Source organism: Bradyrhizobium sp. (genome assembly GCF_050014615.1).
Classification (GTDB): Bacteria; Pseudomonadota; Alphaproteobacteria; order Rhizobiales; family Xanthobacteraceae; genus Bradyrhizobium.
On the sequence record NZ_JBEKCZ010000020.1, the window covers coordinates 1 to 54,861 of the forward strand.

The 54,861-nt window shown below is 62.8% G+C and carries 45 protein-coding genes and 1 pseudogene; 17 read left to right on the forward strand and 29 right to left on the reverse strand.

Features of this window, described 5'->3' with window-relative positions; translation table 11 throughout:
- The first annotated feature begins 501 nt into the window (after positions 1 to 501).
- A complete protein-coding gene (gene flbT / locus ABR948_RS05350) occupies positions 502 to 933 on the forward strand; it encodes a flagellar biosynthesis repressor FlbT (RefSeq protein WP_428114409.1) in 432 nt (143 codons plus the stop codon).
- Here flbT and ABR948_RS05355 read toward each other — a convergent pair.
- The 4 genes from ABR948_RS05355 to ABR948_RS05370 all read right to left on the reverse strand — a co-directional run bounded on the left by ABR948_RS05355 (position 930) and on the right by ABR948_RS05370 (position 6,183).
- The gene (locus tag ABR948_RS05355) at positions 930 to 2,444 is read right to left on the reverse strand and encodes a pyridoxal phosphate-dependent decarboxylase family protein (protein ID WP_428114410.1); all 1,515 of its coding nucleotides are present in this window, start codon (positions 2,442 to 2,444) and stop codon (positions 930 to 932) included. The two genes, flbT and ABR948_RS05355, sit on opposite strands and share 4 nt — an antisense overlap.
- On the reverse strand, positions 2,441 to 3,664 hold the full coding sequence (locus tag ABR948_RS05360) for an ATP-grasp domain-containing protein (protein WP_428114411.1): 1,224 nt from the start codon (positions 3,662 to 3,664) through the stop codon (positions 2,441 to 2,443). The genes ABR948_RS05355 and ABR948_RS05360 overlap by 4 nt, the downstream gene beginning before the upstream one ends.
- Positions 3,665 to 3,695: 31 nt before the next feature.
- Positions 3,696 to 4,487, reverse strand: a complete 792-nt coding sequence (locus tag ABR948_RS05365; protein ID WP_428114412.1) for a hypothetical protein — start codon at positions 4,485 to 4,487, stop codon at positions 3,696 to 3,698.
- A 112-nt stretch (positions 4,488 to 4,599) separates the two neighbouring features.
- The gene (locus ABR948_RS05370) at positions 4,600 to 6,183 is read right to left on the reverse strand and encodes a tetratricopeptide repeat protein (protein ID WP_428114413.1); all 1,584 of its coding nucleotides are present in this window, start codon (positions 6,181 to 6,183) and stop codon (positions 4,600 to 4,602) included.
- Between the two features lie 265 nt (positions 6,184 to 6,448).
- Between ABR948_RS05370 and ABR948_RS05375 the strand changes: the two genes are divergently transcribed.
- Positions 6,449 to 8,056, forward strand: a complete 1,608-nt coding sequence (locus ABR948_RS05375; RefSeq protein ID WP_428114414.1) for an ABC transporter substrate-binding protein — start codon at positions 6,449 to 6,451, stop codon at positions 8,054 to 8,056.
- Between the two features lie 18 nt (positions 8,057 to 8,074).
- On the opposite strand, the gene ABR948_RS05380 is transcribed toward ABR948_RS05375, so the two are convergent.
- Positions 8,075 to 9,811, reverse strand: a complete 1,737-nt coding sequence (locus ABR948_RS05380) for a CocE/NonD family hydrolase (protein WP_428114415.1) — start codon at positions 9,809 to 9,811, stop codon at positions 8,075 to 8,077.
- Between the two features lie 277 nt (positions 9,812 to 10,088).
- On the opposite strand from ABR948_RS05380, the gene ABR948_RS05385 reads away from it, so the two are divergent.
- The gene (locus tag ABR948_RS05385) at positions 10,089 to 11,456 is read left to right on the forward strand and encodes a hypothetical protein (RefSeq protein ID WP_428114451.1); all 1,368 of its coding nucleotides are present in this window, start codon (positions 10,089 to 10,091) and stop codon (positions 11,454 to 11,456) included.
- Between the two features lie 4 nt (positions 11,457 to 11,460).
- Here ABR948_RS05385 and ABR948_RS05390 read toward each other — a convergent pair whose 3' ends face one another.
- The 5 genes from ABR948_RS05390 to ABR948_RS05410 all read right to left on the reverse strand — a co-directional run bounded on the left by ABR948_RS05390 (position 11,461) and on the right by ABR948_RS05410 (position 20,601).
- Positions 11,461 to 12,714: an ATP-grasp domain-containing protein gene (locus ABR948_RS05390; RefSeq protein ID WP_428114416.1), complete on the reverse strand. Its 1,254-nt coding sequence runs from the start codon at positions 12,712 to 12,714 to the stop codon at positions 11,461 to 11,463.
- 4 nt (positions 12,715 to 12,718) lie between these two features.
- Entirely contained in the window at positions 12,719 to 14,347 is a 1,629-nt protein-coding gene (locus ABR948_RS05395; RefSeq protein ID WP_428114417.1) for a hypothetical protein, read from the reverse strand.
- 213 nt (positions 14,348 to 14,560) lie between these two features.
- Entirely contained in the window at positions 14,561 to 16,837 is a 2,277-nt protein-coding gene (locus ABR948_RS05400) for a beta strand repeat-containing protein (RefSeq protein WP_428114418.1), read from the reverse strand.
- Positions 16,838 to 16,847: 10 nt separating this feature from the next.
- Positions 16,848 to 18,719, reverse strand: a complete 1,872-nt coding sequence (gene flgK / locus ABR948_RS05405) for a flagellar hook-associated protein FlgK (protein ID WP_428114419.1) — start codon at positions 18,717 to 18,719, stop codon at positions 16,848 to 16,850.
- A gap of 46 nt (positions 18,720 to 18,765) precedes the next feature.
- Positions 18,766 to 20,601, reverse strand: a complete 1,836-nt coding sequence (locus tag ABR948_RS05410; RefSeq protein WP_428114420.1) for a flagellar hook-basal body complex protein — start codon at positions 20,599 to 20,601, stop codon at positions 18,766 to 18,768.
- A 49-nt stretch (positions 20,602 to 20,650) separates the two neighbouring features.
- On the opposite strand from ABR948_RS05410, the gene ABR948_RS05415 reads away from it, so the two are divergent.
- Complete coding sequence (locus tag ABR948_RS05415) at positions 20,651 to 20,824, forward strand: hypothetical protein (protein ID WP_428114421.1); 174 nt, start codon at positions 20,651 to 20,653, stop codon at positions 20,822 to 20,824.
- Here the strand turns inward: ABR948_RS05415 and msrB are convergent.
- Complete coding sequence (gene msrB / locus ABR948_RS05420) at positions 20,797 to 21,297, reverse strand: peptide-methionine (R)-S-oxide reductase MsrB (protein WP_428114422.1); 501 nt, start codon at positions 21,295 to 21,297, stop codon at positions 20,797 to 20,799. The genes ABR948_RS05415 and msrB overlap by 28 nt on opposite strands.
- Before the next feature lie 64 nt (positions 21,298 to 21,361).
- Positions 21,362 to 22,921 (reverse strand): NAD(P)/FAD-dependent oxidoreductase, encoded by a 1,560-nt coding sequence (locus tag ABR948_RS05425; RefSeq protein ID WP_428114423.1) that lies wholly within the window; start codon positions 22,919 to 22,921, stop codon positions 21,362 to 21,364.
- Positions 22,922 to 23,017: 96 nt separating this feature from the next.
- Between ABR948_RS05425 and ABR948_RS05430 the strand changes: the two genes are divergently transcribed.
- From ABR948_RS05430 to ABR948_RS05440, 3 genes are all read left to right on the forward strand, one after another.
- Positions 23,018 to 23,560, forward strand: coding sequence for a SixA phosphatase family protein (locus ABR948_RS05430; RefSeq protein ID WP_428114424.1), 543 nt, complete (start codon positions 23,018 to 23,020; stop codon positions 23,558 to 23,560).
- Between the two features lie 64 nt (positions 23,561 to 23,624).
- Positions 23,625 to 24,050 carry a universal stress protein gene (locus ABR948_RS05435; RefSeq protein WP_428114452.1) on the forward strand — a complete coding sequence of 142 codons (426 nt, stop codon included), beginning with the start codon at positions 23,625 to 23,627 and terminating at the stop codon, positions 24,048 to 24,050.
- A gap of 34 nt (positions 24,051 to 24,084) precedes the next feature.
- Positions 24,085 to 24,549 carry a hypothetical protein gene (locus tag ABR948_RS05440; RefSeq protein ID WP_428114425.1) on the forward strand — a complete coding sequence of 155 codons (465 nt, stop codon included), beginning with the start codon at positions 24,085 to 24,087 and terminating at the stop codon, positions 24,547 to 24,549.
- Positions 24,550 to 24,552: 3 nt separating this feature from the next.
- Here the strand turns inward: ABR948_RS05440 and ABR948_RS05445 are convergent, their stop codons facing one another.
- Positions 24,553 to 25,161: a hypothetical protein gene (locus tag ABR948_RS05445; protein WP_428114426.1), complete on the reverse strand. Its 609-nt coding sequence runs from the start codon at positions 25,159 to 25,161 to the stop codon at positions 24,553 to 24,555.
- Positions 25,162 to 25,278: 117 nt separating this feature from the next.
- Between ABR948_RS05445 and ABR948_RS05450 the strand changes: the two genes are divergently transcribed.
- On the forward strand, positions 25,279 to 25,713 hold the full coding sequence (locus ABR948_RS05450; protein ID WP_428114427.1) for a hypothetical protein: 435 nt from the start codon (positions 25,279 to 25,281) through the stop codon (positions 25,711 to 25,713).
- Between the two features lie 38 nt (positions 25,714 to 25,751).
- Here ABR948_RS05450 and ABR948_RS05455 read toward each other — a convergent pair whose 3' ends face one another.
- The 3 genes from ABR948_RS05455 to ABR948_RS05465 all read right to left on the reverse strand — a co-directional run bounded on the left by ABR948_RS05455 (position 25,752) and on the right by ABR948_RS05465 (position 29,044).
- On the reverse strand, positions 25,752 to 27,194 hold the full coding sequence (locus ABR948_RS05455) for an MFS transporter (RefSeq protein WP_428114428.1): 1,443 nt from the start codon (positions 27,192 to 27,194) through the stop codon (positions 25,752 to 25,754).
- Between the two features lie 126 nt (positions 27,195 to 27,320).
- Positions 27,321 to 28,268 carry an acyl-CoA desaturase gene (locus ABR948_RS05460; RefSeq protein ID WP_428114429.1) on the reverse strand — a complete coding sequence of 316 codons (948 nt, stop codon included), beginning with the start codon at positions 28,266 to 28,268 and terminating at the stop codon, positions 27,321 to 27,323.
- Between the two features lie 269 nt (positions 28,269 to 28,537).
- Positions 28,538 to 29,044: a YciE/YciF ferroxidase family protein gene (locus ABR948_RS05465; protein ID WP_428114430.1), complete on the reverse strand. Its 507-nt coding sequence runs from the start codon at positions 29,042 to 29,044 to the stop codon at positions 28,538 to 28,540.
- A gap of 455 nt (positions 29,045 to 29,499) precedes the next feature.
- Between ABR948_RS05465 and ABR948_RS05470 the strand changes: the two genes are divergently transcribed.
- Positions 29,500 to 30,591 (forward strand): lysylphosphatidylglycerol synthase transmembrane domain-containing protein, encoded by a 1,092-nt coding sequence (locus ABR948_RS05470; RefSeq protein WP_428114431.1) that lies wholly within the window; start codon positions 29,500 to 29,502, stop codon positions 30,589 to 30,591.
- A gap of 77 nt (positions 30,592 to 30,668) precedes the next feature.
- Here ABR948_RS05470 and ABR948_RS05475 read toward each other — a convergent pair whose 3' ends face one another.
- The gene (locus tag ABR948_RS05475) at positions 30,669 to 31,232 is read right to left on the reverse strand and encodes a DUF2147 domain-containing protein (RefSeq protein WP_428114432.1); all 564 of its coding nucleotides are present in this window, start codon (positions 31,230 to 31,232) and stop codon (positions 30,669 to 30,671) included.
- Positions 31,233 to 31,419: 187 nt separating this feature from the next.
- Positions 31,420 to 32,448, reverse strand: coding sequence for an NAD(P)/FAD-dependent oxidoreductase (locus ABR948_RS05480; protein WP_428114433.1), 1,029 nt, complete (start codon positions 32,446 to 32,448; stop codon positions 31,420 to 31,422).
- Between the two features lie 156 nt (positions 32,449 to 32,604).
- Between ABR948_RS05480 and ABR948_RS05485 the strand changes: the two genes are divergently transcribed.
- On the forward strand, positions 32,605 to 33,060 hold the full coding sequence (locus tag ABR948_RS05485; protein ID WP_428114434.1) for an acyl-CoA thioesterase: 456 nt from the start codon (positions 32,605 to 32,607) through the stop codon (positions 33,058 to 33,060).
- 38 nt (positions 33,061 to 33,098) lie between these two features.
- Here ABR948_RS05485 and ABR948_RS05490 read toward each other — a convergent pair whose 3' ends face one another.
- Complete coding sequence (locus ABR948_RS05490) at positions 33,099 to 33,419, reverse strand: 2Fe-2S iron-sulfur cluster-binding protein (protein WP_428114435.1); 321 nt, start codon at positions 33,417 to 33,419, stop codon at positions 33,099 to 33,101.
- A gap of 118 nt (positions 33,420 to 33,537) precedes the next feature.
- Positions 33,538 to 33,915, reverse strand: a complete 378-nt coding sequence (locus tag ABR948_RS05495; protein ID WP_428114436.1) for an Hpt domain-containing protein — start codon at positions 33,913 to 33,915, stop codon at positions 33,538 to 33,540.
- Here ABR948_RS05495 and ABR948_RS05500 point away from each other — a divergent pair.
- The 3 genes and pseudogenes from ABR948_RS05500 (at position 33,904) to ABR948_RS05510 (ending at position 39,929) form a co-directional block, all read left to right on the forward strand.
- Complete coding sequence (locus ABR948_RS05500) at positions 33,904 to 34,086, forward strand: hypothetical protein (RefSeq protein WP_428114437.1); 183 nt, start codon at positions 33,904 to 33,906, stop codon at positions 34,084 to 34,086. The two genes, ABR948_RS05495 and ABR948_RS05500, sit on opposite strands and share 12 nt — an antisense overlap.
- A gap of 242 nt (positions 34,087 to 34,328) precedes the next feature.
- Positions 34,329 to 39,316 (forward strand): annotated as a pseudogene (locus ABR948_RS05505) (apolipoprotein A-IV repeat region-like domain-containing protein).
- 133 nt (positions 39,317 to 39,449) lie between these two features.
- Positions 39,450 to 39,929: a hypothetical protein gene (locus ABR948_RS05510; RefSeq protein ID WP_428114438.1), complete on the forward strand. Its 480-nt coding sequence runs from the start codon at positions 39,450 to 39,452 to the stop codon at positions 39,927 to 39,929.
- A 17-nt stretch (positions 39,930 to 39,946) separates the two neighbouring features.
- Here the strand turns inward: ABR948_RS05510 and ABR948_RS05515 are convergent, their stop codons facing one another.
- From ABR948_RS05515 to ABR948_RS05525, 3 genes are read right to left on the reverse strand one after another with little or no spacing between them, the layout of a single operon-like run.
- Positions 39,947 to 40,819, reverse strand: a complete 873-nt coding sequence (locus tag ABR948_RS05515) for an MlaD family protein (RefSeq protein WP_428114439.1) — start codon at positions 40,817 to 40,819, stop codon at positions 39,947 to 39,949.
- A 29-nt stretch (positions 40,820 to 40,848) separates the two neighbouring features.
- The gene (locus ABR948_RS05520; protein WP_428114440.1) at positions 40,849 to 41,619 is read right to left on the reverse strand and encodes an ABC transporter ATP-binding protein; all 771 of its coding nucleotides are present in this window, start codon (positions 41,617 to 41,619) and stop codon (positions 40,849 to 40,851) included.
- 2 nt (positions 41,620 to 41,621) lie between these two features.
- Positions 41,622 to 42,755, reverse strand: coding sequence for an ABC transporter permease (locus ABR948_RS05525; RefSeq protein WP_428114441.1), 1,134 nt, complete (start codon positions 42,753 to 42,755; stop codon positions 41,622 to 41,624).
- A gap of 161 nt (positions 42,756 to 42,916) precedes the next feature.
- On the opposite strand from ABR948_RS05525, the gene dgcA reads away from it, so the two are divergent.
- Entirely contained in the window at positions 42,917 to 43,912 is a 996-nt protein-coding gene (gene dgcA, locus ABR948_RS05530) for an N-acetyl-D-Glu racemase DgcA (protein ID WP_428114442.1), read from the forward strand.
- Between the two features lie 100 nt (positions 43,913 to 44,012).
- Here dgcA and ABR948_RS05535 read toward each other — a convergent pair whose 3' ends face one another.
- Positions 44,013 to 44,486, reverse strand: coding sequence for a GNAT family N-acetyltransferase (locus ABR948_RS05535; RefSeq protein WP_428114443.1), 474 nt, complete (start codon positions 44,484 to 44,486; stop codon positions 44,013 to 44,015).
- A 75-nt stretch (positions 44,487 to 44,561) separates the two neighbouring features.
- Positions 44,562 to 45,755 (reverse strand): MFS transporter, encoded by a 1,194-nt coding sequence (locus ABR948_RS05540; RefSeq protein ID WP_428114444.1) that lies wholly within the window; start codon positions 45,753 to 45,755, stop codon positions 44,562 to 44,564.
- Between the two features lie 75 nt (positions 45,756 to 45,830).
- Between ABR948_RS05540 and ABR948_RS05545 the strand changes: the two genes are divergently transcribed.
- The 3 genes from ABR948_RS05545 to ABR948_RS05555 are packed head-to-tail and all read left to right on the forward strand — an operon-like array spanning position 45,831 to position 49,337.
- Complete coding sequence (locus tag ABR948_RS05545) at positions 45,831 to 47,045, forward strand: hypothetical protein (RefSeq protein WP_428114445.1); 1,215 nt, start codon at positions 45,831 to 45,833, stop codon at positions 47,043 to 47,045.
- A 19-nt stretch (positions 47,046 to 47,064) separates the two neighbouring features.
- Positions 47,065 to 48,051, forward strand: coding sequence for a tetratricopeptide repeat protein (locus tag ABR948_RS05550; RefSeq protein ID WP_428114446.1), 987 nt, complete (start codon positions 47,065 to 47,067; stop codon positions 48,049 to 48,051).
- Positions 48,027 to 49,337, forward strand: coding sequence for a tetratricopeptide repeat protein (locus ABR948_RS05555; RefSeq protein WP_428114447.1), 1,311 nt, complete (start codon positions 48,027 to 48,029; stop codon positions 49,335 to 49,337). Before ABR948_RS05550 ends, ABR948_RS05555 begins: the two co-directional genes overlap by 25 nt.
- A 17-nt stretch (positions 49,338 to 49,354) precedes the next feature.
- Here ABR948_RS05555 and ABR948_RS05560 read toward each other — a convergent pair whose 3' ends face one another.
- The 4 genes from ABR948_RS05560 to ABR948_RS05575 all read right to left on the reverse strand — a co-directional run bounded on the left by ABR948_RS05560 (position 49,355) and on the right by ABR948_RS05575 (position 54,662).
- Positions 49,355 to 50,344, reverse strand: coding sequence for a threonine/serine dehydratase family protein (locus ABR948_RS05560; RefSeq protein WP_428114449.1), 990 nt, complete (start codon positions 50,342 to 50,344; stop codon positions 49,355 to 49,357).
- A 68-nt stretch (positions 50,345 to 50,412) separates the two neighbouring features.
- A complete protein-coding gene (locus ABR948_RS05565) occupies positions 50,413 to 51,468 on the reverse strand; it encodes a glycosyltransferase family 4 protein (RefSeq protein ID WP_428114454.1) in 1,056 nt (351 codons plus the stop codon).
- Entirely contained in the window at positions 51,468 to 52,265 is a 798-nt protein-coding gene (locus ABR948_RS05570; RefSeq protein ID WP_428114455.1) for a UDP-2,3-diacylglucosamine diphosphatase, read from the reverse strand. The genes ABR948_RS05565 and ABR948_RS05570 overlap by 1 nt, the downstream gene beginning before the upstream one ends.
- A 990-nt stretch (positions 52,266 to 53,255) precedes the next feature.
- On the reverse strand, positions 53,256 to 54,662 hold the full coding sequence (locus ABR948_RS05575) for an IS1182 family transposase (protein WP_428114450.1): 1,407 nt from the start codon (positions 54,660 to 54,662) through the stop codon (positions 53,256 to 53,258).
- Positions 54,663 to 54,861: the final 199 nt, after the last annotated feature.

The window sequence follows — 54,861 nt, forward strand, 5'->3', positions numbered from 1 at the left end:
GTCGGGTTATCGAGCGCCGAGTTGACCTTGTTGCCGGTGGCGAGGTCATTCTGGGTGGTCGCGAGCAGCGCCGCGGTCGACTGAAGGGAGAGGAGGTTTTGGCGAACTGACGCCGAGAGAACGATGCCTGACATTTTCATACCTTTCTGGTGTGAAACAAGAGTGCGAGTGTGCTCCCGACCTTCTTGATCGGGCAACCGGGCCACGTTGGGAGCAAGCTGCTAACAAAGCATGAATCGGCACTGCCGCTCCGGCGCGGCAGCCAATTTGGCATCACGCCGATCGTCCTTTGGGCCCCGGCGTGATTTGCAAAAAGCGCTGATACGACTGCACAATCTGCTTGCCGCGCCCGTCATTCACGAAGTGTTAACTACATTGGGAAAGGATCGCGCTTGCGTCGGCCAGCAAAGCATCCGCGCGTCGCCGGCGCGACCAAAGCCGATACTCGTTCGAATTCGCTGTATGGATGGCTCGCCCAAGAGGCGGCAACGGAGAACAGGCATGGCCCTAAAAGTCGAGCTCAAGCCGCACGAACGGATCATCATCGGTTCCTGCGTGGTCACCAACACCGATCAGCGCGCCCGGTTATTGATCGACGGCGACAAGATTCCGATTCTGCGCGAGAAAGACATCATGACGCCGGCGATCGCCGACACGCCGGCCAAGCTGGTCTATCTCGCGGTGCAGTTGATGTATATCTCGCCTGAGCCGCAGATCAATCACAGCACATACTTCAATCTGATCCGCGATATCGTCACCACCGCGCCGAGCACGTGGGCGATGATCGAGGGCATCAACACCAATATCCTGAGCGGCGACATGTATCAGGCGCTGAAGGCAGCCCGCAAACTCATCGACTACGAGAAAAAGCTGCTGGATCAGAACGCCGCCCGCAACAGGGACAAGGCGGAAGCGCGCCGCGGCGCGGCTTAAATCGCCAGCGGCGGCGACGGCTCGACTTCAGGCAGGCTGTCGCCGGACGGCGCGCGCTGGGCGCCGAATTCCAGTACCGCCGAGACCAGCGCATCGACATCACATCTATCGGTGCGGTGATTGACGATCGCCGCGCGGATCGCGAGCCGGCCGTCCAGAACCGTGGTCGATGGCGCCGCGATCCCGGATTCCTGAATATCGGCGACGATATCGCCATTGACCCGGTTGGCGTCATCGGCGCGATAGCGAAAGCAGACGATGTTGAGCTGAACCGGCGCCAGCAGTTCGAGCCGCGGCTCGGCCAGGATCCGGGCTTCCAGATATCGGGCCAGCGCACAGGTCCGCTCGATCATCGCTCCGAGCTTCTCGGTGCCATAGGTTTTCAAGGTAAACCATGTCTTGAGTGCCCGAAACCCCCGCGACAGATCTGGTCCGAGATCGCACGGCCATGGCGAGCCCGCGGCGAGGCCCCGGGTTTCCCGGCGCAGATACGCCGCCGGCGCGGCAAAGGTCTCGCGATGCTTGCGGCCATCGCGAACGATCAGGAAGCCGGCGTCATAAGGCACCTGCCCCCATTTGTGAAAATCAAGCGCGATGGAATCCGCGGTTTCGAGTCCGGCCAGCCGCGGCGCCAGTTCCGGCGAGAGAATCCCGAGCGCACCGTAAGCGCCGTCGACGTGAAACCAGAGATTTTCCTCGCGGCACAGCTTGCTCAATGCCTCGAGATCATCGATGGCGCCGATATCCACCGTACCGGCCGAACCCACCACCAGAAATGGTTTCAAACCAGCTTCGCGATCGATCGCGATCTGGGTGCGCAATGCGGCAACATCGATGCGATGCAATCGATCGGCCTTGATGCAGCGCAACGCATCCTGGCCAAAGCCGGCGAGATCCATCGCCTTGGCGACGCAGCCGTGCGTGGCGGTCGACGTATACGCCGTCAACAGCGCGCCCTCATTGCCGATACCGTGCCGACGAACCAATTGTCCGAGCGCCGCCGTTCTCGCCACCAGCACCGCCATCAGGTTCGCCATCGATGTGCCGGTGACGAAAATTCCGCTGGCTTCGATCGGGAAGCCGAACATCGCGCGCGTCCATTCAACGATCTGACGTTCGACCTCGACCGGAATGTGATCGCGCCCGCCGAGATTGGCGTTCAATCCGGCCGCCAGCATCTCCGCCAGCATGCCGACCGCCGTGCCGCCGCCATGTACCCATCCCATGAAGCCCGGATGAACATTGCCGGTCGCATAGGGGACGATGCAATCGGTGAATTCCTGGTAGACATCGCCAAGGCCGGAAGGCTTGCGCGGCAGACTGTCGCGAAACCGCGCGCGAACCTCATCCGGTATCGGACTCCATACCGGACGCTCGCGAATATTGGCGGCGTAGTCGATCATGTCATCGAGCATGCGATGACCCTGCGCCCGAACTTCGTCCCAGTTTTGCGGATCGAGCGTCTCGCTCACGCCGGATACCAGCGGCTCCTCGCGCAGCACCACGCTCATGCCGCCTGCTCCTTCGCATACCGCGCGCGACGCTCCAGCAGCGCCGCGAACGCATCGAACACCTTGCGCATCTGAGGCGCCTTGTACGGAAAGACGTCGGGCGGATCCATGTTGTGCACGATCGCGGTATTGTCAGCTTCGAATATCAGCAGCGATCCGTCTTTGGTTTCCGCGCAGTCGACCGTGAAATAGTCGAGACCGATACGATCGGCCATGCCGGCCAGCGCCGTCGCGTGCCGCCGTGCGAAGCCGATGTCGAATGTTCGCATGAAAGTTTCTTCCTCGAGGCGCTTGCTGGCGCTCAGCGTCATTCCGGCGTTGAGATACCAGATGTCCCAGCGGTCGGCGATCGCCATGTGACACGCGTAAGGTTTGCCATCGACGACGACAATGCGGCACTTGCGGAACAAACCGTCTTCCCCGGCATAATCGACAAAACGCGAGATGAAGAATTCCTGCTCCTGTCGTTCGCCGAGGTAGCGCGCGATCGCGGCAGGATCGTCGATCTTCGCAAGGCCGGCGCCCGCATGCGAACCGCGCGGCCTGACGATCACGGGAAACGCAAGGTCGATGGCGATCTCGGCCGGCGCCGCGGCGAAGCGCGACAGATCGGATAATTGCGCGCGGGTCACGGCAATTGTCGACGGAATCTCGAGACCCTCTAACCCCGACAGCAGACCATGCAACTTGTCGCGATCGAGATTGCAGACGAGATGCGGCGGATTGAGAAGCGGCCGCGGCCAGCTTCCGGCCACATCACCGATCTTGCGCAGCGCGTCGCGGCAATCCTCGGAGTCGGACGCGATCACGATGGCGATGTCATGATCGGGAAGCGGCGCCGGCAATTCGACTTCCGGAATGACATAGAGTGTCATCAGCTCGATGCCGGACTGCTCCAGCAGAAATTCGATCGGCGTATTGCTGCCCATGTCGGTCGCCGCCGCGAGCGCAAGCACCCGCAACCGGGGCCGCGGCGTCGAGCACGGCGAACGGAACAATTGATGCGACTTGAGTATCTCGTGCTGGATAGCGAGACCGGCCGGCTTGTCGCCCAGCAATTGCGCGATCAATGATAGATCTAACCCCTCGCCGGCTTCGATGGTGCCGTCGATCAGTCTGGCAATCAGATCATGCCACAGCGGACGAAGATCGGTCCCGGTCGCCGCCATGGTAGTGAGCCTGGCAAGGCCGATACGGTCCGCACAAGGCAGCTGGGCCATGGCGATGCGTTCCGCGGCGACGTCTTCGCTCTTACGCCGCATCGGTCACCACGGCGGACGCCGGTGCGGCGGCGGCAAACTGCGACGAGATATCGCCATGGAATACCGACGGCCCGACGTGATCGAGATGGCTCTGCAGGTCAGCCCAGATTTCGCCGCCGATATCGGTCCAGCGTTTGCAGAATGCGAAATCCTCGCTGAGATAGGTTCCGCTGTTCGGATCGATCATGCATTCGAACAGTGCAAACCGGTTCGGACTTCCCGCCAGCGCATCGAGCGAATGCTCGCGAAAGAATTGCAGCGGGGCATAGCCGGGATGCGCGCACATCTTCTCGAAGGCGTGGCGCCGGATCATCAGGAATCCGGTGCCGGCGTAGCGCACCCGCGTGAAGCCGTTCACGACAGCGACATGATCCGGATCGTTGATTTCCAGCACATAGTCGAGCGCGGCCGACGCCACGTCGGGCCGCTTGCTCTCGATCGCCCGCCTCGCCTTGTCCCAGTTGACGCGCTTGATCGGATAGATGCCCGCCACCACGTCGGCGCCGGATTCGATCAGCCGAAACACCTGGTCGGGTGTAAAGCCGATATCGGCATCGATGAACAGGAAGTGGGTCGTCGTGGGATCGTCGAGAAACAGCGTCATCAAATTAGCCCGCGCGCGCGTAATCAGCGCATCGCCGTCGCGCAGCTCAATCTTGAGCTTCATGTTGGACTTGGAGCGCACCGCGCTCTGCAAATGGAAGATGGAACTGGCATAGATGCTGGAAACCTGGCCGCCGAAGCAGGGCGTGGCCACCACCAGGTGAATTCGCTCGGTCATGAATGGCTCCGAAAGCGGCAGGCGTCGTCCGCCAATCCTCACCAAACAGTAAATAGACGTGGTTAACGAAATCCTAACGCCGGGGCTGTCGCCCCCGCCAGGCCAGGATGGATCAGCCCAATAGCCGCAGTTCGTCGCGCAGGCGGCCGATGACGCTGTCCCAGTCGCTAAAGGCCGGCTGCCGGAACAGCTTCGCCGTCGGATACCAGGGCGAGTGGTCGCTACTCCTCAGCCAGCGGAAATCGGCCGCATAGGGCAGCAGAATCACGACCGGCCTGCCCAGCGCGCCGGCCAGATGCGCCACCGCGGTATCGACCGAAACGACGACATCGAGCAACGCGATGACGGCCGCGGTATCGGCGAAATCGCGCAGCGCGCCGCCGAGGTCGACAAGATCAGGAACGCCCCGCAAGACTTCGCGATCGGCGTCACGCAGCTCGTTCTGCAGACTGAAGCAGCGCACCGGCGGGTCCTCGAACAACGCGGCCAGACGTTTGAGCGGAATCGACCGGTTGGCGTCATTCTTGTGCGAAGATTGCCCGGACCAGACAAATCCGACCCGCGGCCTTCCTGGCGGCAAACGACCCTGCCAATCGGCCAGCCGCGCCGCCGAGGCCGCAAGGTATGGAATGGAAGCGGGGATGGTCTCAAGCTGCGTTCCGAACGCCAGGGGAAGACTGAGCAAGGGACACTGCAGATCGAATGCCGGCAGCGGCTCCCCCCTGGCAAGGACGGTGACGTCCGGGAGCTGCGCCAGCAAAGGTTGCAATTCCGGCTGAACTTCGCAGACCACCTTCGCACCGCGTGCGGCCAGCAACGGCGCATAGCGGATGAACTGGATGGTGTCGCCGAACCCCTGCTCGGCATGCAGCAGGACGGTCTTGCCGGCGACCGGCGCGTCTCCCAGCCATAGCGGCGCCTGAAGCTGCCGGCGCTGCCTGGCAAACGCCCCGGTGCGCCAGCGCCATTCATACGCCTTCCAGCCGGCCTCGAAATCGCCGAGGCAAAGCCGCGTCATCGCAGCCTCGAAATGCGCTTCGGCGAATTCAGGTCCCGCCGCGAGCGCCGCTTCGAAGTCGGCCAGCGCCTCAAACGGACGGTCGAGGCGGCGAAGCGCATGACCGCGATTGGTCAGGATCTGCGGATGACCGGGCATCGCCGCCAGCGCGGCGTCGTAACTCGCGATGGCCTTGGCGGGCTGGTTGAACCGCAGCAGCGTATTGCCCCGGTTGACCAGCGCGCCGACGTGGCCGGGATTTTTCGCCAGCACGGCGTCGAAGCTCGCCAGTGCCTCGTCGATGCGGCCCAGTTCGAGACAGGCATTGCCTAAATTGTAGAGAATTTCCGGATGATCCGGCGCCAGCCGCAGCGCGCTGCGATAGTTGACGACCGCTTCCTCAAACCGTCCGGTGGCGTGAAGCGCCAGCCCGAGATTTGACATCGCATCCGCGGAGCCGGAATTGATCCGCAGCGCCTGCGACAGAAAGCCAAGCGCCTCGACATTGCGGCGGCGCTGGAGATTGAGAACACCCAGCAGCTGCAGCGCATCGAAATCGTCGGGCCGGTATTCCAGAATCCCGGCGCACAATTTTTCGGTTCTGTCGAGATCGCCCTGTTGAAACGAACTGTAAGCCTGCCGTTGCAGGCGCGACAGGTTCGGCATCGCCGCGGAGGCTTTTTTCCACTTCGCCGACAACGGACGTTTCTCTCCGCAAGACAGACCGCCTCGAATGCAGCAAGCCACGCCCGGAACAGGCGGAACTTGCGGGATCGCGTTCGAATCAGCCGATGCCCGGCAGGCTATCATTTTCCGTTGGCCGCCGCCCTTGGCGCGGCACGGCTTTGACGCGCCGCGCCGGTGTGCCCGCGGGATGCGCGCCGTTCGAGCCGGCGCTTGGTCCATAACTTGCATCGAAAGCTTGCATCGAACTGCATAACAGTTGTGTGAGATAGGTGTTTCAATGCGATTTCGTCAGGTTTTTGGGGTCACGGCCCTGGCCGCGCTGCTGCTGCTGTCGCAACAACCCGTTCGGGCCGATACGACGCTTCGTATCGCCATGACCGCATCCGATATTCCGACCGCGACGGGGCTTCCCAATAACGGCTTCGAAGGCATGCGCTTTCTCGGTTATCCGATCTTCGAAGGGCTGGTGCTGTGGGAACTCGCGAGCACGGATCATCTGGCGGGGTTGCGTCCGGGACTTGCCGAAAAATGGGAGCAGGCACCTGACGACAACAAGATCTGGATCTTTCATCTGCGCCACGGCGTCAAATTCCACGACGGAACCGATTTCAACGCCGACGCCGTGATCTGGAATCTCGACCGCTACTTCAAGAGCGACAGCCCGCAATACGAGATTGCGAGTTCCGCGATGACGCGGGCGCGCGCGCCCTTGCTCAGCGCCTACCGTAAGATCGACGATAATACGGTCGCGATCAGCACGACAAAACCGGCTTCCTATTTTCCGTTCATGGCGGTCTATATCCTGTTCACGTCGCCGGCTTCGTTCGAAAAAGCCGGCCACGACTGGGCCAAAGTCGCCACCCTGCCCGCGGCCGGCACCGGACCGTTTCGGATTACGAAAGTCGTGCCGCGCCAGGAAGTCGATCTCGATCGATGGGATGGATATTGGGACCCGGCCAAGAAAGCCAAAGTGGATCATTTGGTGCTGATGCCGATCCCGGAGGCCAATGCGAGGCTGGCCGCCTTGCGTTCAGGCCAGGTGGACTGGATCGAAGTGCCGCCTCCGGACGGCATCGCGTCGCTGAAATCGGCCGGGTTCAACATCACGACCGGTTCTTATCCGCATGTCTGGCCGTGGTTCTACAACATCGGCGCGTCAGGCAGCCCCTTCAAGGACGTGAAAGTCCGCCAGGCGCTGAATTACTGCATCGACCGCGAGGGTCTGGTGACCCTGCTCAACGGCACTGCCGAACCCTCCGCAGGCTGGCTCAAGGCCAGCGATCCCAATTTTGGTTCGCCGGTCAATCACTACAAATTCGATCCCGTCAAAGGCAAGGCGCTATTGGCGGAGGCCGGCTTCACGCCCGACAAGCCGCTGACGTTCAAAGCCATGATTTCAAACTCCGGCTCCGGACAGATGCTGCCATTGCCGATGAATGAATTCCTGCAGCAGAACCTGAAAGAGGCTTGCGGCGTCAATGTCGAATTCGACGTGGTCGAATGGCAATTGCTGCTGACCGCGGCGCGCGCAACCCCCGACAGTCCGAACCTCAAGGGCGCCATGGTGCTCAACGTCAGCTCGCCCTCGTCCGACGTCGGCATCATGGCCCGCTATTTTTCGTCGGCAACTTTTTCGCCGAACGGCTTCAATTTCGAGCAGTGGAAGGATGACGAATTCGAAAGCGCCCTCACCACGCTGGCGGAAACAACCGATCCGGCGGTGATCACCAGCGCGCTGCGCAAGGCGCATGAACGGCTGGTCGACAACCCGCCATGGCTTTACATCGTTCACGACCTCAATCCGCGGGCGATGAGCCCCAGGGTCAAAGGGTTCGTCTCGCCGCAATCATGGTTCGTCGATCTGACGCTGGTCAGCCTGCAATGAATGAGATGACGGTCCGTTCTAGCGGCTCGCGACAATCGGAACCAGCACGTGGCTAAAGCCCGTCCGGTCGATATGCAGTGTGGTGGTTCCCGCGAACAGGCTGCGCGGCCGATCGCGCGGATCATCGTGCAGGAATGGTCCGCATCCCAGCAACTCGTTCTTGAAATTGGAGAGTTTCGCACCGGTCGTTGACTGCCACGCATAGTCCTTGCCGCGAACACTCAGCGCGATGCGATACCCTTTCGGGACCACGATCGACGTCGGCCATATCTCGATCGCGAGATCGACCGGGCTGCCGGGCTGCAATCGCTGCAACTCGTCATGGCTGTGGTAGGGACGATACGGTCGGGACAGGGTTTCGTCGAGCTTGCGGTGAGAAGCACGTAACCATCCCTGCGCCACCGGCGTGTGCGGATCAATCGCGCCCGCAAACGTCACCTCGCGCAGGTCCGGACTGAAAACCCGGAACACGACGAAGATGTCGGCGTCCTGCGTGCTGGACGAAATGCGCAGCGCCGCCGCCAGCGGACCCGTGATCTCGGTATCTTCGGTCAGCGGCATCGACATGAAAGTCAGGCCGTCGCCCATCGCGGCAAAGCTGATTTGCGCGTCCTGTGCGGGCGGTTGCAGGGAAAGGGTCTGCTTGCCGGGATCGAGATAGAATTTCGTCCAGGCGGTGGCGGGCAACGGCCAGCCGGTTTCGTGCCGCTGGACGAAACCATCGATGTGGCGGACCTGCAGCTGGACCTTCGGCTGCCGGTCCCAATCATTGGCTTCGCCCTTGAGGTAGAAGTCGAAGAAGCGCTTCTGCAACGCACGTCCATAATCGGTGTAGAAATGCGTCCAATGCTCCAGGCCGTGGCACTCCAGCCACTTCTCGCTGGAGGCGGCGCGGACAAACCCCTCGAAATTTCCGCGCGTATGTAAACCCTGGCCTCCCCAGTTGGCCGCCGACAGAAAAGGCACCGTCACTTTGTCCCAGTGCGGCGAACGCGCTTGATGGTATGCATCGTCGAGCGGATGGGCGAGAATATCGTCGCCGAAATTCGAGCGATGACGCGCCAGTTCCTGGTCCGACATGGTTTCGTCGCCGCACACCAGCGCGCCGGTAACGCGGCTGCGCGGCCCGCGTTCACCCAGGCCGAACTGCACGGTCTTCACCTGCATGTCGTACCAGTTGGCCCAGAACGTCGAGAGAATACCGCCATGGTGCGTCATGTCGCGATACCAGTCGGCGGCGCCTTCCCAGATGCACATGGCTTTAAGATGCGGCGGCTGCAGCGACGCCACCTGCCACTGGTTGATGGCGTAATAGGAGATGCCGTTGAGGCCGACATGGCCGTTCGACCAGTTCTGCACCCCGGCCCATTCGATGCAGTGATAGAAGTCGCGGGTCTCGCGGGGCGAAAAATGATCGACATCTCCGGGCGATCGTCCGGTCCCGCGTGAATCCACCCGCACGCAGACATAGCCGTGCGGCACCCATTTCTCGGGGTCGACCACTTCCCAATTCTGATACTTGTTGGTTGATCCGTAGGCCACATCCGGATGGTTTGCGATCATGTTCTGCCAGGCACTGGGGTAGCCCTGCTGGAACGCGAGCCCTTTGGCGTAGGGACCGTGGGTCAGCAGCACCGGCCATTTGCCCGCCGTGTTCGGTCTGAACACATCCGCGCGCAACACCACGCCGTCGTCCATGACGATCTCGGCATCCCATTCGATCAGCATGCCGTCCTGCGCCAGCGGCTCAGCCATGTTCCTGCCCTCACTTTTGCGTCGTGTTAGCGACTGCCTGATTTTATGTTCGGTTGATCGAACGGAGAATTGCTACCACATCCCAGCAACAATCTATTGGTCGAGACCGCCCGCCTTGCGTGTATTTTGCGCTGGACAAGCAGCATCTTCAGAGCGTGGCGGCATGTCTCAAACGTACAGGAGAAGGCATCGAAGTCATTTGACAGAGACGAATCAACGATGTTTAGGGTACCCAAAAGCGATACCCGATGCTGTAGGACATTGTTCATCCATGGATATGAAGAGCCCTGTTTCGTTAACTGGCGAGTACCGATTTTACCGGGGTCTGGTTGCCACCTGTGTTGCCAACGGGATTCAGGCGGCAAATTTTCTCGGTGATCGATTCCTGAGAAAGACGCATCGTTCATCTTCAGAAATCGATGAACTGTACACGGACTCGATGAACAGCGCATTTTCCGCGACGGAATCTTTTCTTGTCACAGGAGCGCCGCACGCATCGGCATATTATCCGCGCGACTTTGCCTGGTTCTATCCCGACGTTCTCGATCCCGACACCATCATGGATTCCGAGGATGCAATTCGCAGGGTTCGTCTGCTCGAAACAAGCGTCCGGCTTATGCTGGAGGCCGTTCGCGCCGGTGTTGTCACAACCACTATTATCCCGGCGGGACGCAATCGGTATATTGGTGTCAACTACTTTTCGCGACCTTCAGATACGCTGTTGGGCACCCTCGCAGGTCTGGAGCAAATCATATGCGCCGACCAAAGAGCGTCAGCGTCGTATCTGGGATTGTCACAAGGCGCCCATGCGGGCCGCCTGTTGTTGATCGAGTATCGCGAGGATCTGAAAAAAGCGATCATCGAACTCGCAAGATCCCTGGAGCCGTTCGATGATAACGGAACCAGCTATTTACTTTGTGATGCAGCCGCACCTCGCTCCGCGGCGACAGATACCCGCGCCGAACGTAGGCGTTTCGTCACCAATGCATGCGTCTACACGACTTTTCTTCGCGCCATAAAACTCGGGGTCATCGGCATCAGCGAGCTTGAGCAACTGCTCGGACGCGGACTATCACGATATAAAGCGCAACTTCTGCGCTTGTTCGGCAAGCATGGCTATATCAGTCATTCCCTGGATTGCGATAACGAACCGCCTGCGTCTTCCATCGCCCTGGACTTCGTCAATGTGCAGCGGGGATTTTGGGATTTGAAAGACGAGAGCGAGCGCGCGTTGTTCGCAGCCACGACTGATCTGATCATCGCGGAACCGCGGTTTCGCGTGCCAAATACGTTTCACTTCCTGGTTTCCGCGAATAATCCGCGCAGAAAGATGATCCACAAGATCGCGTCCCCATCCTACCAGGGGCGCTCTTCCTGGCCGACGTTTAATGTCGAATTCGCGGACCGCATGCTGGATTGCGACGAATTTTCAGGAACCGATACATACGGGTCCTGCGCTCGGGATATTTTGAGCGACATTCGTGCCGCAACCGAATTGCATGGCGGATATCAGGAGCTTCTAACGGATAAAGGCCTCAAATATTGTACATGGGCCTATCGGGGAGCCGTTGCTCACTCCTGGTTTCCCCGTTTCCTGACTGTCTGGAAAAGGGCATTCGGAACCCCGCTGCTGGATTGGAAGTAGCACGTTACGCCGCGTGCTCCTGGCCGTGCCGGGAGCGGCGGTACAGCATCGCGGCGAAGGCTTCGAAAATCCTGCGCATCTGCGGAGCCTTGTAGGGATACACTTCGGGTGAATCCATGTTGTGGACCACGGCGGTGTTGTCGGCCTCGAAGATCAGCAATTCGCCATTCTTGTTTTCCGCGCAATCGACCGTGAAATAGTCGAGGCCGATCCGATCGGCCATGGCGGCGAGCGCGCTTTGATGGCGCAGCGCGAAATCGCTGTCGAAGCTGCGCATGAAACGTTCTTCTTCGAGACGCTTGCTCTCGCTCAGTGCCATGCCCGCATTGAGATACCAGATATCCCAGCGGTCGGCGACCGCCATGTGGCAGGCATAGGGCCGGCCGTCGACGAAAACGATCCGGTATTTGCGAAACAGGCCGTCATCACCGGCATAATCGACGAAGCGGGAGACGAAGAACTCCTGCTCCGGGCGATCGGCGAGATATCGCTCGATCATGGCGCTGTTGTCGATTTTGGCGAGCCCGACGCCGGCATGCGAGCCGCGCGGCCGGACGATCATCGGAAACCGCAGTTCCGCCGCGAAATCCGCGAGGCCGGCATTCGACCCTGCCAGCTCGGACAATTGCGCGCGCGTGATACAGGCCGTTGCCGGAATATCCAATCCCCGGATGTCGCACAGCAAACCATGCAGCTTGTCGCGACCGAGATTGCGAACCAGCTGCGGCGGATTCAGCAGCGGACGCGGCCAGCGCGATGTCGCGCGGTCGATCTTGCGCAGCGCCTCCCGGCATTCCTCCGAATCGGACGCGATCACGATCGCGACGTCATGGTCGGGCAGCGGCGCCGGCAATTCCACGCCGGCGACCACATACAACGTCTGCAGTTCGATCCCGGAGCCTTCCAGCAGGAACTCGATCGGCGTATTGCCGCCCATGTCGATCGCGGCCGCCAGTGCAAGCACGCGCAGTTTCGGCTTTTCCAGCGAACATGGCGAGCGGTAGAGCTGATGAAAGGCGAGCACTTCCGCCTGAATGGCAATTCCCGCCTGCTTGTCGCCCAACAGCTGCGTGATCAGCGACAGATCGAGCCCCTCGCCTGCTCCGGCGGTCCCGGCGACGACCTTGGAGATCAGTTGATCGCGCAACGGACGCAGATCGGTACCGTCAAACGCCATCGTCGTCAGCCTGGCTAGTCCAATTCGCTCGGCGCTCGGATAGCGCGCAAGACCGGCCGGCTCTGCGTTCTTAAACTCCATGTTCTTAAACTCCATGGCAAACCTCCGCCAACTCAGGACTGTCAATATGCGCCAGCAACCACTCGATCTTGGCGACAACGGCGCCGACCTGGCCGAGTTCGCGCTGCAAATTGGCGCGCGCGGTGTCAGGGTCTGTTGACCACGCCTCGGTGACAAGGCGCGCGCCGGCACAGATGCGAAGCGCCGCGACGGGCTGTCCCTCGCCGCACCCCAGCGCAACGGGCTGGCCGATCAGGCAGGGTTTGGCCGCGACCACCGCCGCGTCGGCGGACACCATATCCGCCGCATCCCGCGCCAGCGCGCGATATAGCTTCTTGCATTGTTCCAGCGATAACACGCGGTCACCATGCCTGATCACGAATGGAAAGATCGTTCGCTGGGAAAGCTCGTCGTCGTCAGCGCCTTCGCCGTCGGGCCGTTGCTGCGGCGGCAACAGCCGAAGCGATGGCGAGGATGCGATCATCCACTCCACGCCCTCGCCGAAGGTCATCAGCGCTTTCAGGCGAAATTCGTCGGGCACGGCGTAATAGGCCCTGATTTCCTCGAGCGCCGCTTCCCAGCGCAGCCATTGGCCGAGATTGGCCCGGATCGGGAAACGCGACCGCAAGCCCGGCCAGTTTTTCGGCCAGTCGCTGCGGCTGGTGTATTCAAGAAGTCCGGGTGCGATTTCCGCGGCCGCATCGAAGTCCGGCGCCAGCGCCGAGGGTACCAATAGCGCACCGCTGAAGGGCGGGCCGGTGAAGAACTTGGAGCCCGTAACGATCACCAGATATCCGCGATCGAGATATTTTCGCAGCCGCGTGCGGCCAAGACGCATCTGGCAGGCGTCGACAACGACCTGGACCTGATCCGGCCAGCGCATCGAGATCTCGTCGAGGCATTGCTCGCTCGGGGCCCGCCATCCGAACTTCGAGGAGTCCATGACCTGCAGCAGCACATGGCTTCCATTGGCGATGGCGCTTTCGACCGCGTCGAGAACCATGGCATCGCTGGCGGCCTGTGGGCGGCTGTCGCCAGCTTCATCGAACAGCCTGAGCGCGATGCTGTCGACGCGATGCGCCAGTCCGGCAATCGGCTCGCCTTTTCGAACCGGGCTGCCGCTCGCCGTCGCCGCGCTGAAATGATTTCCGCGCGCGGTATTGACGGTTCCGCTGCCGGTTTGATCGGCGGCCACGATGATCGTCGTCAAAGGGTCGCCGAGCCGCGCCCGCGTCAGGAACAGCGCCTGCAGCTGCGCGTCGGTGCCCGACGGAGAAAACACGACGTCGGCCTGGGTCCGGGACAGTCCGAGACAGGTCTTCAATTCGTCGCGCATGGCCTCAACGCGGGCATCGAACGCCGCGTCGATGCCGACGGCAATGGCGGACTGCATCATCGAATCCCGCGCCTCGCGCGCGCGATCGTAAGCGCGCGGCGAAATCGATGTCGCCGTACTGGAGGAAAAGCTCAGCGTATCCGGGCAAGGAAACGGCTGGCAGCCATATTCATTGACCCCGCTCGCGGGGTTGATGGTCAGTCGCGGATCGCCGCCGCCGCTGAGCAGACGGTCCAGCGGCGCGAACAACTCGGCCATGGTGGAAGCGGAGCGGGATTGATCCCGCCAGATCGCCTTCTCGGCCACTTGTTCGGCCATTTGCAATCGAACACCACGGTCAAGCATTGCTAGGACCCCACGCCAATACCGCCGTGCGTGGCCGGTGGCGACAAAAAGGCTTCAAGGGCAGCCAACGCGGCGTCAGCCTGCTTTCCGAAAAGTAAACAGCTATGGTTAACGAAAGCTTTATATCGGGCCTCCTGTCGGGCCTCGCGCCCTGCCGGCATTGCCTGCCACGGCAGTGACCGCGGCTTACCCACCGGCCGGAAGGTACTTGGTCAGCGTGAGCTGGGCGAGCATCGAGGTGACCTCGTAGGACGCCGACAGGGTGTTCTGCAGCGCCAGGATCTGGCTCGAGACCTCCTCCGTCGAAACGGTCTCGGTGTTGTCGACGATATTCTGCAACTGGGTCGTGCTCTGGGTTTGCCGGGCAGTGGCTCCCTGCATGATGGTTTGCGCGGCGGCATAATCGGTTTGAATATCCGAAATGGTCTGCTGGCCGGGCTGGGCTGTCAGGTTGGTCGCGGTGCGCGAGCTCAGCGCCGCGACCGCCGCGGCCGAATTGGTCGCCGTCGGCGAGACCGTGACGGCGGCGAATACCGCGACGCCCTGGAGCTGCTGGCGAATGGCCTGTTCATTGGCCTGCGTGCCGTATTGAACGGATATCCCCGAATCGACCCGGGCCGTCTCCGACGCACGCGCCGAACTCAGCGGCCCGGAATTGCCGGTGTACCAGGCCACCGTGTCGGCCGAGCCATTGACCAGCGATGTCGCCGAACTCAACGGCGAGCCCGAGACCCGCAGCGGCGGCTGGACCGCCGTGATGGTGGAGGAACTGAAACCGAGCGCCGCCAGCGCGGCGATCGCGGTCGGGCTCGAAGCCGTGATGTTCAGGCCCGCGGGGCTGTCGGAGTTCAGCGTCACCGCGCCATTGCTGACGGTCGACGGCGTCGCGGTGCCGGTAATGGAGTCGATCGTGGACAGGAGATCGCCAACGTTTGCGTTTGCGAGGTTGACGTAGGAGGTATTGGCGGCGCTGCCGGCAGTTGCGGGGGGCGTATAGAACTGGATCGTCTTGCCGTCGACGGTGAGCGTGTCACCTGATGCGAAACCGCTGGTCAGCGAATCCGAGCCCGAGGTACCGGACAAGGCCGTGGCAGCGGAGATCACTTCCGGCGCGGTCTTAACCGCGGTTCCGGAGGCGGTTGTGCCCGTAACGGTGCCGCTGAAGCCGAGCGCCGCGAGGGCGCCGGCGGGCGAACTCGAGACCGTCATGCTCCCGACACTGTCGTTCAGCGTGACCACGCCGCCGCCGCTGACGGTCGACGGAGTCGCAGTGCCCGTGATCGCGTCAATTTTGGACAGCAACGTGCTGACGCTGTCGGTCACGTTGACCTGATTGCCGGTGGCGCCGGACGCGACAAAGGTGATCGGCGTGCCGTTGACGGTGATGGTGTCGCCGGCCGCGAAACTGGGGGATACCGAGTTGGTACCGGAGGCGCCGGATAACAGCGTCGTGCCCGTGACGGGTACGGGAGCCGCGCTGGCGGCGACGGTGCCGGACACGGTTGCGGTCGGATCGAAGAAATCATTGCCGGCGGCAACCGCGGAGGCGGCCACCAGCGTGGTATTGGCCAGCGTGCCGATCGCGGTGTTCAGCGCCGTGTTCAGGTTGGCGGCGGTCGCGGTCGGGGTCGCGCCGATGGTGAAGCTGCCGGCGGGCGGCGGCGATGCGCTCGACGCCGTCAACGAAACCGAGGCGGTGGTACCGTCAGGCAGATTGAAGGTGAGGCTCAGCTGGTCGCCCGGATTGGGATTGGTGGCGCCCAGGCTGACCGAAACGCTGGCCGGCGAACCGGACGGACCGGTCACGGTCGCGCCGGTCAACGACGACGATACCGAATTCAGTTTGAGGCCGAACGGCGAACCGGCGACGTCTTCGGAGACCGAAACCGACGTCGAGGGCGTCGTGGCCGGCGGCGTAATCAGCAGACGGCCAAGGCCGGTGGTGCCGTCCGCCTGCGCCCGCTCCGATATCACCTGCTTCAACCCGGCCTCAGTGCCGCTGCCGTTCATAATGGTGTCGACCGAGGCGACCGAGGGCGTGTTGTCGGCACTGCCGGAAAAGATGAAATTGTTGCCGACCTGGGTATTGAGAATGCCCACGATCGACGACAGCTCGGTCTGCGCGTTCTGCTGCGCGATGGTTTGTCCGGTGCTGTTGAGCGCCTGCGGCGTGCTGGCGGCGTCGCTCTGCACCTGCCCGGTGATCTGGGTCAGCGACGTCAGCGCGGTGTTGGCCGCGTCGATGGTGGTGTTGACGTTGGTGATGGTGTCGGTGAACGCGGAAATCTGCGCGAGCTGCGATCGCGCCGCGATAGCGAAATCCTCCCCGGTACCCATGCCGGAATAGGTGGTCGATTTCTCTCCGGTGGCGAGTTGCGTCGACAGGGTGTTGAGCTGGGTGTTGAGGTTCTGCACCGCCTGCGTGAACAGCGAGCTACCAAATCCTACACTACTGATTGACATCTGGATCGCCTTACAGTTGAGCCTGGAGCAGGGTATTCATCATGCTTTGCACGACCGACATCACGTGAGCATTGGCCGCATAGGAATTCTGCAGCGCGATCAGGTTCGACATCTCGGTGTCGATGCTGACGCTGGAGGTGGAATTGAACTTCTGCTGCAACGTGCTGACCACGACGTCCTGGCCTTGCTGCAATTGCGTCGCCGACGTCGCCGCATTGGCCTGCAGGCTGAGGAACTGCTGCATGTAGCTCGGGATCGTGCCCGTGAGCGGCGTCGGGTTTGAACCCAGTCCGGTTGACGGCGAGTAGGTAAAAGTGGCCGACGTCAGTTGCGAATAGATGAAGTCCGAGCGCGTGGTGTCGCCGGACGGCGTGGCCGGCGACGTGCTGTAGACCGTGAGATTCGACGGGCTATTAAGCAGCGCCTGATTGACGGTGATGCGCCCGGCAAGGCCGGTCATTTCCGAGCCGGCGCCGGTGATCGCGCCGGTGTAAACCGACCCGGCGTCCGTGAACAACGGCAATTGAGGGCTGCCGCTGGTCAACGACGACACCGTGGTGGTGACGGACGCTGAATTGACGGTCGTGCCCCCCGAACCGTTATTGAGCACCTGCAGCGTCGAACCGGAAGGATTGGAAAATATCAGGTTGCCGGCGCCGAGCGCCGCGTTCAGTTGTGTAACAACCGACGCCATGCCGCCGGAGAAATTGATTCCGATCAGCTTCGGATTGGCGTTGGTCGCGTTCGCCAGCGGCAGCGCGGATGGATCGCTCACGCTCACGATCGAGAAATTCTGCTGGGTATTGGTGGTATTGTTGGTGACGGTGAGATTGATGGTGTTGCCCGGCACCATGTTCGCCGTATTGAGCGTAAAGCCGTTCTGCGATCCCGAAGTGACCGCCGTGCCAGCCGTGGTCTGATCGGACAGCGAGCTGGAGAGCGTAGCCGCCATCTGATCGACCTGGGACTGGGCCTGCACCAGAGTCGTGTCGCGCAATGTCAGGTCGGCGGCGATCTTTCCCGAAGAGATCACGTTGTTGGCCACCACATCCATGCCGGCGCCATTCGGCAGCGTGATCGTCAGCGATCCCACGCCGGATTTGGTCGGGTCGGTGTTGTACAGCGAGTTCGCGTTCAGCGTGCCGGGCGACGTGAAGGTGAACTGGGACGCCTGGCTGCCGCCGACAAGCTGAATACCGGAGTTCGTGAAGAGGCTGACCTGATTGTTGCCGGACGTTGAGACCCGGACATCCATCAAACTTGACAGGTCGGTGATCGCGTTGTCGCGCTGATCCTCCAGCGACGCCGCGGCCGGATCGGTCGGACTTAAACCCTGCAACTGCGTGTTGAGCGACGCGATCTGGTTCATATCCGTGTTGGCCTCGCCCACGGACGAGCCGAGATCCTGCTCCACGTTGGTGCGCAGCGACTGGATGCCCTGCGTGGTTGAATTGAGTTGCTGCGCCAGCGCTTGCGCCGCCGCCAATGCCGTGACCTGGGTGGTCTGTCCGCCCGAGCTCGTCGATAGCGCCTGAATCGCGGTGGTAAAGTTGTCGTACGCGGTTTCAAGCGTACCGGTGCTGCCGGGCGTCCCGTAGACACTCTGCAGCTGGCCCAGAATATTCGACGTCTGGTCGGCATAGCCACTGCCGCCGGTCTCGGTCCACAACTGGTTCTGGACAAAGGTGTCGAGTGCGCGGTTGACGCCGGTGGTCTGAACGCCCGTGTCGTAGCCACCACTGGCCAGTGCGGACTGGTTGGCGCTCTCGGTGATGTAGCCCGCGGTCTGGGCGTTGGCGATGTTCGACGACGTAATCGACAGCGCCGCCTGGTTGGCGGTCAGACCGGACATCGCAGTGGCAAGGGCTGAACTCAAACCCATCTTTATTGCCCGCCTTGAATTACGTCATGCCGGGTGCCAGCGCCGATCAGCGCAGCACGTTCAGCAAATCCTGCACCATGTCGTTGGCCGTGGTGATTACCTTGGTATTTGCCGAATAGGCCTGCTGGGTCACGATCAGCTTGGTGAATTCGTCGGCGATGTCGGTATTCGATCCTTCGAGCGCCGAACCACTGATCGTGCCTGACGCGCCGGTGATGGCCGGCCCGGACTGTTCCGTCACGGCATAGGCTTCGCCGCTGAGGGCCTGCAGGTAATTGGTGCCGTTGAAGTGCGACAGCGTAACCGCAGCCAGATCGATATTCTGGCCGTTGGAGAACGTGCCGACCACGAGGCCGTTGTCGTTGATGGCCACCGACTGAAGCTGACCGGCCGCATAGCCGTTCTGCGTGATGGTGCCGATGGTGGCGGTGCCGCCGGTAGAGGCAAATTGCGTCAGGGCACCGCTGCTCATGTTGAACTGGAGCGACCCAAGCTGTTGACCGTTCACCTGCATATTCGGGATGGTGATGCCCGAACCCGACGGGCTCGTCAGATCGCCGTTGGAATTGAACACAAAATTGGTGCCGGCATTGACCCAGGCGGCCGTGGTGCCGGTAGCAGTCGAGTCGGTCTGATAGAACAGATTCCAGGTGTTGGTATGCCCGGCGCCCAGACTGGCGCTGTCGGTCATGGCCCATCGCAGCTGGACGTTGACCGGCGTTCCCGCCGAATTGTAGACCGTGACCGCGCCGCCGCTGATGCTTTCATTGTCAAACGTGGTGACGTCGTTGCCGATCACGATTCCGGTACCGGTCGAACCGCCTCCGGTTCGCGTCGCCGTCTCGGGACTGGGCAGTCCAAGCGCTACGTATCCGGCTGCGTTACTGGAGACAGTAAGATCGTTTGCGGTACCCGTATTCAGCGTGATCGCGCCGCCGGTGACGCTCGACGCCGTACCGGTATTGCCGGTAATCGTATCGATCGCAGTGAGGATGTTCGCGACCGTGCCGGTGCCGAGATTGATGTTGGCACCGGTGGTCGAGTAGCTCGTGGCAGGGCCGCCGGCCGCGTTGAAGGTGATCGTGTGGCCGTTGACGGTGATCGTGTCACTTGCGGTAAATTGCGAGGACAGCACGCTCGCACCGGTCCCTGACAGTGCCGTGGCGCCGGTGATCGCAGTTCCACTCGAGTCCGTCGTAACGGCACCGGTCACGGAGCTGCTGACGTAAGGCACCGCGGGTGTGCCCGCCACCACCGGGTTATTGGTACCGAAATCGGTGGCGTTAAGGCCGCCGGCCGCGGTGATCGTTTTAGCGGTGGCGGTGGGGCTTGCCGTCGTGACCGGCACGGTCGGAAGGTTGGCGGCGTACTGCACGGCCGTGGTGGCCTGCGCCGGAACGAAGTTGTCGGAAAAATTCAACACCGTCGGAACGCTGCCGGTCGGGTTTCCGGTCTTGGGATCGACCGTGGTTCCCATCAGATAGTAGCCGGCGCCGTTGACGAGATAGCCGTTGGCATTGACCTGGAAATCACCGGCGCGGGTATAGTCGGTGATGCCGCTAAAGACCGGCTGATTGTCCACCGTGCTGGTCGGGGCCTGCACCGAGAAGAAGCCGTCGCCATTGATCGCCATATTGGTCGCGACGGTCGATGCGGTGACGGTACCTGCCGTCGTCAGCGTCTGTTGCGAATAGGCCGTGACGCCTCCTGCGGCTTGCGCGCTCGGCGTCGTTGCATCGGCAACGAGATCCTCGAAAGTGGTATCGATGCCTTTGTAACCGATGGTGGAGGCATTCGCGATGTTGCCGGAAATGTTCTGCAGGGCGAAGGATTGAGCCTGCAAACCGCTAACCGCAGTCGTGAGCGCGTCGAAGATACCCATAACGTTGTCTCCACATTCGATCCGGACGGCCCGCCGGCATTGCCAGGCCGTGACCATCATCGAGCGAGACATCGCAATCGCCGTGCCAAATACGAAAATGTATTTGATTCAACGGCTTAAATTAAAATGCCCCGGTCCAAAGACCGGGGCACAATTGCCGGGCGGGCAACAATTGCCGGGCGAAGCCGGTCCTGTTCAGCTCGCCGTCGGCGTGGCCGGATGAAACAACAGGGCGAAGCCGTCCATGCAGTAGCGCAGCCCGGTCGGCTTCGGCCCATCGTCGAAAACGTGGCCGAGATGACCGCCACAGCGGCGGCAGTGAATTTCGGTCCGCAGCATCCCGAAGGTGCGGTCTTCGGTCTTGCCGACGGCGTTTTCGAGCGGCTGATAAAAGCTCGGCCAGCCGGTACCGCTCTCGAATTTCGTCTCCGAGGAGAACAGCGGCAGATCGCAGCCGGCGCAGGCGAAGATGCCCTTGCGATGCTCCTTCAGCAGCGGGCTGGTCCACGGCCGTTCGGTGCCCTCCTTGCGCAGGATGTCATATTGCTGCGGCGTCAGCTGCGCCCGCCATTCCGCATCGGTCTTTTCGACCTCGAATTTCTCCGCGGCAATGGCCGGGGAACCTCGCAACCAGCGCAAGGCGGCAAAGCCCAGTAAACCAGCGGCAGACGCGAGCAGGATACGGCGGTCGATCATGATGGTCTCCGTGCAAAGCGAAAACGAATTGTTCGCTCTCAAATACGGGGCGCGACGACGGAAGTTACACCGATCCCGGCGGAAATTTCTCACTTTCCTGCGAGTGCCCCGCCCCGGCTTCGCTTTCGACAATGGTTCCTGCGCCAATGGTTCCTGCGCCAGAGTTTCCTGGACCAGGGGTTCCTGCCGCGGAATTTGCTGCCGCGGCAGGCCTTGGAAGTTCAGGCCTTGGACGTTCGGGACGCGGCCGGCCCGGCCGTGGCGGGCGGGTTCCGGCCTGCCGGTTGGCCTCGGCCAGACGCGCATCGCGGATGCGCTCCTTGGCCCGCGCCCTCTCGCGGTAGCGCGCCAACGCGCCGGCCGCGGCGGAGCTTCCCCGCCCCCAGATCCCGATCATGTGTCCGGCGACCCGTCCGGTCGTCCCCCCGGCCCAGACCAGTTCGAACGGCGAAAACAGCCGCCAGCGTTCGTCGCCCCACAGAATACTGCGCGCAATCAGCTGCCCGGCCATCGCCGATGTGTTCATGCCCTGGCGGCCGAAGCCGCTGGTGACCCACAGACCGCGACGCAGCTGGCCGATCTGCGGCATGCCGTGCACGGTGTGTCCGACCGCGCCGCCCCAGACCTCTGAAATCTCAACCCGCCCGAGTCCCGGAAAAATCGTGCGGATTCGACGCGCAATGGCCGGCGCAAAACGTTCCGGCCGCGCATCCCAGGTGGTCTCCGGACTGGCCCACATCAAGCGGTCGCCATCCACGATCCGGAACTGATCGATGCCATCGGTATCGGTCACCGATCCCTGAAACGTAATGGCCTCGGCCAGCCGCTCGCCGAGCGGCGCAGTCACCGCGGCGTAGCGCCAGACCGGCAGCAATGTTTCCGACAGCCGCCGCAACGGCGCGCCGAGATGGATATTGCCGGCGAGCACGATATGCGATGCGCGCAGCCGCGCTGACGGCGTTACGATGCGCTTGCGAATGCCCGAGGAATCGATGCTGACGACCGGCGTGTCCTCGAAAATCCGCGCCCCCGCCCGCCGCGCCAGCGCCGCCAGACCGTGGACATATTTGCGGCCGTCGACCTGAAACGCCTTGGGATAATACACGCCGTGAAAATAACGATCGGTCTTGAGATGCTCGCGGACGCGATCGACCTGCCAGCCTTCGACTTCGGTTTCGAAATCCTCACCGAGCATCTGCAGCCGGCTGATCAGCTGATCGCCGGCATCGACATTGGAGACTTCAAGCGCGCCCTCGCTGAGCGCGATGCCCGGCATCAATTGTTCCGACGCATTGGCCCGAATCGACTCGGCGCCCTGCTTCGACAACGCCCAGAGTTCGCGGGCGTCCTCGAAGCCGATCCGCGCGATCAGGTCTGCGATCGGCAAACCGAAACCCGGCATGACAGTGCCGAGCTGATGGCCGGATGCGTTCCAGCCGACGTGCCGGCCTTCGAGAACCGCAACACTGGCACCGAGACGCGCCGCCTCCAGTGCCACCGTGAGGCCGGCGAGCCCGGCGCCGACGACGCAAATGTCGGCATCCAAATCGAACGAAAGCCGCGCACGTTCGCGCATCGTCCCGCTGTCAGGGCCGTCGGTCGTGCTTGTGGAAGTCTGGTTCATGCTGTTTTCTTACGGACCGATCAGGCGCTTGTCACCTTGTCCTGAAAGCTGGCTTGTACATTAATCGGCAGGCTTGAAACGAATCGAGATCGCGCCATGCGCCGTTTGCTGCTGCTGCGTCATGCCAAGACCGAAACCGACGCACCGAGCGGCCGCGATCAGGACCGCCGGCTCGACGACCGTGGCCGGCGCGACGCCGCCGAGATCGGCGGCTGGATCGGCCGACACCCGCCTGTCCCCGATTCCGTGCTGGTTTCGACCGCGATCCGGGCGCGTCAGACCTGGGAAATCGCCTGGGAGGCGATGAAACGCCTGGTGCCGCAGCCGCAGGTGGAAACCCTGCCGGAACTCTATGGTGCCGATCCGTCGCGGCTCCTGCAAATCATCCACTCGGCCTCCGCGGCCGATCCGCAGCGGCTGATGGTGGTCGGCCACAATCCGGGCATGCATGAACTGGCACTCGCGCTGACCGGCGGCGGCCATGCCGCCGGTCACAAGGCGCTCGGCGAAAATCTGCCGACATCGGGCCTGGCGGTGTTCGACTTCGCGGTCGACGACTGGGCAGATGTGGCATTCCGCCGCGGACGGCTGGTGCAGTTCCTGAGCCCGAAATTGCTCAAGCAGGGTTCCGACGACTAGCGCATGATCCGCCGGAACCGAGCCGTCAATTTATGCTAGGCTGATGCCGAACAGGGAGGCGCAGGTGTTCAACTCCATTCTCGTGCCGCTTGATCTTGCCGATACCGATCTGGCGAAACCCGCGATTGCGACAGCGGCGACGCTGTCGCAAACCTGGAGCGGCTCGGTGCGCCTTCTGAACGTGTTGCCGATGACGCCGGTGATGCTGGCGGAATATGTGCCCCCCGATTTCGACGTCCAGCAGCGCCAGACCTCCGAGGAGGCGCTGGCCATCGTGGCGCGCGAATCCGGCATCGATGCCGCGCGCATCTCCAGCGTGGTCCGGCAAGGCGGCATCTATCACGAGATCCTCGAAGAGGCCGCGGCGATCAAGGCCGATCTGATCGTGATGACCTCGCACCGGCCGGCGATGCGAACCTATTTTCTCGGCTCCAATGCCGGCCATGTCGTGCGCTATGCCAAATGCTCGGTGCTGGTGGTGCGGCACTAACTAATTTGCTCAGATCGAACAACGGAGGTCCGCGGTGAAAAACTGGTGGCGGAAATGGAGCTACGAAATTCCATTGGCCTTCGGTGACGCGCTCTGGGACGTGCTGGTGGTGCAGTTCGCCGATTTTCTCTCTGGGCTTACCGTCCGGCGGGTGCTGGAATTTGTCGCCATCGCGCTGCTGGTGATGGCCTTTGTCCAGACCGTACCGATTGAGCTGGCGTTCCTGTTCGCCGGCGACACACTGACGTATCTGGAATTCGTCGTGATTCTCCGGCTCGCCGCCGGCAGAGAGCACTTTCTGGATGCGCTGCATCTCGCAGCGCGGTTGGCCCGGTTTGCGATCCGCGTGATGCGAGCCGCGATCGATCGCTCGATCACAGCCATCAGCAGGCTGCGTGAACGGCGCAACCCGGCACGCCCGACCAAACCTCGCCTGTCCGATCCATCCGACGAGGGCCGAGGCTTTGGAGCGGCATGGGGTGCGTGGGCGACCGCGTGACACTTACGGCAGTAACGCCTTCGGCAAGTGATCGAACGAATACGCCAGCGGCCGGTTGCGCCGGACGAAGCCACCGACCTGCCACGCGAACAAGGCAGTGAAGCCGACCAGAAACAAGGCGCCGGCGAATTCACCGGTGGCGAGGGCGCGAACCAGAAGTCCGGATATCGCCATCGCGACCAGCGTCAATAGGCCAATCGCGCAAGCATAGATCCGCGGCGTCAGACCACCGGCCAGTTTAGCTTGGCTCGCGGCCAGTGCCATCCGCGCATGCAGCGCCGTGATGAACAGGCGATAGTCCTGGTCCTGTGGCGCCATCAGGGCCGCGCTCTGCCAGGAGGTCGAGAGAATGGTGATGCGTGCGCCGTCGGTATGGCCGATGTCGGCGCGAAACCGGCGCGACTGCATCGACACCGGCCGGTACGACAACCGGATAGCGCTGATATCGGCGTAAGGCCACACCGCGGATTTGCCGGCGATCCGCCATGACAAGCCTGCGTCGGTCAGCTCGAACAGATGCGCCGCGCCGATCAGCGAGGCCTTGTAGGCGTAACGGGTGCCGGGCGCGCCGTCCGCCGCTGTCGTTGCCGGGTTTTGCAATGGCTTGGACAATCCTTAGACAATCCCTCAGGTAATCACTTGGGCAATCCGATGAACCCGCTCAGGGCGGCGCATGCCAGATCGCGTGTCGGCTTGCGTGCGTCGCCGACTTTATCTTACAAGCGCAGCATGGCCGAGACGACTTATTTTCCCCGCCGCCTGATCCTCGCCGGCGCCATGATTTCCGGCGTGCTGCTGGCGCTTGCCGTGCACATGCTCGGCGCCCGCTTCGGGCTCGATCTCGGCGGGTTGTGGCGATCCGATACCCGCCAATTCATGCCGGCGGGCTCGGCGATCGCCTGGTGGCTGATCGCGACGGTCGGTTTCAGCGGGGGCTATTTCACCGCGACGCTGATGGACAGCGCGGTATCGGGACAAATTCCGCAGCGGATGCGCCAGTTCCTGATCGCGGTCGGCGTGCTGGTGCTGGCGGGCGCCGGCCAGGCCGCCTCGGCGCCGAGCCCGGTCCCGACCATCTCGGGCGTGCTGGCGGGATTGGCGGCGCTGTGCCTTGGCGCGGCGATGGCGTTCTGCGGCGCGCATTTTGCGCTGCGCAAGGCTTGAACCTAACAAGGCTTGAGAACCTGACAAGACCGCAGCCCCTATCGCCCCGCGGTATCCGCCTCCGGGGATGAAGCGCCGCGCCAGATCGCCGCTCCCGCTGCGAGCAGAAGGCATGCCGAGATGATCAGCGATTGATGCGCGCCCGTCATGAAAGTGCTCGACTGGCCGACCAATGAGCCGAACAGCGCGACACCCAGCACGCTGCCGGTTTGCCGGGTCGCGTTGAGTACGCCGGCGGCAATGCCCGAGCGCGACTTTTCGACGCTTCCCAGCAGCGTTGACGTCAGCGGCGGCACCAGCAAACCAAGGCCGCCGCCAATGACCGTCAATTGCGCCCAGATTTCCCAGTAGCTGGTGCCGCGCTCAATTCCAATTAGCGCAAGACATCCGAGCGCCGACAGCGCAGCGCCGACCGCGATCGCCGCTGGTGCGCCGATGCGTTCGGCCACACGCGCGGCGACGAGATTGACCGGCAGCACCGCACCCATCATCGGAAGAAACGCAAGGCCGGTCGCCAACGGCGACAATCCGTTGACGCGCTGGAAATACAGGCTGAAGACAAAGATCAGTCCGTAGAAGGCGATGTTGACGAGAAGGCCGACCAGCGACGTCAGCGCGAACAGCCGATGTCCGAACAGCGACAGCGGCAGCATCGGTTGCGGCGCGCGCCGCTCCTGCCAAACGAACAGGATCGCCAGCACCGCCGATGCGGCAAAGCCCGCAATCACGAAAGCATTGCCCCAGCCGAGCGTACCGCCTTCGATGATCGCACCGGCGAGACAACCGAGTGCCGCGATCGCCGCGATCTGGCCCGGCAGGTCGATCTCGCGTTGCGGCGACCGTGTGGTTTCGCTGGCATAGCGCCAGCTCAGCCACAGGCCGGCAAGGCCGATCGGCAGATTGACGAGGAAGATTGACCGCCAGCCGACCAGCGCGATGAGCGCGCCGCCAAGCAGCGGCCCGGAGATCAGTGCAAAGCTGGCGCCCGCGGCCCAAATTCCCACCGCGCGGCCGCGCTGCTTTTCATCCGGATAGGCGTGGCTCAGCAAAGCAAGGGAGTTGGGGACCAGGGTGGCCGCACCAAGTCCCTGGACAGCTCTTGCCCCGATCAGGATGACCGCGTTGGGCGCCAGCGCGCATCCAACCGACGCGGCCGTGAAGATGGCGAAACCCGCCATGAAAACCCGCTTGGCGCCGATGCGGTCGCCCAGCGCGCCCGCCGTGAGGATGAAGGCGGCAAAGGCGATCGTGTAGGAGCTGACAACCCATTGCAGCTCGGAAACGCCGCCGCCCAACGACGTGCCGATGCTGTCGAGGGCGGTGTTGACGATGGTGACGTCGAGCTGGACCACGCCGTAGCCGAGACTCATGGCCGCGAGCGTCAGCGACGTTGAGAGGCTCGAACGCGCCGGTTTCGGTCCCGAACCGGACGTCACGCGCGCATCCGGCAATGATCGGAACTTAAGGGAAGTGCTTCGCATGGGTTACCTCAATTCGAGGAACCAACGCGGGATAAATGTTTCCGTTGCAGACAAACGCTTCGACCACCATCGAAGTATCCATGCGAAGCGGGATCACGGACCGCTTTCGTGGGACACAAGTTTGCGTCAGACGCCGACTGAGCCCGGGCGTTTCGGCAATTGCACGTCCCAGGCGAGCCCGAGCAAAACCAGCAAACGCAGCAGCAGATAGGTCAGGTCGATTTCCCACCAGTGCCGCTGATTGGAGGCGGAGTTGGGGTCGGCATGGTGATTGTTGTGCCAGCCCTCGCCGCTGGTGATGATCGCCACCAGCGCGTTGTTGCGGCTGTTGTCGTCGGTCTCGTAGTTGCGATACCCGAACAGATGCGGAAACGAATTTCCGCACCACGTCACGTGCCAGACCAGCACGGTTCGGACCACGACGCCCCAGAGCCACAGGCTGGCGCCGAATTGCAGCGCCTCGCCGCTGGTCCCGCCAAGCGCCAGTTCGATCACAAAGCCCGCGGCAAAATACACCAGCGACTGCGCCAGCGTGATCCACACCACGGCGCGCTCGATCCATCGATAGAATTTGTCGCGGATGATGTCACGCGCATAGCGGTCATAGGCCACGCCGCGGCGAAGGTCGGTGTTTTCGAGAAACAGCCAGCCGATATAGGACCAGAACAGGTTGACCAGCGGACTGTGCGGGTCCGCCCGATCGTCGGCGCGGTGATGGTGCAGGCGATGCGTGGCCACCCAGCGCGCGGGTGTATCCTCGACGCAGCAGACCGCGATGATTGCAAAACTATGCTCCAGCCACAGCGGGCAGCTGAAGCTGCGGTGGCTCAGCAGCCGGTGATAGCAAAGGTTGATGCCGGCGGCGCCGAAGACGTAGACCCCGATCACCGCGAGCGCGGCGCCGGTCCGGCTGAAGAACCAGGGCAGCAACGCCAGCAAGGCAAGCAGGTGATAGGATCCGACCGCGAAAGCGTACCGCCAATTGATCCGGCGTTGGCTGACGCCGATCGGAAGCGGCAGGGACTGCGCGCGGTAAGCCACGACAGCCGCGTCGGCGTGGCCGATTTCGTTCATCAATTGACCCTGCCTTGCGATGTGAGCAGGGGTTGTACACCGCTTTTGGCCAATCCCCGCACGGAATGTTGCGGAATTACCGGGCCAAGGCGGATTTTCAAGGCGGATTTGGAGCTATTATGGGCTTCCTGCCCCGGGGACCTGCCCCTCCCTTCACCGACGCAAAACGCCGCGCGGACACTGCCCGCGCGACGTTTTGTCTCAATCCTGCTGAACCAATCCCGCTAAACCCAATCCAGCTGGAACCCAATCCAGCTGAACCCGAGAGATCAGCTGGCCGCGCGAAGATTGATCCTGCTCTCCGCCAGCGTGGTCAGCTTCCTGTCGGTCGCCTTTTCCTCATCGAGGGTCTTCTGCAGAACGCTGGCGCAATCGTTGCGGCCGAGCTGCTTGGCCCACGCGATCAGGCTGCCATAGCGCGTGATCTCGTAGTGCTCTGCGGCCTGGCCGGCGTTGATCAGCGCCGCATCCAGCACCGACCTGTCCGCGACCTCGCCGGCGACCTCGTCCGCTTCCCTGATGATGCCGTCGATCGCCGGACAGTCGACCGCCTTCACCTCGATACCCTGCATCTGGAACACCTGTTCGAGGCGCTGCACATGCGTTTTGGTTTCTTCGAGATGGCTCAGAAAACCCTGCTTAAGCTGCCTGTCAGTAGCCTTCTCGGCCATTTTCGGCAGCGCCTTCACGAGTTGCTTTTCGGCATAATAGATGTCCTGCAGCTGATGCACGAACAGGTCGTTCATGGTCTTGATGTCCTTGGTGAAGAGTCCCATCGCGAGTCCTTCTTTGGTTCGGGAACACAACTGCACGGCCCGTTGATCGCCGGCACGCAGACATGTTCGATGGCTGATGCAGCGCTAACCGACAGGCCGCGCGGTTGTTCCTGCCATGGGTTGAAAACACGGGCGCGGAATCGCGACATCGGCCGCGGTGGAACGCAGCCAGAACAAGACCCAAGGTCCGATCGAGGCGCGATCAAGGCCAAGTCACGTCAAGGCCAAGTCACGGACCGATCACGGCCCCATCAAGACTCGATTCCGGCACGGCGCGGCCCTATGTAGGAGTGGGGGACGGTCGCGCTGATCCGGGGCCCAAGCTCGCGTTGTCAAGGACTGCACAACGGGACGTTTTTGGCTTATGGGTCTTCGTTCCGGAGCCATCGGCGGCTGCCAGCCAATGATCGCTTCGGAAAGGCCTGCAAATGGTTGCCGCCCTGCCGGGAGGAAGAATGCATCGACTGCTGACCACGCTCGGGCGTGGCTTCAAGGAGCGGATCGGCTGGAAACGGCTCGGGATTGCCGCGAGCCTCCTCATCATCGCCTTTGCGATCACGACGCTGGTCCATACCCTCAAGGGCGTCGACACCGGCGTGATCCTGATCGCGCTGACCGAGATCTCCCCCCATCGCATCGTGCTCGCCGGGCTGTGCGTGATCGGCGCGTTCTGTACGCTGACATTCTATGATTTCTTCGCGCTGCGGACGATCGGCAAGAAGCACGTGCCCTACCGGATCGCCGCCCTGTCGAGCTTCACCAGCTATTCGATCGGCCACAACATCGGCGCCACCGTATTCACCGGCGGTGCGATCCGTTTCCGGATCTATTCGGACTATGGCCTAAGCGCCGTCGATGTCGCCAAGGTCTGCTTTCTCTCCGGCCTGACCTTCTGGCTCGGCAACACCTTCGTGCTCGGCATCGGCATGGCCTTACACCCCTGGGCCGCCTCGGCGATGGACCAACTGCCCCCCGCGATCAACCGGCTGATTGCGCTCGGCGCCATCGCCGCCATCGTCGCCTATTTTGTCTGGCTCACTTTGGGCGACAGCCGGCGCGAACTCGGGCAGAACGGCTGGAAGGTGATGTTGCCCTCGGCACCGCTGACGCTGGTGCAGATCCTGATCGGCGTGGTCGATCTCGGATTCTGCGCGCTGGCCATGTATTTGCTGATGCCGATGCAGCCGGACATCGATTTCATTTCGCTGGCGGTGGTGTTCATTCTGGCGACCCTGCTCGGCTTCGCCAGCCATGCCCCGGGCTCCATCGGCGTATTCGACGCCGCGATGCTGGTGGCGCTGCCGGAGTTCGGCAGGGAACAATTGCTGGCCACGCTGGTGGTATTTCGAATCCTGTACTTCATGATCCCCTTCGGCATCGCGATTTCCATCATGGGCGCCCGCGAGCTCTGGCTCAGCGTGGTGCTGCCCTGGCAGGCGCGCCGCAGGCTGAGCGAGGCTTATACGGCCTCCACCACCGCCCCGGCTTCCGCCACCGCACCCACGCCGCGCCGCCCGGTGAAGGTGCTGAAGTCGCAGCAGCGCTGACCCGCCGCCGGCCTCAGCGGTGACGTCGAAGGCATAATGATAAAGTCATGATGATCCGAATTTAGCGGAGCTCTGCCTTAGCGCGCGGGTGTGACGGGCGTAGCGGGCGTGGCGGCTTTTTTCGCGTTGGCGGGCGGCGGCTTGATCGCCGGGGGGGCCGGGGCCGGCAGATATTTGGCCACGATGGCGGGATCGACCGAGGCAAGCTCGGTGTCCGGCAGCCGTTGCCAGGTTTCGTTTTTGCCAAGCAGCGGCGTCAGGACGTAGCCGCGCAGCGTCAGCGCCTGCCCGTCGGGACTGACGCTCATCTTGGCTTTCCAGACCTCGCCGTCACGCGGATCCAGCACGTTGCCGCCCTCATATTCGAGGCCGTTGCGCTTCATGTTGCGGATAAAGGAAATGCCGGCGACCTGCGCATTCTTGCGGTCGTCGGTGCATTTCGAGCAAATCTCGTTCGGATCGAACGGAAAGGTTTTGGCGATCACGCCTTCGAACATGCCGTCGTGATGATCCACCACCAGAACCCACACCACCGGCTTGCCGTCTTCGGTCTTCTGCCACAGCCCCGCGGCAGTGACGTCGGCCGCTCGCCCCGGAAGCACTGCGACAAGCAGCATGGCGAGACCGGTCACGATCGGCATCGTCGGTCGCAATCTGGATCCAGCATTCCACATCGTCATCACCACCTGATCAGCCCATCGATGGCGGAGATTACGGCCATTTCGCCGGCGGTTCCAGTGCCCCGCTCCGGATATCAAGCGGTGTTCTGCGACGGCCCGGCATTGCCACAAATGTGTCGCAACAGATAAGCCGTGCCGGTCGCGTCGCTCAATTGACCCCGAGCTTCTTCTGCAGGCTTGAGGACGATGTCGTGTACTGGAACACCAGCCGCTTGTCCGGATAGACGTAGCGGTGCGCCTTCTGGGCCATCAGCGATCCCTCATGGAAGCCGCACAGGATCAGCTTCAGCTTGCCGGGATAGGTGTTGATGTCGCCGATCGCGAAGATGCCGGGCACGCTGGTCTCAAAGGCCGAGGTCTCGACCGGCACCAAATTGTTCTCAAGCGCGATGCCCCAATTCGCAACCGGACCGAGCTTCATGGTCAGGCCGAAGAACGGCAGCATGGTGTCGCACGAGATCTTCGAGATGGCGTTGTCGTTGCCTTTGACGGTGGCGCCGGCAAGCTTGCCGCCCTCGCCTTCGAGGGCCGTGACCTGACCGATCTTCAAATCCAGTTTCCCGGAAGCCACCAGCGCGCGCATCTGTTCGACGCTGTGAGGGGCGGCGCGGAAATCGTCACGCCGGTGCAGCAGCGTCACGCGCTTGGCGATCGGGTGCAAATTGAGCGTCCAGTCCAGCGCGGAATCGCCGCCGCCGACAATCAGCAGATCCTTGTCGCGGAACTGCTCCATCTTGCGCACCGCGTAGAACACCGAACTGCCTTCATAGGCTTCGATGCCCGGCACCGGCGGGCGTTTCGGCTGGAATGAACCGCCGCCGGCGGAGATCACCACCACCTTGCACTCGAACACCTGGCCGGCATCGGTGGTGACGCGAAAGCCGGGGTCGCCGATTTTCTCGATCGACTCCACCATTTCGTTGAGGTGGAAGGTTGGATTGAACGGCTTGATCTGCTCCATCAGCGCTTCGGTCAGGCCCTGGCCCGTGACGAAGGGGATGCCCGGAATGTCGTAGATCGGCTTTTCCGGGTACAGCTCGGCGCACTGGCCGCCGATCTTGTCGAGAATGTCGACAAGATGCACCTTCATATCGAGCAGACCCAGTTCGAAAACGGCAAACAGCCCGCACGGGCCCGCGCCAATAATCAGCACATCGGTTTTGATCGCTTCGCTCATATCGCTTCTTTTCGGTTGGACATGTCGGCAGGCTGCGCCTGTCTAGCCAAGCCAAGGCAGCGAGGAAAGCCATAATATGGCCCCGGTGACCGCGGCAACCCCTTGCCGCCGCTCGACAACTGCGCTGTATGCTTGGGAAAACAAGGAGATCATCTCGTGAACGCCCCTGCCCGTCTCGATTCAACGCCGCGGCTTGAAGACTTCCCCTACCGGCTATCCGACAATGTGCGCTTTGCCGATCTCGATCCCAATCAGCACGTCAACAACGCGGTTTATGCGACCTATTTCGAAACCGGCCGCGTCACCCTGATGAAGGACCGCAGCTACGGGTTGATGCCGGTGGGCCTGGCCTGGATCATGGTGCGGCTCGATATCCATTTCCGCGCCGAACTGCGCTGGCCAGGCCAGATCGAGATGGGGCTCGGGGTTTCCAAATTCGGCCGAACGTCGGTGACCTTCGATCAGGTGGTGTTTTCGGAGGGAAAATGCGTGGCGTCGGCGCAATCGGTCACGGTGCTGATCGACGAGACCACGCGCAAACCCACACCTCTGACGCCTGAGATCCTCGGGAATTTCCAGCGCTGGCTGCGTCAGGGCGTCGACGGTACCTAGCAGACGCGAGGCTCGATCTGGCTCCAGGCCTGCCCGAGCTAGGCTTGCCGCTCCGGCGTCGAGACCACGAGACCGTCGAGTTCGTCACTGACCTTGATCTGGCACGACAACCGCGAATTCGGCCGCACATCGAAGCCGAAATCCAGCATGTCCTCTTCCATCGGGGACGGGGCCCCGACCTTTTCGCGCCAGGCCTCGTCGACATAGACATGGCAGGTCGCGCAGGCGCAGGCGCCGCCGCATTCGGCCTCGATGCCCGGGATCGCGTTGCGGATCGCCGCTTCCATCACGGTGGCGCCGTTTTCGACGTCAATGATGCGGGTTTCGCCGGTATGGTCGACAAAGTGAATCTTGGCCATGATTGCTCGTGCTGCCGGATGAGAGAGGTCCGGATTGTCCTATAACGGGTCGATCCGCTCTGCGCCAGCGGCCGGAATGAAATCCTGAGCGTTGTTTTGCCGCGCGTTTGCGGTCGGATCAGGACCGGCGCAGCATCGCATCGATCGCCAGGCGGGCCGCTGCGACGGCATCGCCGAGTTCGGCGAGCGCCGGCGCCGGATCGCCGCCGCGCTGGATCAGGGTTTCCAGACCACCGGCGGCATCGGCGACGCCGAACGCACCGATCGCGCGCGCCGACCCCTTCAGGGTATGGGCCAGCGCCCCCGCATCCGCGGGCAAGGCCGCGAGAGCAGCGACCAGGCTGGCCGCCTGGGCCGAAAACATCGCCAGCACTTCGCGCTCGAGGCTGGCATCGCCAAGCGTCATGCGATGAAGATGGTCGATATCGATCGGACCGTCATCGGGAGCGAGTGGCGGCGATGGCATCCAGGCAATCCGTTCCAGATGAAGCGACATGACGGTTATCCAAAATTGGCCCCGCTTGATCGATCCGACAGCGAAGTTTCGGCCAGCCAATCACGGGAATGGTTAACGGAACGTTTCGCGCATTTGCCGCAAGTTCGCCGTTTTTTCGGCGAAGAGTTGCCCCAATTAAGCAAGGCGCAGGCGAATTTCGAGGACCTGTAAGGCCTTACGGCGTCGCGCTGTTAACGATGATTAAGATTGTATTAATCGCAGCCATTTCATTCGTGCCGCCTAGCCAATAGGATGTTTCCGGACGTAGCGGACAAGCTGGCGGACGACTGCGCTTTGGCACCGCGCAAGGTATGTCATCTGTTGCGAACCAGCGGGGGCATTCGCGCAGCTCTCTTCCGGGACGCGTAAAAAAATAAGATGCGTATAAAGTAAAACGAGGGCTCAGACTGAACATGGCGAACAATCCCAAAAAGGTCAAAGACCCTACCGAAGTCGCGCTTTCTGCCATTCAGGAAGCCCTGAACATCAGCGATGCGCCCGCGGCCGACAACACGCGCAATTCGATGCGCGGCGAACCGGCGCCGATAAATTCGTCCGCGACACCTTCTTACAATGAGCCTTCTTACAACGAGCCTGCCTTCGACACCCGGCCGAGCAATGATCGGCCGATCTTCGAACCCATCGAAGAGCCGCGCTCGTCCCGCCGCGCCGCCAATGACGACCGCGAAACCATCGGGCAGATTCTGCAGGCCATCCAGAAGGGCCGGCCGGCCCGCAACGTCTATACGCTGGCCACGCTTTTTGCCGGGGTCTGGATTCTCGGCGCCGGCCTTCTGACTGTCAGCTTCCTGCCGTCGTTACAGGCCGCGATCGGTCAGGGCGCCGGCGGCACCCTGGTGCTGGGCGGACTTGCGGCCTTGTTTTTCGCGCCGGTATTGCTGTTTTATTTTCTGGCGAGCCTGTCCTGGCGCGGCCAGGAATTGCGGATGATCGCGCAGTCGATGGCGCAGGTCGCGATCCGTTTTTCGGAGCCCGAGGGCGCTGCCAGCGACTCGATGGTGACGGTCGGCCAGGCGATCCGCCGCGAAGTCGCGGCGATGGGCGACGGCGTGGAGCGCGCCATCGCGCGCGCCGGCGAACTTGAAACCCTGGTCGCCAATGAAGTCTCAGCGCTCGAACGCGCCTATAGCGACAATGAAGTGCGGATCCGCGCTCTGCTGCAGGATATCGCCCATCAGCGCGACAATCTGGTCGGACAGGCCGAGCAGGTCCGCAGCGCCATCTCCGGCGTGCAGATCGACCTGCGCCATGATATCGCGCTGATATCGGACGCGATCGCCTCGCGCGTCGATGAAGTGGCCAAGAGCATCACCGGCGCGCTGGAAGAACGCGGCGGCCACATCACCACGGCGCTCGGCAATGCCGGCGACAACATGATCCTCGCGCTCGGCGAACGCGGCGGCGACCTGCTCGACCGGCTCGAGGAAGCCAGCGCGGAGACCACGCGCGCCGTGCTCGACGCCAGCGAGCGCCTCACCACCAGCCTGAATTTCAAGACCGGTCATGTCCATGACGAGTTCGTCGAACTGGCCGACCGCGTGCACGAGATGTTGAACGAGCGGATCGACCGCATCACCACCGAATTCGAGCAGCGCTCGTCCACCATCGTCGACGGGATTTCCGACCGCACCGAACAGGTCCACGACTCGCTGAAGAATTCCAGCGACTCCCTGCTTCTGGAACTTGAGCTGCGCAGCGGCGATCTCGTCAGCAAGATCGACGAAGCCGGCAATCGCCTCGCGACCCGAATCATGACCTCTGGCGACAAGGCCAGCGATGCGCTCGACGTGACGGTGAATTCGCTGGTCGCGAAGGTCGTCAGCCAGACCGAAAACGCCCACGACTCGCTCAGCCTGCAGATGAGCGCCTTCGACGAACTGGTGAAGAACCAGGGCGGCGAACTGGTCGAAAAGTTTGCCCGCGACAGCGGCACCCTCGGTGCCCTGATCACCCGCCATATCTCGGAATTCGACCGCACCGTCAAAACCTTCGGCGGTGAAATCGTCGATCGCATGGGTCAGCGCACCCAGGACATCGCCGAATCGCTCAAGACCTATGTCGACACTTTCGACACCCGCCTGACTTCGAATGGCGGCGAGATCACCGCCTCGCTGGACCAGCGCCTCGTGCAATTCGAGACCACGCTCGGAACCCGCGTCGCCAATCTCGATACCTCGCTCGACAGCAAGATCAAATCCTTCGATGAATCGATCGACGGCCGGCTCAAATCGCTGGAACTGACCTTCGATACGCGCGCGAAATCGGTCACCGATACCATCGACAACCGTTTGGGATCACTGACTTCGTCGCTGACCGACGGTGCCGCGCAGGCGATCCACTCGATCGACTCGCGCCTCACTTTGCTCACCTCCTCGCTGACCGACGGCACCGCACAGGCGGTCGACGCGGTCGATCGGCGCATCGCCAATGTGACCGAGACCATCAACGGTCGCAGCGACCAGCTGACCGACACCATCACGGCGCGGTTCCAGGAAATCCATCAGGGCATCGAAACCCGGGTCGGCGCGGTGGCGTCCGATATCGACACCCGCGTCGCGCAGTTCGAAGACCTGCTGGGTTCGCGCATCGAAGCCGTGGCCGGCCGCATCGAGAGCAGCGGGCGGCAAGCCAGCGACGGCCTGATGGCCCGCGCCGAGGAGCTGTCGCTCGGGATCAAGTCCCATGTCGAGGATGCGGAACGCTCGCTGACCAACCTTGTGGTCAATACCAGCGAAACCATTCAGACCGGCGCCCGCGTGGCGCAGCAGTCGCTGCTGACGGTTTCTTCCGACGTCGGCGCCCAGCTGAAGCTGACCTCGGCGGAAGTCGAGCGCGCCCTCACCGCGGTCGGCAGCAGTTCGGCGAACGCGATTTTGACCAGCGCCCGCGACGCCCAGGCCAGCCTTGTGACGGCCTCCAGCGATGCCGCCAACCAGATCAAGTCGTTGTCGGCCGATATCGAACGAACGCTCTCGGCCGCCGGCTCTGCAACCGCCGGCTCGATTGTCTCGGGCGCGCGTGAAGCGCAGACCACCCTGGTCACGGCTTCCGCGGATGCCGCCAACCAGGTCAAATCGCTGGCCGCCGATATCGAACGGTCATTGTCGATTGCGGGAAGTTCCACCGCCGAATCGATCGTCGCCGGTGCACGCGAGGCCCAGACCACGCTGGTCACGGCATCGTCGGACGCCTCCAATCACGTCAAGTCGCTGGCCATCGATGTGGAACGCACGCTGAGCGCGGTCGGTGCGGATACCGCCACGTCAATCCTGAACAGCGCGCGGGAAGCCCAGCATTCGCTGACCGCAACGTCAGCCGACGCCGCCAGCCAGATCAGGGTGATCTCGACGGAGATCGAGCGCTCGCTCTCTGCCGTGACCGCCAAGACCACCGACAATATCGCGACCAGCGCCGTCAACGCGCAGAACGCCCTGGTCGCGGCCTCGAACGAAGTCAGTTCGAAGGTCAAGTCGACCTCCACGGAAGTCGAACGCTCGGTTCTCGCCGCCAGCGGCGCTTTCAGCTCGACCATGACCGGCAAGGCCGACGAAATCGTCAACTATGTGCAGCAGCAGACCGATCGTCTCTCGCAGATGATCGACGGCAAGCGCGGATCGCTGGTCGAAGCCATCGGCTCAAAGACCAACCAGCTCACCATCGATATCGACCGCGTGACATCGGAGGCGCTGAAATCGATCGAAACCCGCGGACAGAGCTTCTCGCAATCGATGCTGAGCAACGGCTCCGACGTCGCGCGGACCATCACTTCCGCCGGCGAACTGGCGACGGGTGCCGTCAACAAGTCGCTGAAGGAGCTCGAGCAGTCCTCGCGCGCGGCGATCGACCAGTCGCGTCAGGTCTCGATCGCGGCGGTGACGGAGATGCAGGAAACCAGCAAGATCCTGCGCACCGACACGGTGGCCCTGTTCGAGCGGCTGCGTGAAGGCAACATCCTGCTGCAGGAAGTGCTCACCGGCGCCCATGACAACCTCAATTCGCTGGAGCGGGCTCTGGTGACCCGGGTGGCCGACTTCGTGTCCGCCATGAACGACGTCACCTCGCGCAACGGGGCGGCGACCCAGACGCTGGAAGACCAGTTGAGCGTCTTCAACTCGAAGACCACGCAGGCCCTGGAGAACCTCGGCACGCTTTCCAGCGAGTTCGAAAGCCACGGCAAGACCCTGGTCGAAGCCGCGGCCGTGGTCGAGCAAAGCAACCGCAGCACCACCGCCTCCGTCGCCGAACGCAAGGCGGTGCTGGAATCGCTGGTGACCACGATTGACCTGCGAACCACCGATCTCGATCAGCGGCTGTCACGCTTCACCGGCCTGCTCGATGAATCGCTGGCCGCCGCCGAAGAGCGCGCGCGCGATATCGCCCGCGTGGTGGCGGAAACCGCAGGCGCGGGTTCAGCCGCCATCACCCATCAGTTCGAAGCGGTTCGCGCCGCGGCCGAACACGAACGTACCAGCAGAGCACGCAGGAAGCCGACGGGATGTTCAAGCAATCCGCCGAGCGCTTTGCCACCATGGTCCAGAGCATGAAGCATATGGCTTCGGAAATGCATCTGGAACTGGAAGCCACCCGCAACGAGCTTCGCCGCGGCGTGCTGGAAATGCCGCAGGAAGCCGCGGAAAACACCGCGCAGATGCGCAAGGTCATCGTCGACCAGATCGAGGCGCTGGCTGAATTGAACCGGATCGTCGCACGCCATGGCCATGGCCTTGACGTCGTGACCACGAGCCGCTCGAGCATTCAGCGCGAGGAAGAGCCGATGCTGGCCACCGCCGGCGGACGCGGCGAGTCGCGCTCCGCGCCCCCGCGCATGCGTGACGGCGGCAGCGCCTCGACTTTGCCGCCGCCGGATCTGGGGATGCCGGCCTCGCGCCGCACCGAAGCCCCGCCGGTTTCGCCGGCCAGTTCCGACCAGGGCCGCGACGGATGGCTTTCCGATCTGTTGAACCGCACCGATGGCAGCACGCCTGCCGGCGCCGGCAACCGGGACATCCCGCGCAGCCGCCCCGCCCAACCGGCCACCAGCGGCAACCCGCTGGAGTCGCTGTCGCTCGACATCGGCCGCCTGATGGATCGCAATCTCGCCGCCGAAATGTGGGATCGCTATCAGCGCGGCGAGAGCAAGGCCTTCACCAAGCGGCTCTACACGCCGGCCGGCCAGAAGGCCTTCGACGAAGTCGCCCGCAAATACCGCTCTGACCGCAACTTCAAGCAGACGGTCGACCGCTACATCACCGAGTTCGAGCGCCTGCTCGACGAGGTTGCGCGCGACGAGCGCGGCCCCGCGGTGCTGCGCAGCCACCTGACCTCGGAGACGGGGATGGTCTATACCCTGCTGGCGCATGCGGCGGGACGGCTGGGGTAAGGCTCAAGCTGATCGCGATTAAAGAAACGGAGGCAGCGATGCCTCCGTTTTTGTTTTTGGGCGGACAACACAATATACTGACCGTCCACATTACGTAGGCATTGAACCTGCGCCAGAAATACCAATGTGAATCATGACACCACCGGCGAACTGGATAACATCGATAGACGAATTGGTTAGACTGTTTGGCGATGCAATACGTGGTTTGGTTCCGATCGCCGAGCGTGCCCACATGCAATGGAGGGCGCCAGATTCTTATGATGACTGGGATCAAATCTGCGAAGCAATATATCGATCGATTGTAATCGGAACGATCGAATTTGCCGAAGAAGCAAGAACATTTCTTCCTGTGCCGGATTACGACCGTCGAATTAACTCATACGAAAAAAACAGTTTCCTTGTCGATACGAAATCAAAAGATGACGTGGCATTTGTTTCTTTCGAAACTGAGACGGAACCCTTCGACGTAAGTCTATTCGCGCTTCTTGATCGCAATTTAAGAGTCATTGGAAGCCGACGCGTGGCAACAGCAGACGTGAAATTCAACTTGGGTTGTCGCGATCAAAACAGCGGGGCTTGGGAGCTTATAGACAAGCTAACTGTGTCCCTTTAGCCGCGCCACCAGCTCACTTACGGCCGCTTCTTCTCGCCTGCCGGCACGGGCACCGAGGCCGAGGCCGCGGCGGGCGCGGTTGAACCGCCCGCACCGAACAGCAGGCGGGTCGGGTTGCGGTCGAGATTGTTCACCGCGCGGCTGATATCGCCGAGCGTGCGGCGGCCGTCGGTCATCAGCGCGCCCGAGCGCTTGTCGAAATCCTCGGCCAGTTCGCGGATCGATTTCACCGCCAGGAACAGCTCGCCACCGTCCCTGCCGCCGGCCAGCGTATTGAGGCCCAGCATCAAATTGTCGGCCTTCCCCATCACGCCATCGACTTTGAGCATCACGTCGTCGATCTTGTCGGAATTGCGCGCCAGCGACGCGGTGAAGGTCTCGAGATTCTTCAGGGCGTTTTTCACCGCCTGCTGATTGTCGGCGACCACTCGGTTGATGTTCTGCAGCGTCCCCCGGATCGCCTCGGTGACGTCCTGCAGCGCGTTCGGATCGGCCGTGAGCACGGGAACGCCATCCTCGTCCAGGGGAACCGCGGGCGCGGCCTCCTCGCCGCCCTTCAGCGAGATCGCAGCGACCCCGGTCAATCCCTGGAATTCGAGCCCGACCAGCGTGTCCTTGCGCAGCGGTGCGTTGTTCTCGATCATGGCGAGTGCGACCACACGACGCGGGTTGTCGAGCTTGACGGAAATCACTTCTCCTACCCGGATACCGTTGAAATTCACGCTGCCGCCATTGCGCAGGCCGGTCGCCGGACCCTCGAAGATCACGCGCAGCGGGCTGCGGGCCTTGGTGGTGTGGAGGCTCTGGAACCACAGCACAAAGCCAAACGCCGCGGCAATCACGGCCAACGTGAACGTTCCGATCAGAACGAAGCTTGCCCGCGTTTCCATCAAACCAACTCCGATACCGACTAAATGTGCTAGCCCATGACTGCGCGGGCGCGCTTGCCGTGGAAATAGGCCCTCAACCAGGGATGCTGCGAGGCCTGCATGTCGGCCATCGATCCTGCGGCAATGATCTTACCGTTCCCTAAAACGGCGATACGGTCACAAGCAGTATAAAGGCTGTCCAGATCGTGGGTTACCATGAAAACGGTCAGGCCCAAAGTGCGCTGCAGGGTCCGGACCAGTTCGTCGAAGTCGCCGGCGCCGATCGGATCGAGGCCCGAGGTCGGTTCATCCAGGAATACCAGTTCGGGATCGAGCGCGAGCGCGCGCGCCAGGGCCACGCGCTTGATCATGCCGCCCGAGAGTTCCGAGGGAAAGCGATCGGCGACTTCCGGCCGCAGCCCCACCATGCCGAGCTTGGCCATCGTGATCTCGTCGAGCAGTCGCTGCGAGACCTTGAGATATTCGCGCACCGGGAACTGGATGTTCTGCCGCACGCTCAGCGAGGAAAACAACGCGCCCTGCTGGAACAGGATCCCCCAGCGCCGCTCGACGCCGCGCCGTGCCGCGGCATCCGCGGCGTCGAGATCGACCCCGAACACCTCGATGCGCCCGCTGATCTTGGGAACCAGTCCGATGATGGTGCGCGTCAGCACCGACTTGCCGGCGCCGGAAGGACCGACGAAGCCCAGAATCTCACCGCGCTTGACGTCGAGATTGAGCCCGTCCAGGACCTTGGTCGAGCCGAACTGCACCGAGATATCGCGCACCCGGATAATGGCATCGGAGATTTCAGGCGCCATCGTCACATTCCGATCGACGCGAAAAAGATCGCGAACACGCCGTCCATGACGATGACGAAGAAAATTCCCTGCACCACCGATGAGGTGGTGTGCTGGCCGAGCGATTCGGCGCTGCCCTCGACCGCGAGCCCCTCGACGCAGGCGACGATCCCGATCACCGCCGCCATCACCGGCGCCTTGATGAGGCCGACGGTGAAGTGATCGATCGAGATGGCGTCGCGCAGCCGCAGCATGAACGCTTCGGGATCGACCCCGCCATAGCCCCACGCCACCAGGCCACCGCCGACCAGCGCCGCCATGGCGCCGAGGAAGGCGAGGATCGGCAGCGCGATGACCAGCGCCAGCAACCGCGGCAGGATCAGAACCTCGATCGGGTCGAAACCCATGGTGCGCAGCGCGTCGATCTCCTCGCGCATCTTCATCGAACCGAGTTCGGCGGTATAGGCGCTGCCCGAGCGGCCCGCGACCATGATCGCCACCAAGAGCACGCCGATTTCGCGCAGCACCAGCACGCCCAGCATGTCGACGACGAAGATATCGGCACCAAACTGGCGGAAATGAAAAATGCCCTGCTGGGAGATGATGCAGCCGATCAGGAATGTGATCAGCGCCACGATCGGTACCGCGCGCCAGCATACCTGCTCGAGATGATGCACGGTCGATGTCAGGCGGAAACCCGACGGATGGATCAAGACCCGCGCGCCCGCGGCCAGCACGGCGCCGAGCATGTCGATCAGTCCGACGATCGTGGTGCCGAAGCCGACCATGTTGCGGCCGATCTGATCCAGTATCCCCGTAATCGTCACCGACGTCGTATCGGCGGCGGGCGCGGACTTCACCCGGCGCACCTCGTCGACCAGGCTTGAATAATTGGCCGAAAGCCCGGCGATCTTGGCCTCCACGCCGCCCTGGGTCAGGCTGCGGCGAAGCCGCTCGATCAACCAGGCCCCGAAAGTGTCGAGTTTGGAGACTTGCGACACATCGATGAAGATATTGGGCCGGCTTCCGGTAAGCTTCTCGGCCTCGGCCACCATCGGCTCAAGCACCGGCGCAAAGCGGGCCGTCCACGAACCGGCCGCGCACAGCGCAAGCCCGTTGCCCTGTGCAATCCGCTCCAATGTCGGGTCGCCCTTCACGATGCCAACTCCTGTGTCGATTTTCGCGTGTTCATCGCGCAGGAAAATCCAACAACGCCGCCGCTACCTTGTAGGATACACCCCTAACCGGCCATCCATCTAACCAGCCATACTTGGTTGCGCCGGGCAAGCATACGGTTCAGAAATTGCCAGATATTAAAATGACTTCCAGCAAATCGACAGCGCTTGCCGCCCGAATCGAGCGCTGGCCGATCGCCGGCAGCTTTACCATCAGCCGGGGCGCCAAGACCGAGGCGGTGACGGTGGTGGCGCAGGTCGCCCGCGACGGCCATATCGGTCACGGCGAATGCGTCCCCTATCCTCGCTATGGCGAGACCCCGGACGCCACCCTGGCCGCCCTGTTGTCGATGCAGGACCCGCTTGGGCGCGGGCTCGACAGGCAGGCTTTGCAGGCGGCCATGCCGGCTGGCGCCGCCCGCAATGCGCTGGATTGTGCCTTGCTGGATCTGGAGGCCAAGATCAGCGGCCGGCGTGCCTGGGACCTGCTCGGACGCCCCGCCCCGCGGGCCTGCACCACCGCCTATACGATCTCATTGGGATCGCCGGAGGCGATGGCCACGGCGACCGCCAAGGCTGCGCACCGCCCGCTGCTCAAGATCAAGCTCGGCGGCGACGGCGATGGGAAGCGAATCGCGGCGGTGCGCAAATCGGCGCCCGAATCCGAACTCATCGTCGATGCCAATGAGGCCTGGACATCGAAAAATCTCGAAAGGAATCTCGCCAAATGCGCCGAAGCCGGGGTCACGCTGGTCGAGCAGCCGCTGCCGGCCGGCCAGGACGAGGCGCTGGCGCGCATCCGCAGGCCGCTGGCGGTCTGCGCCGACGAGAGCGTGCATGATCGCGTCTCGCTGGAGGGCCTGCGCGAACGCTACGATGCCGTCAATATCAAGCTCGACAAAACAGGCGGACTGACCGAGGCGCTGGCGATGGCGGATGCGGCGCACGCGCTTGGCTTCGAAATCATGATCGGCTGCATGGTCGCGACGTCGCTGGCGATGGCGCCGGCGATGCTGCTAACGGGGCAGGCCCGCTTCGTCGATCTCGACGGTCCCCTGCTGCTGGCACGCGACCGCGATGACGGACTGCGCTACGACGGCAGCCTGGTCTATCCGCCGGAGCCGGCGCTTTGGGGGTGATCCAGAAGCCTCGATTTTTTTTAGAGCTTCGTGTGAACCGGTTCCACCCCGCATCCAGGGTCCAGACTCAAAAGGTCCAGACTCATTAGCGTCAGAAGCGTCAGATCGCCAGCTTCAGTCCCTCATGGCTGGCCCGGAAGCCCAGGGATTGGTAAAATTTCAAAGCCTCCGGGCGCGCTTTGTCGGTCGTCAGCTGAACCAGACCGCAACCGCGACGGCGACACTCCTCGAGTGCCCATTCCAGCATAAATCGTCCAATCCCGCGGTCGCGTTTTGCCGACGCAATACGCACGCTTTCGATTTGCCCGCGAAGCAACCCCAAACGCGAAAGTCCGGGAATAAAGCTCAGCTGCAAACAGCCAACGATTCCGCCCGCATCCTCGACGACGACCAGTAACTGATGAGGGTCGGCATCGATGGCATTAAATGCGCTTGCATAGTTTGAATTTAAGGGTTGGCCTGCGTCTTCCCGTAACTTGCCAAGGTCGTCATCGGCAAGCAATTCAACGATTTTCAGCAGGTCGTCAAACTCAGCCCGCCGAATGCGAAAGTCGGAAACGGTTTTGTCGGACATGATGTCTACCACAATTCTCCGGATGGATGTCTGATGGGATTGAGGTTGTCGGCGCAGTCGGCGTTTTTCAAGCATTTAGAGCGGGGCAGGCTTTCGCTCGAAAACGCCATGACGCTGCGCCAGCCACATCAGGATCGCGCCTGACAGCGCCATGACGGACATGACGTAGTAGACGCCCTGCCCGTATCGGGCATAGACCGCGCCGGACAGGATCGAGGCGGCGCCGGCGACGATGCCGGAACAGGCAGTGAAATACCCCTGCCCTCTCGCCATCATGTGGACGGGCACATGGCGCACCAGCAGTCCCATGGTGCCGAGCTGGGTCAGCCCGAAGCTCAGCCCGTGCGCCAGCTGGACCACCGCGAGCACCGCGATATCAGGTTGCTGCGCGGTGATCAGCCAGCGCACCACCGCGCAGAGCGCCCCGATCACCACCAATGCCGAAGGCGGCAACGTGAAGCGCGGCGACAGCGCAAACACCACGATCTCGGCCAGCACCCCCAGCACCCACAGCCCGGCAATCGTCAGCCCGCCAAGCCCGGATAGCTGCCAGGTGATGGAAGCGAAGTTGTAGAAGGCGGCGTGACTGCCCTGAATCAGCGCGGAGGTCAGGATGATCACAAGAAAACCCGGTTCACGCAGCAACCTGGTCGCCCCGTGCAGCGCCCCCGGTGGGGGCTTTGGGTTGTCCTGCGGCTTTAATCCGAAGCTGACGGCGGCACTGAGCGCGGCCAGGGCCGCAATCACCCAGATCAGGTGCGGGGCCGCGATCACATCGACCAGGAGCCCGCAGGCCAGCGCACCCACCACGAAGGCGGCTGAGCCCCACAACCGCAGCGGCCCGTATTTGAGGCCATATCGCACCACGCCGCGCAGCGCATAGGCATCCGTCAGCGGCAGAATCGGGCTCCACATGCAGGCGGTGGCGGTGAAGGCGAGGAACACAAAGAGCGCCTGATGCTGGGTTCCGACCACCGCAAACCCGAGCGCCGTCATGACCGCCGTGACGATCATCGCGCGATGCAGCGACCCATGCCTCTCGGCAAGGCTGGTAATGAGCGGCAAAACCGTGAATCGCGTCACCGCGGGAACGGCGGTGATGATCCCGATCCACGACGCATCGATCCCGACCGCCCCGAGCCAGACCGGGAAAAACGGCATATAGGCGCCGATCAATGCGAACATGGCGCCGTAAAACAGCGCCAGGCTGGTCGCGAATCGCCTCAGTGTCGGCGCATCAGCGATGGGGATTTGTGATTCGCCTGGCATCAATTCAATTGCGATTCGTTCGATATCGTGATGATCGTTAGCGTAACGCGCGATGATTTGCGCGATGAGTTTATCATGGCCGACGAAGCTTTCGCCCTGTCACCGATCTCCGCGCGCGCGACCCAGCCGCGCGAGGAGGACTACAACGCGATCAGCGAAGCTTTCATGGAGACTTCGCGGGGCCGCTGGTTTCTCGGCGAGTATGCCAAGCGCAACCGCAACGCCGACACCAGGATGGTGCTCGATGCGGTGGCGCGAATCGAGGGAGCCATCGCCGCCCAGAAAAATCCGGTGCCCGACAGCGGGCTCGCCGAGGCGCTGGCCGCGATCAAGGCCTCGCTCGCCGAGGCCAGAACCGTAGCCGCGGCGGCGCTCGACGATCTTGCCGTGGAGGAAAATCTGGCGCCCGCCCGCAAGGGTGCCCGGGTGATCCGGGAGATCGCATGGCGACTGCGGGAAATCGGCGCCGACGCGCGGATTTGCGACCTGATCGATTCCCAGATCGGGGCCATTGAAGCGGCCTGCGGAAAAATATCCGCGAACGACCCCAAGGCCGCCTTGAGCGAGGCCTTCGAGCTGATCGAGGAACGGATCAAGTCATTCGACGACAGCGATACGGTGGTTCCACAGCCGGCCAAGCAGGCTGTCCCCTCCGTGCCGCAAGCCGCCGAAGAACCTGCTGTCGCGCGCGCCGCCGAAGAAACGGCCTCATCGCCGTTCCCGGCTGCGCGTGATGAATCGCCTGCGGCCGCCGACGACACGGTACAGGCGGCGGACACGGCGAACGATGCCGAAGCGGCGATGAGCATCCCGGCCATGGCGGCTGACCCGATCGTGCCAACCGCTGAGACCGCAGAGGTCACGGCCGAAGCTGGCGAAGCGATGGCGGAGGTCGCGGAGCTGTCGTCCGAAACAGTCGATATTACCGCCGAAGCCGCGGACGCCCATGACAATGCGGTGCTGGACATGGTTGCGCTTGAAATGGCCGCGCCAGACCCGGCTGACGTCGACGATCCCGCCGACGACGAGACTTATGAAATCGAGGCCGCAGCGCTCCCGCCGGCTGAACCCATCATCGTCGCCGAGAGGCCTGAGCCGGTCAGTGCGCCGGCCGTTCAAGTTGCGCCGGAACCGTCGCTTGAAACTTCCCTTGAACCTTCACTCGAACCCTCCCTCGGCTCCAGCCTGATCGCGAGCGGAATCGTGCGAGGGCCCGCGGCATCGAGGCCCGATCCGCTGGCGCCGATCCGGCGCATGAGTCAGGCCGAGAAGATCGCGTTCTTTTCATGAGGACTTGAAGGCGCAGGGAATGACAACCGTTTCTCTGACGATATCAGAGGTCTTCGATATCGCCTTGAAATCCTACTATGCGGGAAAGCTCGCCGAAGCCGAGCAACTATGCCTCAAAATATTGTCGGCCGATCCTGACTCCGCCGCCACTCTGAATCTCCTGGCCGTGATCCATACGGCGCTGGGCAGGAACGACGCGGCGCTGTCCTGCTACGATCGCGCGCTGGCGCTGCGGCCGGACTTCATCCAGGCGCTCAGCAATCGCGGCGCGGTGCTGAAACAGCTGAAGCGCTACCACGAGGCGCTGGAAAGCTTTGACCGCGCCATCACGTTTCAGCCCGATCATGTCGAGGTACTCAACAATCGTGCCGGCGTCCTGCAGGAGCTCGGCCGCTACGTCGAGGCGCTCGCCGGCTATGACCGCGCGCTGGCCTTGCAGCCGGAGCATCCCGCGGCGCTCAACAATCGCGGCGTCACCCTGCAGGCGTTGGGGCGGCATGCCGAGGCGCTGACAAGCTATGACGCCGCGCTGGCGTTGCATCCCGATTTTGTCGAGGCGCTGGTTAATCGTGGCATCGCCTATTATGAGCTGAAGCGATTCGGCGATGCGCTCGCCAGCTACGATCGCGCCATTGAGCTACGGCCGGATAACGCCGATGCCCTCACCAATCGCGCAAATGCGCTCGACAAACTGGGACGCCCTGAAGAAGCGCTGGCCTGCTACAATGGTGCGCTCAATCTGCAGCCGCATCACGTCGAAGCGCTCTACAACCGCGGCGCCGTTCTGCACAGGCTGCGGCAATTCGACGAAGCGCTGGCGAGTTACGACGCCGCGCTCGCTTTGCGTCCGGATTATCCGGAGGCGCTGGCCGGCCGCGGCGCCGCGTTGCGCGATCAAAAGCGGTTTGATGAGGCGCTGATAAGCTACGACCGCCGGATTACGCCCATGCTTTCGTCAATCGTGGCGCCACGCTGCATGAATTGGGGCGATCCGACGAGGCGCTGAGGGACTTCGAGCGCGCGCTGGCCTGCGAGCCGGATCATGTCGAGGCGCTGACCAATCGCGGCGTCGTCCTGCATGACCTCGCGCGCTATGACGAGGCGCTGGCAGATCATGACCGGGCCATCGCGATGCGGCCGGGCGATGCCGCGGTGCTCAACAACCGCGGCGTCACCCTGCATAAACTGCGGCGGTTCGAGCAAGCCCTGGCGAGCTACAATCTGGCGCTAGCCTCGCGGCCGGACTACGCCGAGGCACTCGCCAACCGCGGCGTGACGCTGTCCGACCTGACGCGGTTCGATGAGGCGCTGGCGAGTTACGACCAGGCGATTGCGTTGCGTCCGGACGATGCCGACGCGCATTTTTTCAAGAGCCTGTCGAGCCTCGTCACCGGCGACTTCGAGCGCGGATGGATCGAATATGAATGGCGCAGGAAGGCTCCGTCAGCGAGAATTACGACGCGCCATTTTTCCAAGCCGCTCTGGCTCGGCGAAGACGATATCGCAGGCCGGACGATCCTGCTCCACAGCGAACAGGGATTTGGCGATACCATTCAGTTCTGCCGTTACGTGCCGCTGGTCGCCGCCCGCGGCGCCCGCGTCATCCTGGAAGTTGAAGAACCGCTCTGCGAGCTGATGACAAGTCTTGCCGGCGCGACAGAGGTTATCGCCAAGGGCGATCCCCGCCCGGACTTCGACTGGCACTGCCCGCTTCCCAGCCTGCCGCTGACCTTCAAGACCCGGCTGGAGACGATTCCTTCGGATGTTCCGTATCTGCGCGTGCCCAAGCATGCTCTGGAACATTGGGACGCATTGCTCGGGACCGGGCGCGGCCTGAGGATCGGGCTTGCCTGGGCGGGCAATGCGAAACACGTCAGGGATATGGAACGCTCGATAGGGCTGCGCGATCTGCTGCCGCTGCTGGAGATCGATGCGCGCTTTGTGAGCCTGCAAAAGGAGCTTCGTGCCGGTGACGCCGAGATATTGTCGCGTCGCAACGTACTGCGGTTCGGCGGGGAATTCGGCGATTTTGCCGATACCGCGGCGCTGATATCGCAGCTCGATCTCGTGATATCCGTCGACACCGCTGTCGCGCATCTGGCCGGCGCATTGGGCAAGCCGGTCTGGATCCTGTTGACGCATGCCCCCGACTGGCGCTGGCTGCTCGAGCGGGACCACAGCCCCTGGTATCCGAGCGCGCGGCTGTTTCGCCAGTCCGAGACCCGCGAGTGGGGCAGCGTGACGAAGCGGGTGCGCGACGCGCTGCTCGAATTCACCGCAACCGCGCGATAGCGGCCGCACGCGGTGGATCAGCGGATCAATTTCGCGAACATGTCGGCATCGACATTGCCGCCCGACAGCACGATCACGACATTCTTGCCGCTGATATCGATATGGCCGGCCAGCAGGGCGGCGAGGCCCACCGAACCGCCGGGCTCGACCACCAGCTTCAACTCGCGGAAGGCAAATCCGACGGCGGTGCCGACTTCCGCATCCGACGCGGTCAGGCCCTTGGTCAATAGCCGGCTATTGATCGAAAACGTGATCTCGCCGGGGATCAAGGCCATCAGCGCATCGCAGATGGTGCGGCCCTGGCCTTGATGCGGCTCGCGTTTGCCGGCGCGCAGCGAACGCGCATGATCGTCGAAGGCTTCCGGTTCGGCCGACATCACGACCGCCTGCGGGAAACGGGCCTTCACGGCGGTGGCGACCCCCGCGACCAGGCCGCCGCCCGAGGCCGGCGCGACCACGATATCCGGCGTGATCCCGAGCGCCGCCATGTCCTCGGCGATTTCCCGCCCGGCGGTGCCCTGCCCGGCGATGACAAGCGGATCGTCATAGGGCCGCACCAGGGTGGCGCCGTGTTTGCCGGCAATGTCGTTGGCGATGGCTTCGCGGTCCTCGCGGTCGCGATCGTACAGCACCACCTCGGCGCCGTAGGACTTGGTGCGCTCGCGCTTGGACAGCGGCGCGTCGGCCGGCATCACGATGGTGGCCCGCATATTGAGGATTTGCGCCGCCGCCGCCACGCCCTGGGCATGGTTGCCGGACGAGAACGCGACCACGCCGCCGCCGCGCGCGCTTTGCGGGATCGACGACAGCTTGTTGAAGGCGCCGCGGAACTTGAACGATCCGGTCCGCTGCAGCATCTCCGGCTTGAGGAAAACCCGGGTTCCAACGCGTTCGTTGAGAACCGGCGACGACAACAGCGGCGTGCGTACGGCGAACGGTGCCAGCACGCGCGCGGCGGCGTCGATATCCGCCGAACTGACCGGCAGCGGTAAGGATGATTGCGACATGCCCGAACTGTATCGCGTCTGCGGACGGCCGGGCAAGGTGCTTGACTCCGAAAGCTGTCTGGCGCGCCTCAGGCGACGAAGCGGGGCAGCTTTGCGGCAAAATTCAACGCATCGTCGTGCGGGTCGACGCCGCGAACGCCCGCAATATTGTCGACAAAGATGCGTGCGGACGCTTCCCAGGTATGTCCTGCGGCAAATTCGAGGCAGGCCTGCGGCGAAATCCTCAGGGCCGACAGGCACGCGGTCCGCAAATCATCGTTCAGCGCGCCGACCGGCGCCGAGCCGATCACGTCGCGCGGACCGGTGACGGGAAACGCCGCCACCGGCACGCCGCTGGCGAGGGCTTCGAGCAGAACCAGGCCGAAGGTGTCGGTCTTGCTCGGGAACACGAAGACGTCGGCGGCGGCATAGGCCTGCGCCAGGGCTTCGCCCTGCAGCGCCCCCAGAAACACGGCTTGCGGATATTTCCGGACCAAGGCCGCGCGCGCCGGTCCGTCGCCGACAATGACCTTGGTGCCCGGCAGATCGAGGTCGAGAAACGCCTCGAGATTTTTTTCGACCGCCACCCGGCCGACACAGAGGAAGACCGGACGCGGCAGCCCGAGGTCGGCGATGCGCGGGTAAAACTGGCTGCTATCAACCCCGCGCGGCCACAGCACGACATTGCGAAAGCCGCGCGCGCGCAATTCATTTGCAAGGGCTGGTGTCGCCGCCATCACCGCCTGGCTGGCGCCATGGAACCGGCGCAGCCCTGCCCAGATCCAGGACTCGCGAACCGGCAGGCGCGCGGAGATGTATTCCGGAAAGCGGGTATGAAAACTCGACGTGAACGGCAATCCCTGTTTGCGGCAATAGCGCCGCACCAACAGCCCGATCGGACCCTCGGTCGCGATATGAATGCTGTCGGGCCGCGCCTCGGCGATCAGGCGCGCAATCTTCGCCTGGTAGGGCAGCGCCAGGCGCAGGTCCGGATAGCTCGGCATCGCGAAGGTGCGAAACGATGCCGGCGTCAGAAAACTGACCTCGACGCCAAAGGCCTTCGCCGCGTCCGCCATCATGGTCAGCGTGCGCACCACCCCGTTGACCTGGGGATGCCACGCATCGGTCGCGACCAGAATTCGCATCATGCGGCGCGCGCCGTGACCGAGGCAACCGGGGCGGTCCGGCGCAGCGGATCGGTCCAGGTGATGATTTCGAAGCGGCCGTCCTCGTGCTCGGCCAGCGCGGTGCAGCTTTCGACCCAGTCGCCGCAGTTCATGTAGCGAACGCCGTGCTCGTCGCGGATGGTGGCGTAATGGATGTGGCCGCAGATCACCCCGTCGGCGCCGTGGCGCCGCGCCTCGGCGGCGAGCGTCTGCTCGAAGGCGCCGATATAATTGACCGCGTTCTTGACCTTGAGCTTGGCCCATTGCGACAGCGACCAATAGGGCACGCCGAACGCGCGGCGGAAGAAGTTGACCAGCCGGTTCATCTGGATCGCGAAATCATAGGCCTTGTCGCCGAGATGGGCGAGCCAGCGCGCGTTCTGCACCACGAGGTCGAAGATATCGCCGTGAATCACCAGATAGCGCCGGCCATCGACGCCGACATGGATGGTGTTTTCCATGACGTCGATGCCGCCAAAATGCGTGCCGTAATAGTTGCGCAGGAACTCGTCGTGATTGCCCGGAACGTAGATGACCTTGGCGCCCTTGCGGGCCTTGCGCAGCATCTTCTGCACGAAATCATTGTGCGATTGCGGCCAGTACCAGTTCGATCGCAGCGCCCAGCCGTCGACGATATCGCCGACGAGATAGATCGTATCGGCGTCATGGCTCCGCAGAAAGTCCAGCAATCGCTCGGCCTGCGAACCGCGTGCTCCGAGATGGACATCGGAGATAAACAAAGTGCGAAAGCGCCGTTCAGGACACTCTTCACTCATAGCGTCACTTTCCATGCGCGAGCGGGTATCCGAGTCGCGTGACGGCGTGATGACGAGATCTGCCGCCGATTCCGGATTTACCATGCCCCGTCCAGCCCCCGAACAGGCGGCTTCGAATCAGCCGACTGCCTTGCTGAATTGCGAATAACAGTGCTCTGCGACAGCCAAGCGACATCGGCAGGCCTATCCGGTAAACCCCGGGTGCCCATCATACGGGCAAAGGTTAACGCGAGGCAGTTAACGCAAGGCATAGGTCCGCCTTCCCGCGGCCGCATTCGCCCGGGGTGTGAGGGAAACGAGGCCCACCTGAACAACAGAGGGCGCAGGGAAAGCCGGGCGCTTGGCGCACCCGCAGCCCCCTGTGCAACAAAAAGCACAGGGGTAGAAGCCACAGGTTCGCCGGAACGCCCGGCCTTCCCTGCGCAATGGTTTTAACGGTTTCCTTCGCGCTCTCCCCGGTGACCGGGCTTTGTTGTCACCGTCGCCTGCGGATCACTGCGTGTCGGGCCCGATAGGGCCGACATCGCAACTCCGCAAACTTGACGCCAGCGTCGGGGCGTCAGGACCACACGACTTCGCCGTCCGCATCAGCGCCGCTCGTCCGCGCAAAGTGTTTGCGCTGCGCCGCTGTCGCGTCCACCGCATCCCGCACCCAACGTCCGTGACGACCGCGAAGCGCCCCTCTTGTGAGGCGGGATGGCGTATTTTGGTTTTGATTTGGGGTCGAGATCAACAGTGCCGACCCGCGACAGATTGGCACGACGGGCAAATCGTCAGCTCCTCTATGCCGTTTCCACCGTGCGCTCGGCCTCCCGCTGCCGCCACGCCTTAGGATGTGAACTCATAAATTTGGAGTGTCGGCGCATGTCCGCTTTGCCCCGGATTCTGTTGCGAAACTCTTCAGGTCTCGATCGCAGGGCTCCGTTTTGAGCGTTGGCGGTTCGTTGGTTGCGCTCCCTGGTGTGGGAGCTGCGCTGCTTGACGTGACGCCTACGCAAGGCAGGCCTCTGCCAAAGGTGGCGGGGCACGGCAGAGAAGCCTGGCGAGCCGTCTGAGGTTTTGCGCGGTTGCTGTCAGCAGCACTTCGTCCCTGACGCCGCTCAAGCCCCGCAGCCGGAAACGGTCGAGCCGGAGAATGCGCTTCATGTGCGCAAATCGCATCTCAACCTTCTTGCGCTCCCGGCGGGACTGCTGGAAGGCTTCCGTGTCGGCCAAGGCGCGGACACGATCTCGCACATCTTCGTTGATGTCACGGGTGACTTTGCGCATAGCCGCGGTCGTACACTGCGGCTTCAGCAAGCAGGCCGAGCAGTCCTTCTTGTTGGCCCTGTAGTAGACGATATGACCCTGGTCGATGTTACCGGTGCTGGTCAGCTCCGCGCCACCCGGGCAGACATAAATATTGCGCTCTTGGTCGAAGACAAAATCGGCGCGACTGAAGGTACCATCGGAGCGCGCCGATTTGTCCCACACCGGTACGTGCGGTGTGATGTTGCGATCCACCAGCCATTTGAGCAGCCTGACTGCGCCATAGACCGTGTCGCCCGCAAGCCGCTGGGGCCGCAGATCGAAGCGGCGTTCAACGCGATCCACCATGGTCTTGGTGATGGCAATCTCCACGGTTCGGTTTGCCCGAGTGCCCACGGCATCGATGATGATGCCGGCCTTGTTGTCGATCAGGTAGTTCGCATCATAGGCAAAGAACGGGTCCAGGCCTGGCCTTGCAACCCATGTCGCTTGCGGATCGGTAAGCGAGACTTCCTTGGGAGGCTTGTGTCGATCGCCGCCTTTGCCTGAACCGCCAGCGTCTCCACCACCGTCCTCATCGCCGCGAGCGGTATCTAGGGCGGCGAGGTACTCGCGAACTGCATGAGATGCCTCCTCTGCCTTTGGCCATGCAATCGGCTGGTCGCCGGGCATCCGCTTCTTCTTGTCTACATCCGCCTTGATCAGGCTCGCATCGATCGAGAACGCTTCGCCCCCAACCAGCCCGGTCGCAATGCACATTGCCACTACACCCTCGAAGACCCGACGCAGGGCGTCACTCTCCCGGAAGCGTTCGTGCCGCGCACGACAGAATACAGAGTGATCGGGGATCCTGTCCTCAATGCCGAGCTTGCAGAACCACCTGTAGGCCAGGTTGACCTGGACTTCAGCGCACAGCCGGCGCTCCGAGCGGAGCGCAAACACGTAGCCAACGATCAGCATCCGGATCATCAGTACCGGATCAATCGAGGGACGACCCGTGTGCGAGTAATACGGCGCCAACTCCTTGTGCACCCAACCCAGATCGAGAAAACCGTCGATCTGACGCACCAGATGATCGGGCGGAACTACCTTGTCGAGATCAAACGAATAGAAAAACTGTCCTTGTCCTTCTTCCCGCCGACCCATCATGCGCCGCTCCCGCCGATACCGTCTCCACCAACGGAATCATGGTTCGCGATTCGCATCAAAGGGAGTTTTGCAACACAATCCCCTCGACAACGGACTCTGAGCGGATATTGCGCCACTTCCGTTTGGTGCCTTAACCGGACTCATGCACCGCCCCAATTTAACAGTTATTCGATAATCTCGTCAGCGCGGGCCAGCACGT

What these genes read in the sequence shown, in the direction of transcription:
- ABR948_RS05385 (WP_428114451.1), top strand. Translation starts at nt 10,089, where the DNA reads ATGAAGAGCCCTGTTTCGTTAACTGGCGAGTACCGATTTTACCGGGGT.
- ABR948_RS05545 (WP_428114445.1), top strand. Translation starts at nt 45,831, where the DNA reads ATGGCCGACGAAGCTTTCGCCCTGTCACCGATCTCCGCGCGCGCGACC.
- ABR948_RS05380 (WP_428114415.1), bottom strand. Translation starts at nt 9,811, where the DNA reads ATGGCTGAGCCGCTGGCGCAGGACGGCATGCTGATCGAATGGGATGCC.
- ABR948_RS05455 (WP_428114428.1), bottom strand. Translation starts at nt 27,194, where the DNA reads ATGCGAAGCACTTCCCTTAAGTTCCGATCATTGCCGGATGCGCGCGTG.
- ABR948_RS05515 (WP_428114439.1), bottom strand. Translation starts at nt 40,819, where the DNA reads ATGGAAACGCGGGCAAGCTTCGTTCTGATCGGAACGTTCACGTTGGCC.
- ABR948_RS05460 (WP_428114429.1), bottom strand. Translation starts at nt 28,268, where the DNA reads ATGAACGAAATCGGCCACGCCGACGCGGCTGTCGTGGCTTACCGCGCG.
- ABR948_RS05565 (WP_428114454.1), bottom strand. Translation starts at nt 51,468, where the DNA reads ATGCGAATTCTGGTCGCGACCGATGCGTGGCATCCCCAGGTCAACGGG.
- flbT (WP_428114409.1), top strand. Translation starts at nt 502, where the DNA reads ATGGCCCTAAAAGTCGAGCTCAAGCCGCACGAACGGATCATCATCGGT.
- ABR948_RS05425 (WP_428114423.1), bottom strand. Translation starts at nt 22,921, where the DNA reads ATGAACCAGACTTCCACAAGCACGACCGACGGCCCTGACAGCGGGACG.
- ABR948_RS05360 (WP_428114411.1), bottom strand. Translation starts at nt 3,664, where the DNA reads ATGGCCCAGCTGCCTTGTGCGGACCGTATCGGCCTTGCCAGGCTCACT.
- ABR948_RS05520 (WP_428114440.1), bottom strand. Translation starts at nt 41,619, where the DNA reads ATGGCGCCTGAAATCTCCGATGCCATTATCCGGGTGCGCGATATCTCG.
- ABR948_RS05490 (WP_428114435.1), bottom strand. Translation starts at nt 33,419, where the DNA reads ATGGCCAAGATTCACTTTGTCGACCATACCGGCGAAACCCGCATCATT.
- ABR948_RS05560 (WP_428114449.1), bottom strand. Translation starts at nt 50,344, where the DNA reads ATGTCGCAATCATCCTTACCGCTGCCGGTCAGTTCGGCGGATATCGAC.
- ABR948_RS05355 (WP_428114410.1), bottom strand. Translation starts at nt 2,444, where the DNA reads ATGAGCGTGGTGCTGCGCGAGGAGCCGCTGGTATCCGGCGTGAGCGAG.
- ABR948_RS05575 (WP_428114450.1), bottom strand. Translation starts at nt 54,662, where the DNA reads ATGATGGGTCGGCGGGAAGAAGGACAAGGACAGTTTTTCTATTCGTTT.
- ABR948_RS05395 (WP_428114417.1), bottom strand. Translation starts at nt 14,347, where the DNA reads ATGGCCGAACAAGTGGCCGAGAAGGCGATCTGGCGGGATCAATCCCGC.
- ABR948_RS05500 (WP_428114437.1), top strand. Translation starts at nt 33,904, where the DNA reads ATGAAGCGACATGACGGTTATCCAAAATTGGCCCCGCTTGATCGATCC.
- ABR948_RS05465 (WP_428114430.1), bottom strand. Translation starts at nt 29,044, where the DNA reads ATGGGACTCTTCACCAAGGACATCAAGACCATGAACGACCTGTTCGTG.
- ABR948_RS05510 (WP_428114438.1), top strand. Translation starts at nt 39,450, where the DNA reads ATGACACCACCGGCGAACTGGATAACATCGATAGACGAATTGGTTAGA.
- dgcA (WP_428114442.1), top strand. Translation starts at nt 42,917, where the DNA reads ATGACTTCCAGCAAATCGACAGCGCTTGCCGCCCGAATCGAGCGCTGG.
- ABR948_RS05475 (WP_428114432.1), bottom strand. Translation starts at nt 31,232, where the DNA reads ATGCCGATCGTGACCGGTCTCGCCATGCTGCTTGTCGCAGTGCTTCCG.
- ABR948_RS05535 (WP_428114443.1), bottom strand. Translation starts at nt 44,486, where the DNA reads ATGTCCGACAAAACCGTTTCCGACTTTCGCATTCGGCGGGCTGAGTTT.
- msrB (WP_428114422.1), bottom strand. Translation starts at nt 21,297, where the DNA reads ATGATCGACCGCCGTATCCTGCTCGCGTCTGCCGCTGGTTTACTGGGC.
- ABR948_RS05570 (WP_428114455.1), bottom strand. Translation starts at nt 52,265, where the DNA reads ATGAGTGAAGAGTGTCCTGAACGGCGCTTTCGCACTTTGTTTATCTCC.
- ABR948_RS05410 (WP_428114420.1), bottom strand. Translation starts at nt 20,601, where the DNA reads ATGGGTATCTTCGACGCGCTCACGACTGCGGTTAGCGGTTTGCAGGCT.
- flgK (WP_428114419.1), bottom strand. Translation starts at nt 18,719, where the DNA reads ATGGGTTTGAGTTCAGCCCTTGCCACTGCGATGTCCGGTCTGACCGCC.
- ABR948_RS05375 (WP_428114414.1), top strand. Translation starts at nt 6,449, where the DNA reads ATGCGATTTCGTCAGGTTTTTGGGGTCACGGCCCTGGCCGCGCTGCTG.
- ABR948_RS05540 (WP_428114444.1), bottom strand. Translation starts at nt 45,755, where the DNA reads ATGCCAGGCGAATCACAAATCCCCATCGCTGATGCGCCGACACTGAGG.
- ABR948_RS05365 (WP_428114412.1), bottom strand. Translation starts at nt 4,487, where the DNA reads ATGACCGAGCGAATTCACCTGGTGGTGGCCACGCCCTGCTTCGGCGGC.
- ABR948_RS05400 (WP_428114418.1), bottom strand. Translation starts at nt 16,837, where the DNA reads ATGTCAATCAGTAGTGTAGGATTTGGTAGCTCGCTGTTCACGCAGGCG.
- ABR948_RS05495 (WP_428114436.1), bottom strand. Translation starts at nt 33,915, where the DNA reads ATGTCGCTTCATCTGGAACGGATTGCCTGGATGCCATCGCCGCCACTC.
- ABR948_RS05430 (WP_428114424.1), top strand. Translation starts at nt 23,018, where the DNA reads ATGCGCCGTTTGCTGCTGCTGCGTCATGCCAAGACCGAAACCGACGCA.
- ABR948_RS05550 (WP_428114446.1), top strand. Translation starts at nt 47,065, where the DNA reads ATGACAACCGTTTCTCTGACGATATCAGAGGTCTTCGATATCGCCTTG.
- ABR948_RS05390 (WP_428114416.1), bottom strand. Translation starts at nt 12,714, where the DNA reads ATGGAGTTTAAGAACGCAGAGCCGGCCGGTCTTGCGCGCTATCCGAGC.
- ABR948_RS05480 (WP_428114433.1), bottom strand. Translation starts at nt 32,448, where the DNA reads ATGAGCGAAGCGATCAAAACCGATGTGCTGATTATTGGCGCGGGCCCG.
- ABR948_RS05450 (WP_428114427.1), top strand. Translation starts at nt 25,279, where the DNA reads ATGGCCGAGACGACTTATTTTCCCCGCCGCCTGATCCTCGCCGGCGCC.
- ABR948_RS05470 (WP_428114431.1), top strand. Translation starts at nt 29,500, where the DNA reads ATGCATCGACTGCTGACCACGCTCGGGCGTGGCTTCAAGGAGCGGATC.